The sequence below is a fragment of the Rickettsia endosymbiont of Cardiosporidium cionae genome, from assembly GCF_015476335.1.
Classification (GTDB): domain Bacteria; phylum Pseudomonadota; class Alphaproteobacteria; order Rickettsiales; family Rickettsiaceae; genus JADHZC01.
In genome coordinates this window covers 57,672-115,342 of sequence record NZ_JADAQY010000003.1, presented here as the reverse complement: position 1 = coordinate 115,342, position 57,671 = coordinate 57,672, and the positions used below count along the sequence as shown (strand labels likewise).

The window sequence follows — 57,671 nt, the reverse complement described above, 5'->3', positions numbered from 1 at the left end:
GATTTTTATTTTAGATAAAAGCTTTACTTATTTTTATTATTTATGCTTGACAAAATATCTTATTATATAGGATAATGGATTCTCATTGTAAACATTCAATAATGCTTGTATAAAGGTCAGAATTTAACAATTATATGTTATCTTTTATTATTGGCTTAGAAAATGTTATAATCATAGTTTATCAATAAATATTAAAGATTTAGTGGCAATACAAGTAAATATACATGGAGGGAATTTCGAAAAAGGTCTAAAAGATCTAAAGCGTAAGATGCAGCGTGAGTTAATTTTCAGATTGATGAAGATGTCACGTTTTTATGAGCCCCCTTCTGTTAAAAGGGTACGTAAAAAGCAAGAGACTCAAAAGCGTGTTAGGAAATCTATAAGCAGTAGAAGAGCGCAAGGTTATTGAGTATTGATAGTTTATTGCTATCGTGTTTTTACTTAGGAGTGTGTTGCTATTTGTTTCTTATGGGCGATTAGCTCAGATGGTAGAGCGTCTCGTTTACACCGAGAAAGTCAGCAGTTCGAGCCTGTTATTGCCCACCAATCATTGTGATTTTTTATATCAAATATGCTCTAAACACTGGTTTTTATTATAGGTTTTGTTGTTTTTTATGTATTTAGTTAATATGGATAATTGATATGAGCTTAATAATTAAATCTTTTATGAGATTATTTATAGAAAAATTAATAAAATATAGAAAAGTATTTTGGCCAATTGAGCCACACGAGTCTAAAAAATTCATCGCTATGACAATGTTGATGTTTTGTATTTTATTAAATTACTCAGTATTACGTTCTATTAAAGATGGGTTTATTATAAACTCTGTCGGAGCTGAAGCATTAGGTTTTTTAAAGTTATATCTAGTCTTACCAGCAGCAGTTGCAGCTATGTTGGTCTATAGCAAATTATGTAATATCACTAGTCAATCTAGAATATTTTATATTATCACTGTATTTTTTCTAATTTATATTATATGTTTTACCTTTATATTATATCCTAACCCTGCATTTTTTCACCCTTCCCCCTATAAAATAAATTACTTAGTAGAACAATTTCCTCGATTGCAGTGGTTTATAAAGATCTCTGGCTATTGGAGCTATGCTTCTTTTTATGTAATAGCAGAATTGTGGGGAAGCGTGATGTTGAGTCTATTATTTTGGCAATTTGCAAATAAAATCACTGATACTAAAGAAGCAAAGCGTTTTTATCCTATGTTTGGTTTATTAGGCAATTTTTCATTACCTACTGCTAGTATCGTTCTGATGTTATTGCGTGATGATGTTACTATAGTTAATTGTGATATTAAGTATATTCCTGTATTTATTATATTAATATTTAGCGTGATATGTATATTATTTTTATATAAGTTAATTAACTCATATATATTGGAAGAAACAAAAGTCAATAACTCTAATATATTATCTCCACAAGCAAAGAAGAAAAAAGTTAAATTATCTTTGAAGGATAGCTTGTCTACATTATTTAGGTCAAAATACTTGGGATTGCTAACAATCTTAGTAGTATCTTATGGGGTTTCTATCAATTTAGTCGAAGCTATGTGGAAATCAAAACTTAGTGAAATATATACCACCAAAGAGTCGTATACAATGTTTATGGGAAATTTTCAGGCTTATCAGGGTATTACGACTATTATTTTTATGATTATAGGTAGTAATATTTTAAGAAAGGTATCTTGGAAGATTTCTGCTATTTTGACTCCTATAGTGATATTAATTACAGGCGGGCTATTTTTTCTTCTAATAATTTTCGATGATAGTTTAGGATTATATGTTGCAGCATTTTTTACTACTTCTCCTTTAATGCTGGCTGCAATTATAGGTACTGTTCAGAATGTTTTTAGTAAATCTACAAAATATTCATTATTTGATTCAACAAAAGAGATGGCATATATTCCTTTATCTGAAGAGTTGCGTACTAAAGGTAAAGCTGCAGTAGATGTAGTAGGAGGCAGATTAGGTAAATCTGGTGGGGGCATGATTCAATCAACTTTCTTTATATTATTTCCTAATTTCACTTTTTTAGATGCTTCACCATATTTTGCATTAATTTTTACTTGTATTGTTATAGTTTGGATATTAGCAGTAAATACTATTAGTATTGAGTATAATAATAAATTATCTGAGATATTATAAGATATTACAAGGTTTGTTATAGAGGTTATTAGTATTTTACTTCTGTATAAAAATTTCATATCACAATAATATAGCAGTATTTTGTAAGCATATTTTACCATCTATTTATGAGTATTTTATGAATTGATATTCTATGATATCTTTATCATAATCATATATATTGGTTTTTAATTTATGGATTTTATGTTTGATCACTCTGCTCAATTTGTAGTGATTGATGGTTATGGATTCGTATTTCGTGCATATCATACTCATCCACATTTGACATCGCCTAATAAGCAGCCTGTTGGGGCAATTTATGGATTTACTAGTATGTTACTAAAGATACTTCAAGATTTTCGTCCTCAGCGAGCTGTTATAGTATTGGATCATAAAGATAAGAATTTTCGTCATGATATTTATCCAGAGTATAAATCTAATCGCCCTATATTAGATCAAGAATTAGTTGTCCAACTTGAATTGTTAACAGAAGTAGCAACTGCGTTGAATTTTTGTAGTCTAGAAAAAATTGGCTTTGAAGCTGATGATATTATAGCAACTATAGCTAATAAATATAGCTTAATGGATCAAAATGTTATTATTATATCTTCTGATAAAGATTTAGTTCAATTAATGAATGAACGCGTTAAGATATATGATCCTGTAAAGTCTAGATATATTGATGAATCTGATGTATTAGAAAAATTTGGTGTAGCCCCTGATAAAGTGAGGGATGTACAATCTTTGATGGGCGACAGATCTGATAATATACCAGGAGTTAAGGGCATAGGTTCGAAAACTGCTGCTAAATTGATAAATCATTTTGGTAGTTTGAATCATTTATTAAATTCTATAGATGATATTCCTAATTCAAAACATAAAGAATTAATTTTACAATATAAAGAATTGGCATTGACATCTTGGAAGTTAGCCGGTTTAGATAGTAATGTTGATATCGAATTACTAGATAAAAATTTTGTTTGGTCTCCCCCATCTATAGGTGTTATTTCTGACTTTTTATATAGATTCGGGTTCAAATCTTTATATAAAAGGGTAGAAGATCTTTTTAATATCGATATTTCTAAAGAAATTTGCCTTATTGAGAGTGCTTCGAAGGATATGGATAGGAAAGTTGATATAAACAATATTACTAGTATTGATATATTTAATAAAATGTTAGAACAAGTAAATATCTCTGGAGCAGTTGGTATAGATATATTGAAAACTGATCAGGTAATTGATATTACTTTTGTAGCAGCTGATGATACTGAATTAGTTTCATTGATATATATTATGAAGATTCATGTGATATCCAAAGAATCATTGGATATTAGTGAAGATAGCTACATAAAAAATTATATTTATATCACGCCTGAAGATGAAAGACTATTACAGAAGTTCTATCAATTTTTAAGTGATACCTCAATAAAAAAAATATTTTTTGATGTAAAAATTTTACTGAAACTCTTTAATCAACCAGTTAAGTCTTATGTAAGCCTAGAATTGATGGATTATCTTTTGAGTGCAGGTAATAAAACTAAAACTTTACCAGAACTAGTGGAATGTTATTTGGATCGATCAATCATTCAACATTTAGAAATGCCAGGAATTTATTCCATATATTTTGTTGAACTATACAGGATTTTAGAACAAAAATTATATAAAAATAAAGTTCTGAGTTTGTATTTTAATATAGATTTACCACTGGCTGAGGTTGTCAATCAAATGGAGAGTTCAGGAATTGCAATAAATATAGAATATTTATCTCAATTATCAGAGATATATGCTTTAGAAATTTCTGCTTTAGAACAGAAAATATTTCAATTAGCTGGAGAAAATTTTAATATATCTTCTCCTAAGCAATTATCAGAAATCTTATTCACTAAAATGCAATTGCCATATAAAACTAATGCTAAAAGTAAATCTAAGAATTATTCTACAGCTGTAGATATTTTAGAGAAATTGAAATTTGATGGATATCAAATAGCAGACTTATTATTGCAGTATAGGCATTTTTCTAAATTAAAGAATACATATACTGATGCTTTACCTAAGCAAGTCAACCCTAGCACTCAAAGAATTCATACTACATTTTTACAAAATACTACTTCTACAGGGAGGTTAACTTCACATAATCCGAATCTACAAAATATTCCAATAAAAACAGAAGAAGGATTTAATATCCGTGCAGCATTTGTTGCCAAGAATATGCATGTATTATTATCAGCAGACTACTCCCAGATAGAACTCAGAATATTGAGTCATGTAGCAAATGTATTGGATCTCAAGCGTTCTTTTATTAACAACAAAGATATACATACTATCACCGCTAGCCAGATCTTTTCCGTACCAGAGGAATCAGTCAATACAGAATTGAGATACAAGGCCAAAACTATAAATTTTAGCATTATTTATGGCATAAGTGCATTCGGTTTATCGCAGAGATTAAATATTAACGTTCAAGATGCTCAAAATTATATTGATAAGTATTTTATTCAATATCCGGAAATTAAGAATTATATGGATTATACAGTCAAATTTGCTGAAGATAATGGGTATGTAAAAAATATTCTAGGAAGGAAAATTTATATTCCCTCTATAAATGATAAGAACCATACAGTACGCGCTTTTGGAAAAAGAGCTGCAATCAATGCTCCTATACAGAGTTTAGCTTCTGATATTGTAAAAATTGCTATGATAAAAATTCATCAAAAAATTAATGCATTGTCATTAAGCACTAAAATGATTTTACAAATTCATGACGAATTAGTTTTTGAAGTACCATCATCTGAGTTAGAAATAATGGTGAATTTATTGAAACAAATTATGGAAAATATATTAATACTTGATATACCTATGAAAATAGGTATAAAATATGGTGAAAATTTGAAGGCAATGTCATTTTTACATTGAAGTTAGAATTTAATAATAACCAAATTGAGTATTCATCATTATAGTGGTATTTTATGTTGAAGTCATATGCATGTGATCCTAAAGATACAAAGGGTAGGTCATATGATGATACAAGTACTCATTATTACCATAATGAGTTTGAAAGAGATCGTAATAGGATTATTAGATCTAGTGCATTTAGAAGATTACAGTATAAAACACAGGTTTTTATAAATCACGAGGGAGATCATTATCGTAACAGATTAACCCATTCGATAGAAGTGGCCTCTATAGCAAGGAGCATTTGCAATTTGCTTGGGATTTCAAGTGATCTGGCAGAAGCTATATCCCTATCTCATGATTTGGGGCATACAGCTTTTGGCCATACTGGTGAATTAACTTTAAATAACTGTATGAAAAAATATGGGGGGTTTTCTCATAATTACCATGCATTTAAAATTGTAACAGAATTGGAAGAAAGATATGCAAGCTATAATGGTCTCAACTTAACCTGGGAAACTTTAGAAGGTTTGTTAAAGCATAATGGACCAATATTAGATGAAGCAATACTTCCTCAATACATATTAGAATATCATAATGCTCATGATATGGGGTTAAGTCTGTATTCTTCTGCAGAAGCTCAGGTTGCTTCATTATCTGATGATATAGCTTATGTTTTTCATGATATAGAAGATTCAATAAACGCTAATTTAATAACTATAGAGCAGCTATGTGAAATAAATTCTATAAGAGATTATATATATTTGATTAAGCAAACTATAAGTACAGAGATACCAAAAGGAAGATTGATATATGAAGTAGGTCGTAAATTCATGCGTGATATGATTTGTAGCCTAGTTTCTTACACTAAGTATAATATAGAATTTTATAAAGTAGAAACAGTTTATGATATAAGGCATCTGGGTAGATCATTGGTCGGTATGGAACAAGAATCCCTAAATAATATTAAGTTAATTAAAGATTTTTTATTTGATAATGTATATAATAATCCTAGATTGGTAAGAGTCACTGCAGAATGTAATAATATTATAGAATCTCTGTTTCAAATTTATTCAAGTGATTTGACTTTATTGCCAGTTAAATGGAAAATGAAAATGAAGGATATAGATGATTTATCTTGTATCATGTCTGTTATATCAGATTATATAGCAGGTATGACTGATCGTTTTGCAGTTAATGAATACAGAAAATTTTTTAAATTAGATATTAAAGATTTGAATTTGTAACTTAAAATAAATGGTTAAGTATTTCTTATGAAATATACTTGCTATCCGAATTTTTGGTAAATTATGAATATTTTTGAAGAATTACAAAAGGATTTGAAAGAATCTGCTTATTATTTATACCCAGAATCAAATATCTGGGATCAGTATTCAGTAGAAATCCCTAAAGATCATCTTAACGGTGATATATCAACCAATATAGCTATGCTAACTGCCTCTATAAAGCATCAAAACCCTAAAGAGGTGGCACTTAGATTTAAGGATACTTTTAAAAAAATTAACTATCTAGCGCATATAGAAGTTGCAGGTCCTGGGTTTATAAATTTTACTATAAAAGCTAGTAAATGGCATGATTATATACAACAAATATTATCAAATAATTCAAATTTTTGGAATGTAAATGTAGGAAATGGAGAATTAGTGAATATTGAATACGTATCCGCTAACCCTACAGGCCCTATACATATGGGACACGCAAGGGTAGCTGTATATGGTGATGTATTAGCCAATATTTTATCAAAATCTGGGTATAATGTAGTTAAAGAATATTATGTAAATGACTCAGGCTCACAAATTGACATTTTGATTGATAGTGTAATATTACGCTATAAAGAAGTTATAACAAATAAGCCAATAGTAATACCAGAAGGTTTGTATCCAGGTGGGTATTTGAAGGAGTTAGCCAGAGTAATATACGATAAATATGGTAGTAGTTTGCTTGATAAAGAAGAAATATATATGAAGGATATAATCAAAAAAATTACTATCACGGAAATGATGAATCTTATCAAACGGGATCTATCTTTACTTGGAGTGGAATATGATAAATTTTTTTTTGAATCTTCTTTACATTCAGAAAAAAAGATAGATCAGGTTGTAGAAATCATGCAAGAAAAAGGTCTGATATATCAAGGTGTTTTACCTGCTCCTAAAGGGAAGTTAAACCCTAATTGGAAAAAGGTAGAGCATATGTTATTTAGATCTAGCAGTTTTGGTGACGCTCAAGATAGGTCAATACAAAAGCAGGATGGTTCTTGGTCATATTTTGCTTCTGACTTGGCCTACGCTAAAAATAAAATAGATAGAGGTTTTCAAAATTTAATTTTTATACTTGGAGCAGATCATAGCGGTTATGTAAGTAGGATTAGCGCAATAGTATCAGCATTATCTGATAATAAAGTCAAGAGTGATATAAAAATTGTTCAGTTAGTAAATTTTGCTAATCAGTCTGTTCCAATCAAGATGTCAAAGCGTAATGGTAATTTTGTAAGTATAAGTAGTATAATGAAAAATTTGGATAAAGATATAATTCGTTTCATTATGCTAACTCGTAAAAGCGATATGGTTTTAGAGTTTGATCTCGATAAATTTAAAGAACAATCACAGGATAATCCTGTGTTTTATGTGCAATATGCTCATGTTAGAATTTGTTCTATTATATCCAGAGTTAAGATATCAGTAGCAGATGCATATGATAAATTTATTAATAATCAATTTGATCTTTCTCTTTTGTCTACTGAAGAAGAGATACAGTTGATAAAATTATTAGCAATATGGCCAAAAATATTGATAAATGCAGCAAAATATCATGAACCTCACAGAATAGCTTACTACTTGATAGAAATTGCTTCCAAATTTCATACTATCTGGAATTTAGGAAAATCAAAAAGTAATTATTTATTTGTCGTATCGGATAATGTTGAATTAACCGCTGCAAGATTAGCATTTGTACAATCTATTAAACTTGTTATGGTGAATGCCTTATCTATTATAGGTATTAAACCTATAGATAAAATGTAGTTTAATAATAAGATGTATCTTATTCTATACTAAATAGAATCGTTATGCGTACCAGTAATATACTAAAAATAATAATTTTACTATTATTATTTATTATTGTTGTTTATTTTATAAATCAAAGAGTGAATATATTGAATTTAGTTTTGCCACAGGATCCAGCAATAGTTACACCAGTTGATGAGGAATATAAAAGAAAACCTAAATTTCCTGGAGGCACCAAAATTTTAAATTCAGATAGTATGATTTATAATAGAGTGAATCCCAATCACAAAAAGGATGTTGTGTTGGTTCTATCTAAACCAGAGAAACCCGCTAGTTGGATTCATAATTTTGTTAATGAAAAGTCTTTTGGAAATTCTATAGATAGAATTTTAGACAAAATTCTTTACCACAGCTCATCACAGCATAACGAGGTAGAAAAAAATAAAGAAGGTTTATTTGAATTGAAAATAGATGATATAAAAATTATTAAATCTAATGATATTAGGCATCAATTTAATATGGTAGCATATGATAAAATACAACTTACTCGGTATATGATTGAACTTGCAGTTGTAAATTCTATTGAAGATGCTAATATCCAATGGCATAATATACAAAAATGCTATGGTGATCTCTTTAAGAAGGATGTTGGCCATAGCATTGAAAAAAAATATACACAAAATGGTAAGTATTTTTTTATTTTGAAATTGGGTCTATATCATTCTTTTCAAAAGGCTTCTTCCTTATGCAAGGTGCTATCTTCTAATAACCAGTATTGTGTTGTAGTAAGATTTCAATAAAGAGATATTTATATATTATTAATTATTGTATTTTTTAAAATTGAAATTTGATATTATGTAAATACTTAAAGTATAAAATATTAAATTAGATATAGGTAAATTATGGATATTAAACAAAAGCTAGTATATGCTTATCGTATTTTGTCAATGCTAGGTATGGATGATCATACCTATACTCACCTTTCAGCTAGAGATCCTGATAACCCAGAGTGTTACTATATACAACCCTTTGGAGTAAGATTTGCTGAGGTGAATGTTCAAAATTTAATTAAGATTGATTTTACTGGTAATATACTTGAAGGTAGTGAATACCAATATAATAAAACTGCATATGTAATACATGGATCTATATATAAACAGCGCCCGGATATAACATCTGTATTTCATCTACACACTATCTCTACAGTAGCAGTTTCAGCATTAAAAGATGGGTTATTACCAATTAGTCAGTGGGCATTGGTATTTTACGAAAAACTTGCCTATCACGAATATAATTCGTTGGCATTAGATGAATCTGAACAAGGAAAAGATTTAAGCGCAGATTTAGAAGATAAATATGTTATGATCTTACGGAATCATGGGTTTATAGCATGTGGAAAGACAGTGCAGGAGGCTATGTTTTATACATATCTTTTGGAGCAAGCAGCAAAAGCTCAGTGTTATACCTTGGGGCAAAATCAAAAATTGGTAGTGCCAAGTCATGAAATTCGTCAAAAAGCTTGTAGTGACATGTTGAATTTTGAAAAAGACTTAGGTAGAAGAGATTGGGAGGCATGGGTCAGAATGGTAGATAATAAATATTTACAAAATAGACTTTAGTAAAATATAGGATTATTCATGCATGGGTGGTTAAACATATATAAGCCTAGAGGTATTAGCTCTGCTAAACTGGTTGCTGTAATTAAAAACATGCTAGATGTTAATAAGATTGGGCATACTGGCACGTTGGATGTAGAAGCAGAAGGGGTTTTGCCTCTGGCTTGTGGTGAGGCTACAAAATTGGTAAATATAGTTATTAATTCTAGAAAACAATATATATATAAAATATCTCTTGGTATTAAAACATCCACGGCCGATGCTAGTGGAGAGGTATTAGCAAAACTTGACTTCGTTCCTTCGTTAAAAAATTGTAAAAGTATTTGTAGTAGTTATATTGGAGTTATAGAGCAGAGACCTCATAGTTATTCCGCAATTAAATTATCTGGTATCAGATCTTATAAATTAGCAAGGGCAAATAAAGTTGTAGAACATAATATAAGAAATGTGAATATCTACCAGATTAGGGTGATGAAATATGATGCTAATATGAAGACTGTGGTGTATTATGTAGAATGTTCTAAAGGTACATATGTTAGAAGTTTATGTGAAGATATGGCATCTTCAATGTTGAGTTTAGGATTCGTTAGTGAATTGCAACGTATAAAAGTTAGTATTTTTAGTTTGTATAATATTATAGATTATTCTAAACTAATGAAATTAGATACTGTGAGCGCTAAAAAATTTCTATGTGATAGTCTGATTAGTATTGAAAAGATATTATATAATATTCCTGTAATAGATATTAGTCAGGATTTTGTACAAAAAATTAGATTTGGTCAAAAATGTTATTTTGATATTAAGCAAAATTGTGATACTGTGTGGGCTAGGTATGGAGACCAAGTAATTGCAATTGGTAATATCCGTGATGGAGTGTTCAGTAGCTCTAGAGTCTTTAATAATTATTAATTAGTTAATGTTTATAAAAAATGCCAATAGCGAGTGAAAGAAAGTTAGAAATAATTAAAAAATTTTCTAACAAAGAAGGAGATACAGGTTCAATTCAGGTACAGTGTGCTTTGTGTTCAGAAAGAATCAATGTGTTAACAGAGCATTTAAAGTTGAATAAAAAGGATTTTTCATCTAAAAGAGGTTTGCTAATGATTGTAGCCGCAAGACGTAAGTTACTTAAGTATCTGCAACGTACAAGTATGAATCAATATCGTGATTTAATTACAAAGTTAGGCATTAGAAAATAATCTTCTTCAAATTGGTAGGGGGTTATTTTTTATTTACTGTTTGGTTTATTTCGTGTTTTTTCATTGTTATTTTAGATGTTTTTTTAATCGTTGATTTAATTTCAAGAGGTGGGTTATGGCTAGAGTAACTGTAGAAGATTGTATTAAGGTAGTACCTAATAGGTTTGAATTAGCTGCAATTACTGTACAGCGTGCAAAAGAGATATATGCTGGTGCAGAAATAACGTTAGAAAGAAACAATGATAAAAATATTATCATTGCATTAAGAGAAATTGCTAAGGGTAATGTAAAACCAGATGTTTTAAAAGAAAAATTGATTAATACTAATTGTCACAGTAATTTAATTGATAAAGCTCCTGATGATCATATTGGTTCAGAGACTTCAGGTAATTTGGTATCTGATGACATTTCTTCTGCTACTAATACATTCTTTGATTCTTTAGGAGGTGGTACTGAACCATTAGTCAGTGATGATGAAGATGTTAGTGAGGATGGGAGTTCTGAATAATATAAGATTACTTATATTAAGATTACCATCCTTTCTCTAATTTATTTTTTTTTATCTTGGTCGACTTTGTTAAACACTTCTTCCCAGCTTCCTGTAGTGGATGACTTAGAGTATTCTGTTACCCTGTTTTCAAAGAAATTTGTGTGTTCTACGGAGTTAAGTATTTCATCTAACCATGGCAATGGGTTATGATTCATTAGGTATATCTCTTTCAATCCTAACTGCATTAATCTACAATCTGCGATGTACCTGATATATTGTTTGACATCTCTAGCATTTAGTTTTTCTATTCCTCCAACTTCAAATGCTAAATCTATAAAAGCATCTTCGAAATGTACTATTGTAGTACATGCTTCGTATAATCTACCTCTGAGAGTTTCGGTCCATATTTCAGGATTTTCATGTATAAATGTTTTAAATAAAGTAATAATAGAATTAGTATGTAGAGTTTCATCTCTAACTGACCATGTTATAATTTGTCCCATACCTTTCATTTTATTAAGTCTAGGGAAATTTAGCAATATGGCAAAAGACGCAAATAATTGTAGCCCTTCAGTGAATGCTCCGAACACTGCTAAGGTTGTTGCTATATCTTCTTTTGTTGCTATACCAAATTTTTGCATATAGTCATATTTATCTTTCATTTCTTTATATTTAAGAAAAGCTTGGTATTCAATTTCATCCATTCCTACGGTATCAAGCAAGTGTGAATAGGCCGCAATATGTACTGTTTCTATATTAGAGAATGCAGATAACATCATTTGTACTTCTATTGGCTGAAATACTTGAGAATAATGTTTCATATAGCAATTATTGACTTCTATATCTGCTTGTGTAAAAAATCTAAAAATTTGTGTTAGTAAATGCCGTTCTCCTTCAGATATATTATATTTCCAGTCTTTCACGTCTTCTGCAAGAGGTACCTCCTCTGGCAACCAGTGTATTTTTTGTTGTGTATGCCAAGCTTCATACGCCCAAGGATATGAGAATGGCTTATATATAGGTTTTGCTTTCAGTAGAGACATATAGAACCTTAAAATTAAATTAAATAATAGAGTGATATAGAATTTTATTGATAATTTGGTTAAACATTATTGGCACGAAAGACATTCATCTAATGCATCATTTTGAGAATTATTAGGATTGTGCATTGTATGATTATCCTGTGTTGCTTGTTTAATTTGATTTGGTATTTTATCTGCTCTTTGTATTGAAGTAGATCTTAAGTAATAGAAACTTTTTATACCTTTTTTCCACCCGTTAAAATGTATATCATGAAGATATTGTTTTTCAACATTCCCAAGCAGAAATATGTTAAGAGATTGTGATTGTGATATATATGGTGTACGGTCAGCTGCTAGTTCTATTAACCAATTTTGTTCTATTTCATACGCTGTTTTATATACTAATTTTTCGTGTTCTGATAAAAATGTCAAATGTTGTACTGAGCCTTCATTCATAGCAATTGAGGACCATATTTGATCTGTATCATACCCTTTCTTTTTGAGAAGTATCTGTAAATTTTTATTCTTTATAGGGAATGAACCTGTCAGATTTTTTTGTACAAAGCTATTAGCTGCGTAGGGTTCAATACCTGGAGAGGTATTATTGCATATTGTTGATATAGAAGCCGTAGGTGCTATAGCCGTTTTATTGCTAAATCTATCTTGCGCTCCTGCTTCTTTTGCATCAGGGCATGCACCTCTTTCTTTACCTAGTAATATGGAGGCTTTATTTGTTTCACTATGAATAAATGAAAAAATTTTTTGATTCCATATTTTTGCCATAACAGATTCTATAGGTATGTTTTGTGATTGTAATAAAGAATGTAGACCCATTACTCCAAGCCCGATACTTCGTTCTCGCATAGCTGAATATTTTGCTTTATGCATAGTATCAGGTGCATTTTGTATAAAATCTTCAATTACATTATCTAAGAATCTCATAATGTCTATAATGAAATTTTTATTATTTTTCCATAGCTCGTAATGTTCAAGATTAAGAGATGATAAACAGCAAACAGCTGTTCTTTCGTTACCTAAGTGATCAGTACCAGTAGGTAATGTTATTTCACTACATAAATTTGAAGTTTTAACTTTGAGTCCTAATTTTTTGTGATGCTCTGGTATATTACGATTTACGCTATCTGTGAATAATATATATGGTTCACCTGTTTCTATCCTTGCTGTAAGTAGTCTTATCCATATATCCCTAGCCTTGACAGTTTCTACTATTTCTTCATTTAGCGGGCTAATTAAATTCCAATCTTCATTATTTTCTACTGCTAACATAAAATCATCTGTGATCACTACAGAGTGATGAATATTTAACGCTCTACGGTTTGTATCGCCACCGGTAGGTCTACGAATTTCGATAAATTCTGCAATTTCTGGATGATGTATTGGTAAATATATTGCAGCACTACCTCTCCTTAAAGATCCTTGTGAAATAGCTAAAGTCATGGAGTCTTGTACTTTAATAAATGGTATAATACCAGATGTTTTACCGTTTTTTCCTACTATTTCATTTATAGAACGTATATTACCCCAATAGCTACCTATACCTCCTCCTTTAGAAGCAAGCCAAACGTTTTCTGTCCATAAATTGAGTATTCCTTCTAGACTATCATTGGTTTCATTTATAAAACATGATATAGGCAACCCTCTTTTAGTACCTCCGTTGCTTAATATAGGAGTGGCAGGCATAACCCACAGATTACTAATATATTCGTATAGGCGTTGGGCATGTTCTTGGCTATCTGCGTAGTGAGTTGCGACTCTTGCGAACAGATCTTGGTAATCTTCCCCTAATAAAAGATATCTATCTTTTAGGATTGCTTTCCCCATATCGCTCAATAAGTCGTTACGATTAGGATCAATATTTACTTCATATTTATTATTTGACATTAGCATTTGATAATTTAAAAATTATTGTATTTTACTAATACACACCGGCGTCAGCCATTTGTTATTTAACACTGCTATGCAAACTAAATATGTGTATCACATATTTCAATTGTAATTGATATAATATTAATATCAACAACAAAAACTATAAATGTAGTATGTTTTTTTCGAACATATACTATATATTGATTTATAGATGTTAGTCATTACTTCGATTATTGATTTATTTTATTGGAAGAATTTAAATTAATAACTTACATTATATATCGACATTTCCCTTCTTTATCAAGCTAGAAAAAAGTTAACTATCTTATGAATTTTTATATCCGTAGTAAAATTTCTCTTTAGTATTATACTATATCTCATAAACTTGCTATGCAATATAGTTTCATTAAATTTATGTATTTAATAATTTTCTTTTAATAGTCTAATTTAAGTAGAATTTAAATTCTATATTTAGTGATATTAACTAGACTACTGCCTTCAGGGTAGTTAGATCTTATTATTGAACTAATTTTTAATTTATATTATTTTTTTAATATCTTTTTATATATAATTGACCATGAGGTAATATCAGTGTGTATAACAAGTTGTTAGTAGTATAAAGCAAGCTGTAATAATTTTATTATGCTATCTGGTGGTTAGGAGTGAAAAAAGTGATCTTATAGTTTATTGGTGAGATGTTATCTGATTTACAAAACGAATTTTATAAAAATCTTACCTCGTTGATAAGGGATGATTTTAGTGTGGTAAAGAATATAGGTCTAGCAGTTTCATCTGGCCCTGATTCAACTGCAATGATGATATTAATACATGATATAATTAATATATACAAAATTGATATTGATATCACTGTATTCATTGTAGATCATAATTTAAGAAGTGGTACTATAGAAGAAGTGGAGTATATTAAAGATTTATCTGATCAATTGAATTTTAGTTTTTATAGTATGCAGTGGAATTGTTATGGGAAATATTCTAACTTGCAGGCAAGGGCTAGGCTTGGAAGATATGATCTCATTACATCAGAATGTAATAAACTGAATATAAGAGAATTGTTAACAGGACATCATCAGGATGACATAATAGAAAATTTTTTAATCAGGAAATTACGTAAAAGCAGTGTATTGGGATTAAGTACGCATTATATAAATTTTTACAATAATGTTAGGATATTGCGTCCTATGTTTAGTTTTAATAAATCTGAATTAGTGCAGTATCTTTTAGAGAAACATGTACATTTCTTTACAGATGCTTCTAACTACTCTATGCGGTTTCAAAGAAACAGAATCAGGCATTCTATTGATAAACATACTACTAGTCATGCTATCAAAAGTAAAATTTTAGATGAAATTTCATGTGTAAATACTAAAGCAAATATTTTAAATAATCTTTTAATAGAAGCTGTAGCTGAAACTGTTAAAATAAATAATTTGGGATTTGCCATTGTTAATTTTGATAAATTAAGGCAATATCACCATGATATTATAACTCAAACTATGATTTATATAGTCTCTACCATTAGCCGCAAAAAGACCTCACCTAGGTATAGAAATATCAAAAATATTATCGAGCAAATTTTTAATACTAAAGTAAATATAGTGTATAAAACATTGCATGGTTGTATTATTAAAAAAGAATATCAAAAAATCTTGATATATAAAGAACAATCAGATATAAATTGTCCTGAGATGAAGCTTAATGATTTATTTGTGAATAATCAGATTATTTGGGATAGGAGTTTTTTATTGTCTTATAGTGCAAATGTTGAACATCAGATATTAGATCAGTTATGTGTTGGTATCCTTTTGCATGAGGAGTATTTAAGAGTTAAGGATAATGTTGATTTCAAAAAAATTGTATCTTTTAACTATAAGGATTTTAGATCTATTTTATTTACTATCCCTGTCATAAGAGATTCCAGCAAAAATATTATTATTCCACATATTAATTATTGTGATATTAGTTGGGAGAAAGGGTGTTTTGATATCACTTTTCAACCTAATTTTATTTTTCGGTTTACACATTTTTTAGGTATATAGCATAATGAATAATCAGGGTAAGCAAGTTCTAGTTTGGATAATGATCTTTGTGTTATTGGTCGTGGTATTTAATGCATTTAATTGGGATGGATTTGGTACTAGTAGTAAAAGATTAGCGTTTTCAGATTTTTTGAATAAGGTACACACAAAAGAAGTTAATTCTGTTCAAATTACAGGAAGGAACATAGAAGGTTTATTATCTAATGGTACGGCCTTTAGTACTTATGCAGGCGAATACACCAACTTAGTTGATGTATTAAATAAAAATGGAATATTTTTTGATATAGTACCTCCTGATACTAAAATACATTCCATATTTAATATATTTGTTTCATGGTTCCCTATGTTGCTTCTGATAGGGGTTTGGGTGTTTTTTATGAGACAGATCCAAGGAGGTAGTAAAGGTATGGGATTTGGCAAATCTAAAGCTAAGTTGATGTCAGATAAAGGGCCTAAGGTAACTTTTGTTGATGTTGCAGGTATTGATGAAGCCAAAGAAGAATTAGGAGAAATAGTAGATTTTTTACGTAATCCGAGTAAATTTCAGAAATTAGGAGGTAAAATTCCGAAAGGTTGTTTGTTGATTGGACCTCCAGGGACTGGTAAAACTTTATTAGCCAAAGCTATCGCGGGAGAGGCAAATGTTCCTTTTTTTAGTATCTCTGGTTCGGATTTTGTAGAGATGTTTGTTGGAGTAGGGGCTAGCAGAGTAAGGGATATGTTTGAACAAGGTAAAAAAAATGCTCCGTGTATAATATTTATAGATGAAATAGATGCAGTTGGTAGGCATAGAGGTATAGGCTTAGGAGGTGGTAATGATGAAAGAGAGCAAACTTTAAACCAATTATTAGTAGAAATGGATGGGTTTGAATCTAATGAAGGAGTAATAATTATCGCAGCAACTAATAGGCCTGACGTGCTTGACCCTGCACTTTTAAGGCCTGGAAGATTTGATAGGCAAATTACTATATCTAACCCTGATATCAATGGGCGTGAACAAATACTTAAAGTGCATTTGAAAAAAATTAAGTATTCTGATGAAGTGGATCCTAGAATAATAGCAAGAGGGACTCCTGGTTTTTCAGGTGCAGATTTACAAAATATTATAAATGAAGCTGCACTTTTGGCTGCAAGATATGGTAAAAAAATAGTAGAAATGAGTGAAATGGAAGAAGCAAAAGATAAGGTCTTAATGGGGGTGGAAAGGAAGTCTATGGCTATATCTGATAATGAAAAAAAATTAACTGCATATCATGAAGGGGGGCATGCACTTGTAGGGCTTTATTGTAAAGCTTCAGACCCTATTCATAAAGCTACTATTATACCTAGAGGGAGGGCTCTTGGTATGGTAATGCGCTTGCCTGAAAATGATAGATTTTCTGTATCTTTCGAAAAAATGCAAGCAGATATTACGGTTGCGATGGCTGGTAGAGTAGCAGAAGAGATAATTTTTGGTACAGCAAAAGTTACCTCTGGTGCGTCTTCAGATATAAAAATGGCTACAAAAATTGCATATTCTATGGTAGCTGAATGGGGGTTTAGTGATAAAATAGGCCCTGTATTTCATGGAAGAGATAATGAGGATATGTATTCAGGAGGAGGAACATCAAAGAATCAGACCTCTAATCATACTGCAGAAGTAATTGATCGTGAAGTTAAAAATATTCTGGATAGCTGTTATTGCGTCGCTAAAGATATATTAACTGAAAATATAGCACAATTGCATGAGTTATCAGATGCATTGATAACTCATGAAACATTGTCTGGTAAACAGATTAAGCATATATTACTTGGTAATGATTTAAATACTGATGCCAATCCTGAATTTCCTAAATCCTTTGTGAATTTTGATGTAAAGTATAATGCTAAAGACAGTTCAATTATTTTTAGTGATACTGTTATTATAAATGAGCAGAAAAATAATCAGGCTTCAAATAAAAAATCACTTGCTAATAATAAAAATACTAAAAATCAATCTACTATAGAGCCTAATAAGAAAAAACTGAAGAGTATAGTAAAGAAGAAAATCAAGAATCAGCCCGATAATTAGTATATGCTGGATATTTCATAACTTATTTTTTTGTGAATTTGTATTTTTTTATGATATATTTTTATTATCATTTTTAGTACAATGATTATTTAATAGCAGTATTTTTTTATCTCTAACATGGGCTAGCTTTTATCGTTATTAATTTTGTTGTATTTATAGGCAGTTAGATGTATCAGTCATATAGCGCGCGTAGTTATGCATTAAAGATTTTAGGCTTATCGGATAATATTGATATTAAGGATCAGTATTCTTTACAAATTACAGGATTCATAAAATTTTTAGACAATTATCCTATATTATTTAAACTGCTGAATTCTCCAGTTATATATTACTTACATAAGGTGAAAACTGTAGATCTTGTGTGTGAAGAAGTGGGTGTACATCATCAGCTACGAAATTACTTATTATTTCTAGTTAAAAATAGATCTCTAAATTTACTTTCTTCAATTATTGAAGAGTATAACTCTATTTTACTAGAAATGAAGAATATTAAATTGATAAATATTAGGTCTGTAGTTGAGTTAGATCAAGTAAGTATAGACATAATTAAGAATTTATTGGAGAATAAACTCAATAAACAATTGATATTTAATGTAACTATAGATTCTTCATTACTAGGAGGTATGGTAATACAGTACGATAATTTTGTAATAAATTATTCTATAATTTCTATGTTGGATAAAATAGCTATGTCATTCCTAGAAGTACAAAAAAATATGTTGTTTATTTGAGTGTGGTTTTAGTGTAGGCACATAAAATGTGATTACTCTAATTATATTATTATAAAAAATATAGAACAATGAATCTAAATTACCAAAAATTACCAGAAGAATTAGGTAAAATAGTTGCTGATGTTAGCAATTTTATAGATATAAGTGAAGTTGGTTATATCACTAAGGTAGGTGATGGAGTAGCGAAAGTACATGGGTTAGATAATGCCCAAATAGGAGAGAAAGTAATATTGGGAGATCAAGTATACGGTATGATTATCAATCTTGAATTAGATTCTGTAGGGATTATTATTGTTGGAGATGAAAGCAAAGTAAGACAAGGGGCTCAGGTAAAGCGCTGTAAAGTACCATTTCAGACTGCAGTTGGAAAGAAATTGCTTGGTAGGGTGGTAGATGCATTTGGAAATCCTGTAGATGATAAGTCTGAGATAAAAAAATCTGAATATAGGAATATAGAAGCTTTTGCTCCTTCTATTATATCAAGACAGTCGGTGTACCAGCCAATGCAGACAGGTATTAAAGTGATTGATGCCCTTATACCGATAGGTCTTGGACAAAGAGAGCTTATTATAGGTGATAGGCAAACAGGTAAAACATCCATCGCTATAGATAGTATTATTAATCAAAAAAGATATCATGATCACAATAGTGATGCTAAGTTGTTTTGTGTTTATGTTGCTATTGGTCAAAAAAGTTCTACTATTGCAGGTATTCACCAGAAATTATTGGATGCGGGAGCTATGGATTATACTACTATAGTTTCTGTAACAGCTTCTGACCCTGTAGCTATGCAATTTCTTGCTCCTTATGCTGGGTGTAGTATAGGAGAATATTTTAGAGATAATGGACAACATGCTCTTGTGATATATGATGACTTAAGCAAACATGCAGTGGCATATAGGCAGATTTCTCTTTTATTGAGAAGACCTCCTGGTAGGGAAGCGTATCCTGGTGATATATTTTATTTACATTCTAGGCTGTTAGAGAGGTCAGCCAAACTATCTGAGAATTTTGGAGGAGGATCTTTAACAGCATTACCAATTGTTGAAACCCAGGCCGGAGATGTCTCTTCTTATATACCTACTAATATAATCTCTATAACAGATGGTCAGATTTTTTTAGAAAGTGAATTATTTCATAGAGGTATTAGACCTGCGGTTAATGTTGGGTTATCTGTAAGTAGAGTTGGTTCTGCCGCTCAGGTGTATGCTATCAAACAGTTATCTGGATCTATGAAGTTAGATTTAGCTCAGTTTAGAGAATTAGAAAATTTCGTACAATTTAGTAGCAGTCTAGATCAATCAGCAAAAAATATTATAGAATATGGGTTGAAATTAACTGAATTATTGAAGCAAGAAAATTACCAGCCTATTTCATTATCTGAGCAGGTTATTATCTTGTATTTAGCAAAAAATGGTTATCTTAGAAATATAGAAATGTCTGATATACAGAAATTTATACAAAATTTAATGCATAATATTAGAACGGAAAATTTAGAAATATTGCAATCAATTGAAATAGAGCATAAGTTAAGTGAATTACTAGAAGAGAAAATCATGATAGTTATCAATCGGTTTATAGAGGAAGTATGGTCAACTTCTAAAGTGACTTAGTATATAAATAGGTTATGGCATCTTTAAAGGATATAAAAAATAAAATCAAATCTGTATCTGCTACTCAAAGAATTACTAAAGCAATGGAATTGGTAGCATCTGCTAAGCTAAAAAAAATAGAAAAACTTGCAAAGAAATTTAACAAATCTAATCAGATTTTGTCTGATTTAATATATGGTATTATTCATTCACATGACTATATACCAAATTTTAATGTCATATCTAATAAAATCGATTCTGTTTTTTTTGAGCGTAATTTAATTAATAAAACTCATTTATTAATAATTTTCACTTCAGATAGAGGTTTGTGTGGTAATTTTAATTCAGCTATCATTAATGCTGTACAATCAGATATTGAGCTATTAAAACATCGTAATAAAAAAGTAAAATTAATAATTTTTGGTACTAAGGGTTATGAAGCTCTATGTATGAATTATACTGAAATAATATTGGAGTACCATCCAATTCATGAAAAGAATTTTGAGTTGATAGCAAAATATTTAGCTAATAGAATTAAGTCACTAGTTTTGGAAGGGGTTTCTGGGCCATGTGATTTTTATTATTATCAGTTTATAAATGTATTAAAACAAAAAATTGTTAAAAAATCTATATTTCCTGTTAGAACAGATAATCAATTATCTAGTCAAAATGTTATGGACTATAGATATAACACGACAGAGTATGAAGGGGATGATTTGTTAGGGGCTCTTGTATATTTATATTTATTATCAGAGTCATATTACGGATTATTAGAAAATATTGCTAGTGAAGAAGCAATGAGAAGGGTAACTATGGAAAATGCTAGTACTAACGCTAGAGAGTTAATAAAAGATTTTACTTTAGAGCTAAACAGAAAAAGGCAATATTTGATTACAAAAGAATTAATAGAGGTAGTATCTGGATTTGAATCTTTATAGATTAATCCCTTAATTTATAGAAAATGATTAAATTTAAATAGGATAAAATGTTATGTATGATAGTGCTCAAAAAGCTGTAATAGGTAAAATAGTTCAAGTGATTTCTGCTGTAGTTGATGTGAAGTTTGAAGAAGGTGTTAGTCTACCTAATATCTTAAATGCCTTAGTGTGTGATAATGCTGGACATAAACTTGTTTTAGAAGTTTCACAACATATTGGAGAGAATATTGTGAAGTGTATTGCAATGGGTTCTACTAACGGCCTCTCTAGAGGACTAGAGGTAATAGATACTGGGTATCCTATACGAGTGCCTGTAGGGAATAAAACATTGGGCAGGATTATTAATGTTGTAGGAGAACCGATTGATAATAAAGGCACACTTGATACTGAAGAATATTCCTCTATTCACAAAGCAGCTCCTAAATTTATAGAACAATCTACAGAAAAAGTCATTTTATCTACTGGAATTAAAGTCATAGATTTGATAGCACCTTATTCTAAAGGTGGTAAAATTGGGCTATTTGGAGGTGCGGGTGTAGGTAAAACTGTATTAATAATGGAGTTAATCAATAATATAGCAAAGGCATATGGAGGTCTTACTACTTTTGCAGGAGTAGGAGAAAGAGTAAGAGAAGGTAATGATTTATATCATGAGATGATACAGTCTGGTGTAATTGATATTAATAATTTAGAAAACTCAAAAGTATCGTTAGTTTTTGGTCAGATGGATGAATCCCCAGGAGCAAGGGCCAGAGTAGCTCTTACTGCTTTAACTATTGCAGAATATTTTAGGGATATCGGTGATGGACAAGATATATTATTCTTTATTGATAATATCTTTAGATTTGTTCAGGCTGGATCAGAAATTTCAACATTGCTGGGTAGAATTCCTTCAGCTGTAGGTTATCAGCCAACATTGGCCTACGATATGGGCATATTACAGGAACGTATCACTTCTACTAAAAAGGGTTCTATCACTTCTATTCAAGCGATATATGTGCCTGCTGATGACTTGACAGACCCTGCACCCGCGACTTCTTTTTCTCATTTGGATTCTACAACAGTATTATCTCGTAAAATCTCTGAATCTGGTATATATCCGGCAGTAGATCCTTTAGAAAGTAGTTCGCAGATACTTGAATCTCATATAGTAGGGGAGTTACATTATAATGTCGCTAGGGATGTACAAAAAATATTACAGTCTTATAAATCTTTACAAGAAATTATAGCTATTTTAGGTATAGATGAGTTATCTAAGGAAGATCAGTTGATTGTTAGTAGAGCTCGTAAAATTCAGAAGTTCTTTTCTCAGCCACTGAGTGTTGCAGAGGTATTTACTGGGTATCATGGCAAATTTGTACAACTTGAAGATACCATAAAAGGGTTTCAGTCGATAGTTTCAGGAGGGTGTGATCATATACCCGAAGCCGCGTTTTATATGGTAGGTTCAATGGAGGATGTGATAGCAAAACATGAGAAATTAAAGATTGTAGATATTCATTAATGCTATCATTGTTTTATTGTTAGTTAGTGATGAATTGAGTCAATATTCTCTTCTCGTTTTATTTGATTGTATGTTACTGAAACTAATAACTATATTGTAATAATTTCCAGTAATTCACAAATCACTTATTGTGCTGGATAGTATTAAATGATCTTATAACTCAATTAATAATTTTACTGGAATACTATTTTTTTACTTTCATCCATTTCTATTGGCTAGAATTATTCAACCTTGACTAGTAGTTTTTTCTTTTTACCGCATGATACTTCTATTTTACCATCTTGCAAATTACAATTATTAATTATATAGGTTTCATCTGTAATAATTTTATTATTAATTTTAATTGCTTTACTTCGTATCAATTTTCTAGATTCATTACTAGAAATAGTATATCCTATAGCTTTAATTAATTTATGGATAACAATACCATCACATATAATTTTTTTTTCTAATTTTATAGTTGGTAAATCATCATCCATTAATTTCTTTTCAAATATATTTATAGATGTTTTGAGTGCTTTATCTGCTAAGTCTTTACCGTGGCATAATTTTGTAGCTTGGTATGCTATTTTTTGTTTTACTAGATTAATATTATTTATTGCAATATTTTTTATTTCTTCTATTTCTGAATCTGAAAATTCACAATAGAATTGTGCAAATTTCATTGCATCATTATCATCAATATTTCTCCAATATTGATAATAATCGTAGGGGGTGCACATATTTTTATTTAACCAGATAGCTCCATTAATAGATTTGCCCATTTTCTGGCCGGCAGCATTTGTAACTAATGGAGTAGTTAAAGCTTGTGCTGTATTTTTGTAAGTTTTTTTTATTAGCTCTATTCCAGCGATTATATTGCCCCATTGATCACTGCCTCCTATTTGTAGTTCACAGTTATATATTTTATTTAAATAATAAAAGTCATAAGCTTGTAATATCATGTAGTTAAATTCAAGAAAAGTTAAGGCTTGTGTGTTGTTGAGCCTAGATTGCACATAATCTGTGTTAAGCATTCTATTGATAGAAATCACTCTCCCGAATTCTCGTAGAAAATCAAGATATTTTATGCTATCCAACCAATATTTATTACTTACTATTATTGCTTTATTGTTTTTATCCTCAAAATCAATGAATTTTGATAATGAATGTTTGATACCTACAATATTTTGTTCAATTTCTTGATCATTTAACATTTTTCGTGTTTCAGTTTTACCTGTAGGATCTCCTATTTTGGTAGTAGCTTCGCCTATCAGTATAATAGGTGTATGTCCATATTTTTGTAGAGCTCTTACAAGCATTATTTGCATTAAATTGCCTATATGTAAGGATGGGGCAGTACAGTCGAATCCAACATAAAATGTGATTTTATTTTTATTGAGTCTTTCTCTCAGGATTTTTTGCTCTGTAGATTGATAAATATATCCTTTATTTTTGATGTATTCAAAACATTCCATAATAATTGGTATTTTTGTTAATCTAATTTGCTATTTGTTTTGTATTTCAGGTTTAATAATTTGATATAGTCATTAGCGCTACATATTTTATGCGTTACATGCTTTTGTTTATTCTTTGTTTCTTGTGTAATACCAGTTTTTTTAAGGAATGTATTTGTTGCATTTGGTAAGTATTTTACATGTACTTTTGATATCCCTTGTTTATGAAATCCTAATATCATAGCAGCCTTTTCTGATACATCTATTATTCTGTTTTTTGCATATGGTCCCCTATCATTTACCATAAGTATTATGGATCTATTATTTTCTAAATTTGTAACTTTTACTATTGAAGGCATAGGCAATGTAGTATGTGCTGCTGTCAAAAGTTTTTTATTAAATATGTCTCCGTTAGCAGTTTTATTGCCGTTTTCTTTATCTCCATACCAAGAGGCATAACCCGTTTGCTGCCAATTGCTGTATAATTTTGGTTTATATGTTTTATTTTTAATTCTGTATTGCTTTCCTATTTTATAATAACCTTTATATGTTATATGATATTGATCATCACCTAAAAATTTACTGTAAGCCTCTTTTTGTATAAATGAATCTTTATTGCTGCAAGAGATTAGTAATATTACTATTAGATAACTTATAAATTTCATTCTGTTTTGATTATATTGAGTTGATATTATGCATGTGATCTAAATAAAGGTTTTACATTATTATCGCATTATACTAATATTTTACTATAGTTAAAGTGTCAATTACTTTGATTTAAGTCTTGTGTATGATTTATCACTTTTTTTACAGAGTATATTTTTGAAGCGATGCTAAGTAATTCATTTAATTCTTCTTCAGATCTTTTAATACCCATGATGTATACTATACTGTTATTAGTAATTATTGAGTAATTTACTACTGAAATTTTTTTATTCAGTATAGCTCTCGATAAAATTTGTGATGTGACAAAACTATCTTTAGTATATTGCTCTAATTTTAGTTTATTACCAGACTTAGTAATTTGTAGTTCATTAATTACTTTTTTTACTCCTTTAATATTCCATATAATTTTCAGTGCTTTTACGATTTCTTCATTATTTGATACAGAACCTATACATACCACTACTCCACGGGATACCTGTACTTTGATTTTTGAATATAAATTTGTATAGCGATTTTGGATAAATGCCATTTTGATCTTGGATTCAATGTATATATCGCCGACTGATTCTTTGCAGCTAGTATCTTTTTTCATTACTACTCCTGTAGCTATTGCCCCCCCTATTATAAGTGGAGTGCAAGATATACATAAAAATGGTAAAATTAAAGTACATACTATAGCAATAATCTTCATAAATTTAATTTATATAGGATAGTTAAAATTTTTTAGATATTTCTATAACAATAACATTTACCTGTGACATTTCTATTCTATAATATCGTGATGCTCAACGTTGATTCATATTTTTGTGATTTGTTGTATCTAATTTTATATAAATACATCACGACGTCCCATCATTTGTTATAGTATGTGATAAGATATAGTTGTATGATTAACTAATTCAGATTTAATTACTAATTCATTATAGTATTAATATTAGAATAGTGTTATATTCATAGTTATTAAGATATTAGCACAATATTGTATTGGTAAAATCTTTATAGCAACAACGACTGCTATTATAGATATTTGATAGTGCTTTATCAAGTAATTTTGTATAAGACTGATTAGTTTAGAATTTAAGGTTTAGTTTAAGGTTGTAGATGTTAGAATTGAGTATGAGTCCAAAAATTTGGTTAATTATTGGAGTAATATTTATTATTTTAGAATTTTTTGTTATACAGTCTGTAGGGTTGTTGTTTTTAGGATTTGGATCACTTTCTATTGCAATTATATCTGAATATTTTTCTATATGTTATATTTACCAAATAGTTATTTTTTCTATTCTATCATTAGTTTGGTTAATTATTTTATTACCAATAATAGTAAAACAAACTCGTAAAACTAAGTATGATGATATGATTGGTAAGGAGGTACTAGTATATGGTAACCCAATTAAATGTGGAATATTAGGAGAAGTTCAGTGGTCAGGGGTTGTGATGAATGCTAAATTAATAGATCCAGATTGTATTGCAATTCCTGGTGATAAATTATTTATTCTCAGGGTAGAAGGTAATATATTGATATGTTCCAGATTTAATAAAATGAATATCAATACAGAATAACTCCAGTGCACGCGAGATATGTATCAAAGACACCGGTAATACAGTAAGAAAGATATTGAAATCAATCTATTAACTGAGGTTTTACTACAGTGGCTGTATACACCTAAGCTTCCATTAGTTAGTTGTTACTTGGTTTATTTTTTTGTTCAATGTCTAATTTTTTTGAAATAGCAGCGTCTTTATTTATTAGTTTATCCAGCTCAGATTGAGTACACAAACCTAATATTACTGGATCGCGAGCACGAATATTTTGTATATTCCAATGTTCATTCTTTCTAATAGACATAATCATATTTTTAGTTGTACCTATCAATTTTACTATCTCTACATCTGTAATTTCCAGAAGATTTTTTATTAGCCAGTAAATGGCATCTGGTTTATCTTGTCTTCTTGCTACAGGAGTATATCTATATTTTCTACCTTGTGCTTTAGATGTTTTGTCAAAATATTCATTTTCTTTATGCTGTAGCTCCCTACTAGGGTCTTTAGTGCATTTGTTTATTTCTTCTTCTGTTAATTGCCCTAATTCAATAGGGTTAATCCCCACGATACCGGAGTATAGCTCCCCATCTGCCATAGATCTAATTTCTAATTCATGCATTTTACAAAAATTTGCAATTTGTTTAAAACTAAGGCCGGTGTTTTCTAACATCCACATCGCTGTGGCCTTAGGCATTAACGGAAAACGTTCATTTATCATATTACACTAAAATATTTATTTTATTTCAATTCAATAATAATATATTACACCAAATTATTCAATAGTAGTGTGATACAAAATTATTAGCTAGTTGATTATTCAACAATATTTTGTCCCTAAATTTGGAATGGAGATACACCATAATGTTTTATCCATCTTATATCACCATTAAAGAATTCGCGTAAATCATCTATATTATATTTGATCATTGTTATGCGTTCTAATCCCATACCAAAGGCAAAACCTCTGTATTGCAAAGGGTTAACATTAACATTTTTTAATACAGTAGTATGTATCATACCGCAACCTAAAATTTCTAACCATTCTTCAGATTTGTTGATTTTAATATCAATTTCTGCAGATGGTTCTGTAAATGGAAAAAAACTAGGTCTCAATCTGATATCAATATCATTCTTATTAAAGAAGTATTTAATGAATTCTAACATCAGATTTTTTAGATGTCCCATATTAATGTTAGAGTCAACTACTACTCCTTCTATTTGATGAAACATAGGAGTATGGGTTTTATCTGAGTCTGCCCTATAAGTCTTGCCTATTGAGATAAATCTATATGGTGGATCAGATTGTTCCATGGTGCGTATTTGTACAGGTGAGGTATGTGTCCTTAAAAGTTTTGCCTTGTCACTATTAATATCAGATGTATTTAAATAAAAGCTATCATGAGTTTGGCGAGCAGGGTGAGTATCTGACATATTAAGCGCAGAAAAATTGTACCAGTTATTTTCTATATTTGGTCCATCTTTTAATACAAAACCATTTTGCTGAAAAAAAACTGATACTTCTTCCATGGTTTTAGTCAGGGGGTGTAGATTACCTATGTTATATTCTTTTTCTGGTATTGTTAAATCTAATTTTTGTTTCGATAATGTTTCAGACAATTTTTCTCGTTCAAGTATTTCTCTACGTTCTAGTATCAATTTCTCTATTTCGATTTTAATATCATTTAATTTTTTGCCCTGTGTTTTACGTACTAACTCATCCATAGAAGATAGCTTCTTCATTTCACCTGCTAATTGACCATTTTTACCTAATAAATCTGATTTTAACTTACCTAGGTCAGACTGATTTTTGATCTTTTTAATATTAACCTTAGCTTCAGTAAGTATCTTTTCAATTAATTTCATGATTTGCATGCATATATTGGTAAATTTAATGAATCTAGGTATCAGCTATTTAACAATAGCCATTGGGTCTTTCATTTAGGTAGATTTCTTATTCGTAATGTATTTTCTACAGCTAGGCAATATCAGAGCTAGTATTATAATTTTTATTATACCTGAAAAAATGAATTTAGTTAAACCTAATTCAACTGCACTTTTGAATCCTACAAAAAACGACAATTGTATTACACCACAAATATAGCACAAACTCAGTCCTATAATAGTATATTTTATAAATTGGCTACGGCTATTTATCTCGCTAATACTTCTTAGATATGTAATGCAATAAACACATGCTATAAAACCCCATATATATCCTCCTGTAGGTCCGAATAATGCCCCTATACCTCCATTAAAATTAGTAAATACAGGGAATCCAATAGCTCCTAGAAATGTATAAAGTAATACACTGTACCTTGCTTGAGTTGTATTATAAAGTGAAGAGATAATGATTAGTGCAACTGTTTGCAAAGTTATTGGTATTATCCAAAGCTTGATACTTAACTGGGCTGCAATTGCAAGCAATATTGTGCCTGAAAGGCTTTGTAGTATTTGAGTAGTATTTTTTATTAGATATTTTGTAGGTTTATTGATCATATACTATCTAATATTGACTTTTATTTTTAACGGATTGGGATTATTTTCAAAAAATAGTAACATATCAAATGTATCTTGTGGTTTTAAGTCCCGAGTAACATTTAGTAACATCACATGTAATCCTCCTGGAGTGAACTCTACATCAGAATTTGCAGGGATTATTATTTTATCCATATGGACCATCCTACTTATACCCTTTTCATCTACAAAACTTTTATGCAGTTCTACATCTTGTGATATACTTTCAGAAGTAGCATCCACTATTGTATAATCAAATTGAGTAGGGTTGTGTATTTTAAAATATACAGCAGAATTATTATTAGGTGGTATAGTAATTCTACCCCAGATATCAGTGATTTTCAATAATGAGATATCTAGCAATTGACTTTGTTGAGTTGTATTTTCGCTTTTCTTGTAACTTATATTATCATTTTTGTGTTGCTGATCTTCAAGCATGTTTTGATTAGCTGATGCTATACAACAGTAACTGTTACTGAAAATACTGATCAGAAAAATTACAACTAATTTATACATAATATCTTTACTAATTTTATTTTGTAACTGAACCATTCATTATGACAAGAATCTAGGGGATATTACTCTATATCATAGCAGAATTCAATATTATAATTATATTGTAATAGATGGTTTTTATATCTTAGGTATCTTGTTATCTATAACCCATTGCGTATCTTGTTATTAGTGATTTAATATTTGGTGAAGTGTTAATTATTTTGAATCCTAATTGTCTTAACTTATGTAATATCACAGAATTATTAGTAAATATCTTATTTAGACTGTCTGTTAAATAAAATAAATCAAGATTATCCTGCATGCGATATTTTTGATATAATTCCAGTGTTTCAGTATTTATATCTTGATTATTAATTATATCACCTAATAATTTTATATCTTTTATTCCCTGATTCAAACCCTGCCCTGCAAGTGGATGAATTGTATGAGCCGAATCCCCCACTAGTATTAAGCTTTTGTTGTAATAAGTCTTACTTAAGTATTTTTTTAGAGGAAACTCTTGTATATTGGTAGTAATTTTTATATTCCCTAAAAAAGATCCAAAATTTTTCTGTACAATATATTCTATTTCATGTTTTTCTAGTAACATTAAGCATTTTGCGTACTCTTCCTTTAAACTCCACACTACTGAAGATAGGTGATCTGATACTAATGGTAATATTGCAAACGGCCCTGAAGGCAAAAAATGTTCTATTGCATCGCCCTCATGAGCTATATCGTGTTCTACAACAAATGTTATAGCTGTTTGGTGATAACTTTCATCTAACATAGGAGAGAAATACTGTTTATTTATTTTAGATTCTTTGCTATCGCACAATATTGTAAGGTCAGACCTGATTAGATCATAATGACCACTCTCTGAACTGATGCTGATTACATTTCCTTTGATATCATTGCTGATGCATTTATATTGTGTATCGTATATGATTTGTATATCAATAATATTGTTCTGTATATGATTTAGTAGTGTATTCCTCAGATTTTTGGATTCTATTATATACCCTATAAATTCTTTATTATTATCATTGAAATTTATTATTTCATCAGCTTTATTATCAACTACATAGACATTTTTAATACCTCTAGCATTTATTGTTAGCTCGCCCCAGATACCAATTTCTTCAAACAGCTCTTTACTATAATTTGTTATAGCAAGAGATCTGATATCTTCTTGCAAATAATTTTTAATATATGGTTGTGACTCTAATATTATTACTTTAAATCCTTTTTCTGCTAAATATATAGCAGTTATCATACCGGATATACCACATCCTAATACTGTAATTTGTTTTTTGATGCTCATATCACAAAATATTTAACAGATTTTTAAGATTTATTTAATAAGAAATATTTACCATATGCTATGGCTGTTATCCCTGATAATAGTGTATAAATTAATGCTATATCCACGTAGCTTTGATTCGTTTTGAATGATCCTAAAAAGCAGATTGATAAAGATATTAGATTACTGCCTACATTCAAGAATACAATTTTGCTAAAAATATTTTTACTAAACAATGATTTAAAAAATAATATTACAGAGCATAACACAGATATTACTAAACATATTGTTATCATAAGTTTTACCTGATTCCGATAGATTTAATTTGGTATAGTAGGTACTGTATTAATTATTTTATTTATTCGTTGTTTCATATCTCCTTTCAATAGATCTACTGCTAGTGTTGAATCCAGAGCATGTACCGTGATCATATCATCTGTTGTATTTAAGGTTATAGTGCCAGGAGTTAACGTAATTGAATTTGCATAAATCACTGTACCTACTTCACAATCTTTTATTGCATCTATTTCAATGATTTGAGGGGTTATTTGAATATTTTTTCTCCATGCTAATCTCACTACATAAAGTGCAGATGAGTATATTTCCTTTAGTAACCATAATATATATAATATAGATCTGTAATTAAAGTAGTTGAATTTGGGCAATATTTTAAAATAATTGCTTATAGCATAAGTAATGGCAGACGCTATCAATATTATTGTCCATTGAAACATACCCTTTGAGTATCCCATTAATTCCGATAGAATTATTACAAAACTGATTGCTGATGCTATCTTGATTGCCATAACTGCTTAATTGCTGGTTTTAAATGATATCTATCCGTGATCTTATATCATATAATACAGCTATTCTTTATGCTAGTATTAATTATTAATATGAAATTTTTATCATTTATAGTTTTTTATATTGTAAATATGTATTTTTGTCAATTTTACTTAAATATAATTAGTTCAATATTCTGAGTTCAATATGGTTAAGATATCTAGTTCTATACTCTCAGCTGATTTAGCTAACTTAGAGAAGGAGATAAGATTATTAGAATTATCTGGTACTGATATGATTCATATAGATGTAATGGATGGGCATTTTGTACCGAATTTGACTTTTGGTCCACAGATAATAAAATCTATAAGAAGATACACCAAGCTCGAATTTGACGTACATCTTATGATTACTAATCCGGAAAATTATATAGAAGATTATGTGAGTGCCGGTGCGGATATCATTACAATACATCCGGAGGCGTTGTCAGTAGCACTAATAGATGTTATACAACAAGTGAAAATTCATAAAATTAAATTTGGAGTAGCTATCACTAGTGGTACAGATCTGGGTATAATTTATGATTTAATAGATAAAATTGATATTTGTTTATTCATGACTGTACAACCAGGATTTGCAGGGCAGAATTTTATAGTAGATAATTTGTTCAGAATGAAACAACTAATGCAAAAAATTAAAGGTAATATTCAAAATATTCCGAAAATACAGTTTTCGGTAGATGGAGGTATAAATAATTTCAATGCTCCAATTGCAGTTCAGCATGGTGCTAATATTTTAGTATCTGCTAGTTATATATTTGGAGGAAATTATAAAGAAAGGATTACTAGATTAAAGCAATCTGCTAACCCTGTTCACAATGACTGCTAATTATTGATATCAACTCTTGATATTGAACATTTTTTTGTTGATTATTGCTTAATATCCTTAACGAATAACTATTGGTGTTTTTTTCATTTTCTCCTACAAATATAGCATATTTACATTTCTTTTTATAAGCTTCACTAAGATTATCATTGATATGTGACTTTGTACCTATTAATGCTCTAATGTTTTTAGATCTTAACATTTCTAGCAAAAGTATCGTATGATCAAACGCTTCATTTTCAATACATATCAGGTATGCTATAGGGCAAGTATCTTTAGTAGTGGTATTTAAGCTATTTTCATTGAGTATCATAGCTATTCTTTCTACCCCTCCTGCGAACCCTATGGAGGGTATAGATTTATATCCCATAATTTCTATTAATTTGTCATATCTTCCACCTGCTATAATAGTATTTTGCGTTCCTAGTTTTGTTGTTATAAACTCAAAAATAACATGTGAATAATAGTCAAGCCCCCTTACAAGATATGGATTCACCTTATAGTTAACATCTAATAAATCTAAATATTTTTTGATTTGTTCAAAATAAACTATTTCTTCTTGGTCATAGCATTTTTCAATAGTTGGAGCATTTGCTATTATTTCTTCATCTTGTGGATTTTTAGAATCTAATATCCTGATAGGATTTTTTTTAATTTTATTTTGGCTATACGCAGATAAATCAAAGTAATATTTCATAAAATATTCTTCTAGAATTATCTTATATTTGTCTCTGGCTCCGTTGAATCCTAAAGAATTAATTTCCAGGCTAGTATCACACAATATATTAAGTTTATTCAATATATTTGAAGCTAATTTTATGAGCTCTGCATCGAAATATAAATTATTATATCCTATATGTTCAAAATTTATTTGATGAAATTGCCTGTTCCTACCTGCTTGTGGTCTATCATATCTGAATATTGGCCCTGTGGTAAAATATCTAATAGGAATTTTTTGTAATAATTTATTACTAATAATCGATCTCACAATACCTGCAGTGAATTCAGGTCTGAGGCATATATTTTTACTATTCTTATCTTTAAAATTATATATTTCTTTGCTCACCACGTCTGAAGTAATACCTAAGGTTCTATCAAATACTGCTGTATATTCTAGTATGGGTGTACTGATCTGCTGGTAATTGTACACATTTGCAATAGACAGTGATTCTTTTATTATATAATCGTGAATTGTATACTCTTCAGGTAGTAAATCATACATACCTCTTAAGGGCTGTTTGCTAGAATAGAATTCTGTCATATTACGATAATAACAAATAATTTCTACGATAACTGGTTAAGAGTTACTAATTGTAATGGTATAACTATTGAAATATATCAGCCAATCACTATACAACATATTACTATATTCCAGTTATACTTAAAATTTATCTTTGACTACTCAATTAGTGATATACGTGTTTGCAGCTTCAGGTGAGGTTATACAGCGAATTTTTATTTAAGTCAAATTAAAAGCTTCTAGGTACTGAGTGGTGCTAAAAGTTATCAGCTAGCTATGTGAGCAGTATTGATCCACTTAAGCTGATGAGAATTACAGTTTCGACTATCTATTTCAGATTTTGTTTATATAGCGTTATATTAGCTTTTTATGTAATAAAATACAACTCCAGATCTTATTTAATTAGTACAATGAATTTTTTGTATAAATAAATGCCATTAGATAATAAAAGTACAATTATGATACTTTTAGTGTATAATCAAATATTAAAGGTTATTAATATAATATTGATAATTACTAGAAGTGAAGTTACTGTATCGGATGCTTTTTAGAAATAGTTTTAATGGTATAGCTAGCAGGTTTTATGTATTTATTGCATTAATCATTGTAATACTAACATTTAATATCTCATATGGTTCTAATGAATTTGAATTATTTATTAAAAAGTTCCAGACAATATTTAGTAAATCTACATTTGAGTTGATAAATTCTAGATGTGGCTTATATAAGTCAGCATTGTCACAATCTGCTTCTAGAATAAATCATCGTAGTCCATCTTCTGAGGGTATTTCTATTATTATTAATAATATGCAGAAATACTCAGAAGATTTGCTTTTGCTAGAAAATAACTTATCAGAAATGAGTTCAGGTAAAAGTACCAATAGTCATAAAACAGAGCTGCTTGAGTATGATAAAGCTATAGATAATATTGTTGGGTTTCTTAATGAACACTCCTCTAATATTCAAAAATTGGATATTAATAATTCATTACCAATATCCAAATTAGTGTTAGATTTAAAGCGCTTTAAGAAGAAACGCTCTACTATACAGGACACAGTCATAAATAATAAGAATGAGAATCATAAGAATAGTGGTAACAATGAATTGCATAATGTTGTAACTAATTCTAATGGATTTAAATTATTTGCTGAAACATTTAATACAGTATTTAGTGAGTCTACTATGGAGTTAATAAATTCTGGAAGTATACAAAATACTTCCTCTTCAGAATCTATAGAATCTGTATATCCTATGTCTCAACTATATGTCAATACTCCTAAAAGTCTATTATCTGAAAGCAGTGTAATAAAAGGTATGAAAGAATATTTAATAAAAATTATAAAATTAGAATATAATTTACAAAAGGTAACTTTAGACAAAGATAATATTGATAATAATAGTGATTTTATAGCATTGAATAGCAGATTCACTATAGCAGATGGCGAGTATACTGAAGCTATAAATAATTTAATAAAGGTCCTTAATAAAGATTATTCATCTATTAAATATTTTATTGTTAATAACTCTGGAGAATGTAATGCAATTATATCAGAGTTGATAAACTTGAAAAATAAGATTAAAGCAGAATATGATCAGAATTTTTTGAACTATCGTTTTTATAAAGGTAATAATATTGAAGATAAAAGTCTTATAGATAGCAGTTTTGTAAGTAATAAGAGAGTAAAAAATGCTAATGATAGAAAGAATAGTAGCGAAATGTCACATAGAACATTTGATAGTGCTAAAAGATCTACCTCAAGATGTAGTACTAATACTAATGATGTTAAGAAAATTGTTAAAATTCATAATCAGCTGATTAATAAAAGTCACAATAAAAAATCTACTAATAAAAAACATGTAGCTCATCATGATAACAAAAAGCTCCTGAACTTTAAAAGAAAAATCATTCATAATGCAAAAACTTTCAGTACAGAGCCAGGTGTAAAGTCTGTAGGAGTGAATGATGGATTAGAACAACCTCTCAAAAATACTGCTAACACTACTGGTAGTAAGAAATTTGTTAAAATTCATAATCAGCTGATTAATAAAAATCACAATAAAAAATCTACTAATAAAAAACATGTAGCTCATCATGATAACAAAAAGCTCCTGAATTTTAAAAGAAAAATCATTCATAATGCAAAAACTTTCAGTACAGAGCCGGGTGTAAAGTCTGTAGGAGTGAATGATGGATTAGAACAACCTCTCAAAAATACTGCTAATACTAATGATGTTAAGAAAATTGTTAAAATTCTTACTAATAGAAAATATATAGCTCGTCATAGTAAAAAAAAGCTCCTGAACTTTAAAAGAAAAATCATTCATAATTCTATTAATAGAAAATTGCTTTCTGCTTCTAAATTACATATTTTATATACTGATAGCCATAGAGATAGTGATTATTCAATAAAAGTTACCAGGATTTTTTTTCCTGTATCATTTAATTTTCATGATATTATTGCGTCTCCTGCTCTTAAAGTATATAATATATATACTGATAGTGATAGAGATAGTGATAGAGATAGTGATGTTACTGGGAATGAAGGTGCATTATCTGGTATTGAATTAAGTGATAGTGAAAAGAGCGCAGGTGGCTTGATTAAGGATGATCTAAGTGATAGTGAAAGAAGTGAAAATGAATTGATTGAGGATGGCTTAGGTGATATTGAAAGAAATGACTCAAAGAAAAAATTGAATGAAGATGCTAATCCTACATTACCAAATAATCAAAAAAAATTGTTTTATGCTGTAGAAGAGGTAGAAATCTTAAAAGATGTTAATGAACATAGTGATTTCTTGTCTCAATATCTTAACCACAGATATTCTAACTTATACAATAATATAGAATCTGCTAATGTTAATTTCGTCGATACTAAATTGTTTTCTCGAGGTGTATATTTAAAACAATTACATGATAATATAAAACAAAAACCTTTTAATAAAAATACCTTATATGATGTTGATATTCATAATGTAAAGATTGTCATTGATCATATAATGCATCATAGTTATTGTTTATGTACATCTATTAACCGTTCTATAAAAAAAATAAGATATCAGAGTGCCATAGAAGATAATAAAATTACTATTAATGATACATTATTTTCAATATTTGGTAGATATTACACTAAAAATAGAAATTTTATAGAAATTACTAATTCTTTTGGGCTATTTAGCGTGGATAAATTAGAAGTACAAAATTTAATAGATGAAGTGAATTATTGTTATAACAATCGTAAAATTTACTCACTGTCTGCCTTACTCGGATATGAATATCTTTCTGAATATTGTATACTGAGCCCGATATGCGGCATCCAATACACTAATTTAAATCCTACTAGTTATAAAAGATCGGATAAAGATTTATTGACTGATCAGGATGGTTTAAGTAGTTGTTCTTTGGTATTGGGATCTATTATTAACTCTCGTGCAATTGAAGTGGCAGATAACTTATTTTATAGTTTTTATTTAAAGGGTTTAGTTATGTACCAAATCCATAATAGTCAGGACAGTATAACGCAGCCAAAAGATATTTCTCAATTATCTATCATACAGAATAAAGCCTTGAACAATACATTAAATTATAACTTAGATGCAGCTTTGAATATTAATTACTATAATTTTATTGGATCTATTGGGTATGGAATTGATATGAATCATACCAGATATACAATACATAAACCCTATTTGAAAATTACACTCAATATTTAATACAAAAGTTTTTTATATCAAAAATTATACTGATTAATTTATAAAAATTAAACTTTGTTTTAGAATTCTAGTTTCGTTTTGCTTTATGCTACATAAAATCAATTCTAAAGTGGTGCTGATTTTTGTATTTTTTAATAGCGAATTTTTTAGTGTTTGTATATTTTAACAATTAGCTAGTGTTTATACTATTTAAATATTTTTGAAATAGATTCAATATTCATAACCAAGTCATTTTGTACGCTATTTCAAGTTTTTTCTTATCATGGAATCCATTAAATAAAAATTGACAGTATTTTTTATAGTCAGTTATCAAGTGGTTTATACTTTTATAGTATTATCAGTTGTACTGCTATTACAACATTAGATTTTTTATTTGAAGATGCTGCACTATTAAAGTAGTATTGAGCTAAAAGAGAGAGGAAAAATTATATATATGGAAAAAATTATTATTAATCTGCGGTATATGATAGCTTACTATAAAAAGTTGGAGTTTATCATTTTTCCTGTTGTTCGTGGAGAAAAAATTAAATTTTTTTCTATAGCATCATTGATGTTTTTTATACTGTTTAATCAGAATTTAATACGTAATTTAAAAGATAGCTTTGTAGTGACCCTCATAGGCACAGAGATTATAAGTTTTATAAAATTATGGGGGGAGTTTCCTGTAGGTATACTATTTGTAGTGGTCTATACCAAGTTATGTAATGTTATGAGCACTGAGAAGATATTTAGAGTTGTTGTAGTTTTTTTTATATCTTTTTTTACTATATTTGCTTTTTTAATTTATCCATATTATTCATATCTACATCTTAAAGAAGATACAATACTATATTATGTCTCTTTGTTTCCATACCTAAAATGGTTTATAGTTATGGTAGGCCATTGGGGGTGTGTTACTTTTTACATTATGGGAGAATTATGGCCAATGGTTGTTTTTTCATTAATGTTTTGGCAATTAATCAATAAGATTACATCGGTTAATGAATCAAAAAGATTTTATTTTTTGTTTAGTATTTTTGGACAATCTAATTTGTTATTATCAGGTCAAGTAATATCTTGGATTATCAAACATAAAAAATTTTTATCTCAGATCTTTTTTCCTATGTCTGTAGATACTGACAATATAGTTTTGTTAAAGATTATAACAATATTAGTTATTGTATCCGCTACTATATGTCTTATATTGCATAAGGTAATAGATGTGATTTATGTTAAGCAGTTGAATCAGATGCATAATGTTAAGATAGATGTGCTGGCTTTAAATTTTAAGGAAAGTACAAAAATGATATTTAATTCTAAATATCTTCTAATGATTTTTATATTGGTAGCAACATATTCTGTTTCAGTAAATTTAATAGAAGGTGTATGGATGTCTAGGACTAAAGCATTATATCCTAATACTGCAGATTTTATGAATTATCAGGCTAAGGTACTGTTTTGGACTGGAATCATGACTTTAGTATTTTCTATATTTGGTGGTGTTGTAGTGAGGAAAATAGGCTGGTTTTTTGCAGCTTTAGCTACACCTTTAATGATTACAACTGTAGGAGCATTTTTTTTGATTGGAGTTATATTGGAAACTCATATAACCTCGATATTTGTAACGGTTTTTGCTATACAACCAATAATACTTATAGTGATTGCAGGAGCTATACAGAATATCTTAGGAAAAAGTACAAAATATTCATTTTTTGATGCAAGTAAAGAGATGTTATATATACCGCTAGATAAAGAATTAAAAGCTAAGGGCAAAGCTGCAGTGGATATTATGGGAGGCAAAGTTGGTAAATTTTGTGGAGCTGGGGTGCAATTTATCACTTTTACTCTGTTCCCTACTGCTACTCACGAAGGTATATCACCAATTTTATTGTCAGTATTTTTATTGAATGCTATTTTATGGGTCTATGCGGTGTGTAGTATAAGTAAACAATATCAACTTAGATTATCAGATGCCCTTAAAAAGAATCCTGCCTAGTTAATAATGAGTGTTATATTATAGCTATGCTCGTTCATATTTAAATAATGTCTGTAATTTTCATACGATTATTAAGAAGTCGATAATTATCTTCGTTATTTTTAGTTGTATCGATTATACAGATTTGCGATTTTGATTGTAAGCTGTTGTGAATTGTTTTAAAACTGTTAGTATAATATTTTAATATAAAAATATTTATAGTTTGTTAATTACATCTATATTAAATAGGCTATAAACAATAAATTGTATAAGGGATATGTCAGGTAAAAATATACAAAATGCTGAAGAGCAAAAAATTCGGGATATATGTTATCGTGTAACCTCATCAAAAGCTGTGTTTGTAGCAATTGATATAGGGTTATTTGATTATTTACAGGATGGTTATAAAAATATTAAAAATATTTCTGCTAAATTTAGTTTAGATTATCAAAAGGCACAGAGCTTGACGTTATTATGTTATGCAGAAGGGTTGTTGTTATGCGATGATCAATTTAATTATAGAAATACGGAGGCATCAAATAAATTTTTATGTAGCTCTAGTAAATATTACTATGGTGATTTTGTTAGATATCTTTATATGGATTGTGATGAATCAAGGAGTTATAATAAAATCAAAGAAGCAATATTACACAATAAGACAGTCCCTTTAGGTGGTTTGCTATTTTCAAAACAGTATTATGAAGATGAAGCAATTGTGAAAAAATTCACTTATGCAATGCATGCCAAAAGCCTATTTACATCCGATTATTGGCCGGAATTTGTTGATTTAGAGAATAAAAAGTTATTTGTAGATTTAGGAGGGGGGCTTGGTACCCATTCTGTTGCTGTGTGTAAACGATACAGAAAATTGAATGCAATAATTTTGGATATGCCTTCGGTAACAAAGATTGCTCAGCAATATATAGAAAATGAAAAATTAGGAGATAGAATTCGCACTGAGTCTGTAAATTTTCTTGTAGATGATTTATTCTCTGCTGATGTATATTTTCTTGCAGATATTTTGCATGATTGGCCTATAGATATCTGTCGACAAGTTTTATCAAAAGTTTTTCAGTCTTTGCATCAGGATGGATTAATTATTATTCATGAAATTTTTTTGAATGATCTAGGAACCGGTCCGTTAAATGCTGTCAGATGCAATATGAGTATGAATATTTTTTCATCTGGCAGACAGTATTCAAAATCAGAGATAACTCAAATATTATATACAATAGGTTTTACTCAAGTAAATTATAGTGGATCAATAAATGATTGGGGGATTATCGTAGCTAAAAAATCATGAACATAGGTGTATTATATCATTATTCAAGTTGTAATTTATGTATTTATGTACCATTTATTTAGTCTCGAATTACCTTAATATTGAGTTCTTCTAGTCTTTTTTCTTCAATTTCACTAGGGGCATTCATTAGCATATCTTCTGCCTGTTGATTCATACTAAATGCAGTGACTTCACGGATATTAGGTGCATCACTGAGAAGCATTACAATGCGTTCTATGCCTGGTGCTATACCTCCATGTGGAGGAGCTCCATATTTTAAAGCCTTAGTCATACCAGAAAAGATACTATTAACATGTTGTTGATCATATCCAATGATATTAAAGATTTTATACATAAATTCTAGATTGTGATTACGTATTGCTCCACTTGATAATTCTATTCCGTTGCATACTATATCATATTGGTAAGATTTAATTTTTAGTATTTCTTCAGTATTATCAATAGAATCAAATTCTTTTATTGTACATTGTGGCATAGAAAATGGATTATGTGAAAATTCTAATTTTTTGGTATCCTTATTAATTTGGTATAGTGGAAAATCTGTTATCCAACAGAAGATAAATTCTTGATTATTAATTAGATCTAATTTATTTCCTAACTCTGTTCTTATGCTTGCAGCTATTTTCAATGTTTGATCTTTAAAATCGCATATAAAAAATACTGAATCTCCATTAGAAATGGATAATATTTTCTTAAATTCTGTTATTTGATGTGTTTTAATAAATTTTGCTAATGGTCCTTTTATTTCTCCTGTAGCAGAAAGTCTTAAATAACTAAAAGCTTTTGCTCCCTGAGATACAGAAAATTCTAAGATATCATCAAAGAATTTTCGTGATTTTTTATTACTACTTTCAGGAGCTGGAATTGCTAGGACTACTGCACCATCTTTAATCATATTATTAAATAATGTATACTCTGTATCTTTGAATAGATGTGTGCTATCTGTAATGATAATTGGATTTCTTAAATCTGGTTTATCAGTACCATATTTGTTGATTGCATCTTCGTATTTAATTCTTTTAAAAGGCCTACTCGATATCTTTTTATCAGAAAACTTTGAAAATAGATTAAATAGAATTGGTTCAATATTATTAAAAATATCTTCTTGTGTTACGAAGGACATTTCTATATCTAGTTGATAAAATTCTCCGGGGGATCTATCAGCTCTAGCTGCTTCATCACGGAAGCACGGGGCTATTTGAAAATATTTATCAAATCCTGAAATCATTAATAATTGTTTAAATTGTTGAGGAGCCTGTGGTAGTGCATAAAATTTACCTTTATTTGTACTGCTTGGTACTAAAAAATCTTTTGCTCCTTCTGGAGAGCTAGATGTAAGGATAGGGGTTTGTATTTCAATAAAACCTTGTTGTTCCATTAATTCTCTTATAGTAGAGATAATTTTGGCTCTCATCACTATGTTTTTATGCATTACATCCCTTCTGAGATCTAAAAATCTATACTGTAGTCTTAAATCTTCTGGTATTTTCTGATCGGAGTTGATAGTAAAAGGCAATGATTCTGATTCTGATTCTAAATTATAATCTTCAGCAAATATTTCAATTTCTCCTGTATTTACTGATGTGTTTGTATTTTTTTGACTTCGTTTTATTACTATCCCTGTTATAGTGATGACTGATTCATATTTTATATATTTAGCTTTTTCTTTTAATATTTCATCTTTGAATACAATTTGTGTAATACCGTAATGGTCCTTTAAATCAATAAATAATAGATTGCTATGATCTCGTTTTCTATATACCCACCCAGATAATCTTACTTTTTTATTAATATCAGCAACTCTTAGCTCATCACAGTGATGTGTTCTATATTTATGCATTTTATTTAATTTTTAATTATTTGATTAATTAGCTAACTGGATAAAATTAAAGATTTGTTTAAAAATAATGAATTAACATTTTTAATACCTAACAGAAACATTGCGAGTACAAATTCTTGCTTTATTTTCTCTATTTCTTTTACCACTGCATCCACTGAAATCATAGCTTTTTTTAAAAAAACATTAGCTATTCCACATAGTGACGCTCCTAATATTATTGATTTTGCTATATCTATACCATTTCTAATACCTCCACTAGATATGAATACTGCTTTATCGTGGTATATACTGCAATTTTTTAGTGCAATATAAGTGGGTATACCCCAATTTTCAAATGTTATTCCGATATCAGATATATTATTTTTTACTTTTTCTTTTATAGAGATTCTTTCATGTTCAACACGGCTCCAAGATGTGCCCCCAGAGCCTGCAATATCAAAATATTTTATTCCATGATTTAATCCTATTTCTATATCAGTATTAGACATGCCTGAACCTACTTCTTTTAGTATCACAGGTACAGCTAATGAACTTACTACCTCACCAATTTTAGATGCTAAATTACTAAAATTTGTGTTTCCTTCTTCTTGTATTGCTTCTTGCAATGGGTTTAAATGTAGGTAAATAGCATCCGCTTTCAACAAATCTATTGCCTTAGATATATGCTTTTTTTCTAGCTCGTAATTTAACTGTACTGCTCCTATATTCGAAATTAATGGAATATTAGGAGCTAATTTTCTAAGATCAAAACTCTCTGTTGCTAGGGTATCATGAAACATAATTCTTTGTGACCCTACAGACATTGCTATTTGTGTTATGCTTGCTGCTTTAGCCAAATTGTAATTAATTTTTTTTAAACTGCTACTACTACCACCTGTGATAGGAGAAATAATTAAAGGAAAACTTAACTTATAACCCAAAAAAGATACTGATGGATCTATTTCTTTTAACGATAACTCTGGTAATGCTCTATGTATGAGCCTGATATGATCAAAATAGTTACAACATTTATCAATATTATTGTTATTATTTACAATGCTTACGTGCTCAAGTTTTTTTTTATCAAATATACTGGGCATTATATTAATGTCTTATTTAATGATATGATTTTCTTTAGTAATAGCAAGATAATCTGAGAAATAAAAAATGTCCTTTATTTTATTTTAAAAATATTATATAATCAACCGGAATTCTTTGCATTGTTATATTAAGAGTTTGTGGAGTAGATTCATCGTAGTGGTATGGGTGTTTTTAGTCAAATTGATATAGTACGATATTATCTCATTGTACTGAAATTGTACAGGGAAATGACGTGTTGTTTATCATTGTTTATGTATTAATTGCAGTATGTTATGTAATGACAAAGTTAAAATTTATTTTGAGTTATGGTTTTATATCTAGTGTTTTAGGTGTCAATTTGCTAGTGTGCTGTGTACTTTATTATACCTCTCTTAAAATCTCACTATATGGTGCTGTTTTATGTATTACGCTTGCGCTATTGGTAGTTCTTAATATTAGGCTTTATTCTAAGGTTCGTTCATATATATCGAAATATACAATTTTAAAGAAAAAATTTGATTCATTAACTAAAATTAGTGATGTACTTAAGGGGGCACTTGATAGTATGAGTTGTGCAGTCTGCATAAGAGATTCGTCTTTGCAGATACTATATTGCAATCCAGAATTTACTAGGTTAGTTGTAGCAAGTAGTGATACTGCTGCATCCGTAGATAGCATGTATTTTGAAATTGATGATAGATCTAGACATATAGCAAAAGAAATGTTTTTAGAAAATATTAAGAGTTATGATTCTAACAGAGTGATTTTTGTTAAGGGTACAGACTACATATATAGTATTAGTGACAGATTGCTTAAAGGTAATCAGCAAATATCTTCTGTAGCATTCGATATAACAAAATATGTCACAAACTATGATGCTTTAGAAATTATTACAGTATTGTCAAGATTTTTAGCAGATACTGGGCATGCCGTGATGTTATTTAGTCTTAGTAAGAGACTCATTTTTTATAGCTATCCTGTTTTAGATATTTTTGGCATTAGTCAGGAGTATCTAGATAGTAACCCATATTATGAGTCTCTAATACGTTATGTATATCTGGAACAAAAATTATGTCGAGTACAGGATTTTGAATCATTTAAAGATAAAAGATTAAGTGTTATTAATGATAATTCGTGTGTGCAGCACCAAGATGTAGTGTTGCTTAATACTGGCCAGCGTTTACAATTAGATATTATACCTCAAAATTCTGGGGGGTTTTTGTTATTTTTTCAGTACAAATTTTAGAATTATTTTGTTAAGCTGTTTTAGCTTTGGATTAAGTATTTGATATGCTAATTTTTTTTGTTTATATGTATTAGAATGTGTTTTATAGTTTATACATACTTTGTCATACTTATATCTGATACAGATTTATATCTTGCTTAATCCGGATTTAAGTTTTTTGATTTATTAATATTGTCTTTTGTATTATAGAATAAATATATGAAAATAGTTAGTTCGCTGAAGTCTTTGAAGAAAAGAGATAAGAATTGTCGTTTAATTAGAAGAAAAGGGAGGTTGTTAGTCATTAATAAGGTAAATAAAAGATTTAAAGCTAAGCAGTCATAGTGTTTTGTAGAGATGGTCGTTTCTATTAATAAGTATTTCATTTATATATTTGCTCTTCTATAGACTTACTAGATGTTTTGAGATTGTTATTAATTAGTTTGTGGTTTTTCTGTTTTAGCATTATAATGGGTCTGTGGTGTTTTAGTGGTTGTTTTCTGCTTTATATCGTTGTTGATTTACTAAATTTTCAAAGATTTTTCTAGCTATGTTTATGTGTTAACCATTATGATATGTTCCATTTTTGCCTTCTTTAGATTAGTGTTTAAATTATTTTTTCATCGCATATTTATTAATTTATTATTAATAATTACTGGTGTGTTTTTATTTGCTAAAAATTTAGATACAAATGTACGCTCTATTGTTAGCCCTCAAAAAGTTGTAGATAATAATAACACTACAAGCAAGCTAAAAATAGTGAATACTAAGCCAGGAGATAGTCTATATAAAATCTTGCACAAAGAATATATTAACCAAAGTGATATTACAGAAATTACAAAATTGGTTAATCGAAAAATTAATCCTAAATTTAGTCTTAATATAGGACAAGATGTTTCAATTGAATATACTTCTAAAACTAAAAGTAATAGGGCTGACCTTAATAAAAACAGTTTAATTAGATTAGTAGTATCACAAGGCGCTAATGACTCTTTTGTATTTTATAAGCTAAAGAATGGAAATTTTGATATACAGCATAATGTAGTCGAATTAACAAAAAAATTAATAAAATACAACGTTATTATATCTACAAATATTATAAATTCATTAAAGAAATCTGGGGTACCTAATCGTATCATATCAGATTTAATTTCTGAATTTAGAAACGAAATAGATTTTAAAAAGTCTATTCATCCAGGTAATAAAGTTACAGTAATTGCTGAAAAATTTATTACAAAAGATAATAAGGTGTCGCACTATGGTAATATATTATACGCTAGCATAAGTACTAAAAATAATCATCACAAAATATATAGATATTTTACTAGTAGTAAAAAACACTATCAATTTTTTGATAGTAATGGTAGAGCTATAAAAAGCAGATCTTTCGCTATGCCTCTTAAGTTTTATAGAATTACATCACGCTTCGGTTATAGGAAGGATCCTATATTTAGAAGTGTTAGAATGCATAAAGGAGTAGATTTAGCCGCTCCTAAGGGTACCCCTATATATGCTTCAGCAAATGCTGTAGTAGAAGCCATGGGTTACCATGCTAAGTATGGAAATTTTGTCATGCTAGCTCATAGTAATAATTTAACTACCGTTTACGGACATGCATCAAAATTTGCTAAAAACCTTACTAAAGGTAGCCGTATCAAACAGGGAGATTTGATAGCTTATGTTGGAAGTACAGGTAAATCTACAGGACCCCATCTGCATTATGAAGTGAGAATTAATGGTAGAGCAGTTAATCCTTTAAATATAAAACATATACCTACAATCTATCTTTCAGGTAAATCTCTTGAGAAGTTTAATAAATTTAAAAAAGATATTGCACAATTAAGTAAGCATTTGGATTATCAAGCAGAAATAGCAGAGGTTGATACCAGAATTGGTACAATGCTTAACTAGTGCCCAATTACTGTACCAGTATATATTATGGATTTTAAACGATATAGAGGATATTTAATATTAGTACTATGTTTAGTATTATTAGATCAGTTAGTAAAATATTTCTTTATTAGTTTTTTTCAAAATTCTCAAATATTTACTAATCAATTAAGAGTTACGGCAATTTTTGATATAGTTTATGTATGGAATCATGGTATTAGTTTTGGACTTTTTCAAGGCGTTCAGAACATTAATATTGTATTTTTTCTTGTCAACTTTATTATAATAGTATATTTTGTTCTTATGCTTTTTAAAGCATATACTGGTTCAGTATTAGTTTTATCATTAAGTTTTATTGTTGGTGGAGGTATTAGTAATCTTATAGATAGGGTTTTCTATGGAGCTGTTTTTGATTTTATATCTTTGCATTATAAGGGTTTTTATTTTCCTGCATTTAATATAGCTGATGCTTGTATTACTGTAGGGGGTTTGATCTGGTTTTATACTTACGTAAAGCATAGTGAAAAATAAAATTACATGTTGTGGTATATACGGGGTTATAGTTCAGTAGGTAGAACGTTTGAATGGCATTCAAAAGGTCAGCGGTTCGATCCCGCTTAGCTCCACATTCTAGTAAAAATGCCTGATTATGGTTTATGGTTATATTTGCTATGATGATTTTAGATAATTATTGGTAAGTATACACTTGCTATCACTTTTATATGTTGTTTTATAGTTTTTTGTTTGATAAAAACAATGTTTAAGCTGTATCATTTCTGCGTATATTTTTTAAATCTGGATTAAAATAAATAAATATAAATATGTATAAGGAGAGTGTACTGAGTTTTATAATGATACTATTTTTATCATTATTGAATGGCTGTCATTTATTTTCTGTGCAGTCTCAAATATCTTCAGATAATATTATTAATGACACATCTAAAGATGCTGTTTATAATAAAAAATCTCAAATACCTAAAATAGCACTTTTAATTGACAAGTCGGAGTCCTCTGAATCTATGCCTTTAGAATATAGTAGTATGCTAAAGCTTGGAATACAGGATGTTAGTACTGAGTCTATAGATTTTGTTTCGTATGATTGTAGTACTGACCAGTTCTTAATAGATGCAATTAACAAAATAATAGTAAATAAGGTCAATATTGTAGTGATAGGAACTGAAAATAGTTATATCAATCAACAGGTAATAGAACAGCTACAACATTATCAATCTGTTATTATGACGGTATCTAATGATAGTAATTTAGCATCCAGGGGAGTTTTTGTACTTGGTATTAACCCCTTGGAGTCACTTGCATCAGTAGTGCAATACTATTTAAATAAGGATTATGATAATTATTTAATGCTGATGGTAAAATCTCCTAATTCTTTTAGGCTAAAAGATGGCTTATCAGAAATTATTAGAGCTAAAGGGGCTAAGGTTGTCAAATGCGAGTTTTATTCCATTGAAGATCTGAATAAACATGTTAAAGCTATATCACTCACTGTAGACGATATTAATGAAATGGATGATAATTTAAATAAACCGATATTAATAGTTTATGACAATATTAATGATGCGTATAAGATATTTAATACATCAAAGTTTTTTAGTTTAGATAAAAAATCCATTATGGCAACATACCATGATGCTAATATTAATTCTATTAAAAATTTTTCTATAACATATCCAGGAGCAATTTCTGATAATTTGGACCAAAAAGCTTCAGATATTGGTGTCAAAAGAATTCTATTCAAACATAAATTATTCTATGATATAGGGAAGATTTTGTCTGAAAATGTTACTGAGTTGCAAAATCCTGATAGTTTTGTTAGTAGTATACATAATAAAGAGTTTAATGGTTCTTCCGGTAAGATATCTTTTGAAGATTTTATTGCTAAAAGGGAATTCTTAATAATTAGAACTGCTAATCAGGGGCAACATGTACTAGATTAGGGCAATTATCTTGCAGTATAACTAAGTAAATATTGGTGTTAATTATATGGATATTGAGTTTGATTTAATTGTTATAGGTTCAGGCCCCGCAGGCTATACCGCTGCTATAAGGGCAGCCCAACTTGGGATGAAGGTAGGGTGTATAGAAAAAAATCAAAGGTTAGGAGGTACTTGCTTAAATGTAGGGTGTATTCCATCGAAAGCTTTATTGAACTTCACTAAAAAATATTATGAGGCGCGTAACTTATTTTCTGATATTGGTATTAATGCTGAAGTCAAATTGGATATAGCTAAAATGATGAGTGCTAAGGATTCTGTAGTCAGTAATCTTTCTACTGGGATCAGTAGTTTGTTTATAAAAAATAAAGTACAAAGATTTACTGGTGTTGCTACTATAAAAGATAGTAATACTGTCTTAGTAAGTTCTGACAATGGGGAGAGTATTCAAAAAATTACTACCAATAACATATTAATAGCTACTGGGTCTGTTGTTAAAGAATTTAATAAAGTGGAATTCGATAATGAGATTATTATCACTTCTAGTGAGGCTTTATCTTTGCCTAAAATTCCTCAATCTATTTCTGTAGTGGGTGCAGGTTATATAGGTTTAGAGTTAGGTTCAGTATGGAATAGGTTGGGTTCTCAAGTCACTATAATAGAATATTCTGCTAATATACTTCCGGCTTTAGATAAAGATTTGACTAATATTCTGCATAAATCACTAACTAAGCAAGGAATAAAAATTATGTGTAATAGTGAAATAAAATCTGTTACAAAAGATAATAATAATCAAGTAAGCTTAGTTCTTGAAGATCTTAAGGATAAAAATACTGTTGAATTAGTAAGTGATATAGCATTGATTTCAGTAGGAAGAAAAAGTTATATGAAGGATCTAGGTATTGAAAAATTAAATATTAAAATTGATAATACTGGCAATATAGTAGTGAATGAAAAATATCAGACTAGTATGCATAATATTTATGCAGTAGGAGACGTTATTTCTGGCCCAATGTTAGCACATAAAGCAGAAAAAGAGGCGGTCGCAGCTGTAGAATTTATGAATAATCAATTTTCAGAAGTTAATTATGCACTTATACCTAGTGTAGTATATACTTCTCCAGAGATCGCTACCGTTGGGGACAGTGAAAAATCTTTAAAAGAAAAAGCTATTTCATATAAAGTAGGGAAATTTCCATTTTTAGCTAATAGTAGAGCAAACACTATGCTACATCCTGAAGGATTAGTTAAGATATTCTCAGAGATGAAGACAGGTAAAATCTTAGGAGCGCAGATTATAGGTCCGGAAGCTGGTACATTAATAGCTGAGGTAGTGGCTTATATGGAGTTTGGAGGGTCTGTACAAGATATAGCGATGACTTGTCATGCACATCCTACGCTTAATGAGGCAATCAAAGAGGCAGCTCTTGCATCAGATAATATAGCCATCAATTTTTAGTTATTATATAACTGATAATCTCATACAATTACTTATATTCTGCAAAGGGATTATTTTAAGATACCTAGTTGATGATTATTTTGATTCCCAAGTAGATATTAAAGGCGCATGATCTGATGCTTGCAGCAATTTTCTTGTATTATGTTCTATTACTATGTCTCTGAAATATTCTACTAGGTTAGCTGATGACAATATAAAGTCTATCCTATAGCCTAAATTTTTTTTGAAATGAGATTTTCTGTAATCCCACCATGAGAATTCTTGTGCTTTAGGGTAATTCAGGCGAAAATTGTCTATAAAACCCATATTTAAGATGCTTCTCATTTGCTGTTTTTCTGTTAAAGTAAAGCATGTAGTATTTTTTAGTGCATTTGCGTCATATACATCTATATTAAAGGGTGCTATATTTAGATCTCCACAGAGAAGTGTTTTTTCCTCTAGCATATCAAAATTGTTTAGGTATTTTATTAAAGATTCAAAAAATTGAATCTTTAACTGAAATTTATTACTGTTTATTTCTCCTCCGTTTGGAGCATATAATGAAATGATATTTATAAATCCTATGGGAGTATTCACTATTATTTTGATGAATCTTGCTTCTTTGACACAAGGATTATCACAAAAATCTATTTTAATGTCTTCAGCGGTAAATTTAGATAAAATAGCTACTCCATTATAGCTTTTTTGTCCATTTATATAGATATTATATGCTAGATCTTGGAACTCATTATAAGGGAATGATTCTTCTGTACATTTTAGTTCTTGTAGACATATGATATCTGGATTATATATTGCAATTAAATTCAGTAATTGATCAGATCTTACTCTGATGGAATTTATATTCCAGTTTAATATTTTAAAAATCATTAGCTAGCACTTAGAGTAAAAAATTATCAACGAACTATTTGATGCAATATCAAGCAATATTCAAAATATCCCAAATGAAGCATATATTATTTGTATTTAAAATCATCTTTGTGTTGATTTTTTAATCCAATAAGACTTCTGTATCTTGATTATGCCGTTTATATGTAGTATTTTTCAGCTGATGTAAATTTTTATAATCATTTTGTGATGTTTTTTCTAAGTGGTCGCTTAATTCTTGATTAAAAATGTCTATCTTGTTTCTAAAGAAATGATCAGCCCCTGGTATTACTCTATATTCTATATCAATATTATTCTGTTTGATCAATTTATTGGATAGGTTATATACAGAGTTCTCACTCACTACACTATCTAGATCTCCTTGTATTATTAACCCTGATACAGGGCATGGATTTAAAAAAGTAAAATCATATTTATCAACAGGAGGAGCGATTGCAATGAAATGCTGAATTTCTGGTCTACGCATTATTAATTGCATTGCTACCCATGCTCCAAAAGAGAATCCTGCAATTAATACAAAATTAGCACTTGGATTACGCAATTGCAACCAGTCTAAAGCTGTAGCAGCATCTAACAATTCTCCTTTACCTTTATCAAAGACTCCTTCAGAGCGCCCTGATCCACGGAAATTTATTCTTAGCACATTAAATTCGTGTTTAACTAAGGTTTTATAACTGTTGTAAACAACCTTATTATGCATAGTCCCCCCGTATAATGTGTGGGGAGGTAGTACTAATGCTATTTTGGCAGCATTATTGTTACAGGATTCGGTATAACTACCTTCTATCCTTCCGCTGCTACCATTAAAAAACACTTCAGACATATTACTAAAAAATCCGTTACTAATGATATTATAGAAATTATGATATTACATAGGAGAATTTATTCAAGGATAAATTTTAATTACTAAAAATTTTATTCATTTTTTTTAGATTTTAGATTTTTATTATCGATGATATTAATTGCATTCTCTAGAGTAATGGTAGAGAAATTAATGGATTTGGGTATATAAAAAAACTTTGACATATATTTAATATAAGGCCCATATCTGCCAACATTAATTATAATATCTTCTGATGTGTTTTTATACTTTCCTATAGTGTTAGGCAGGCATAAAATTTTTATTGCCTCATCTAATGAAATATCATTAGGATTGATAGTTTTGGGTATAGCAATTTTTTTCGGTTTTGTTAAGTCTAAGGCGTTTTCTAACTCAAGATACCATCCGTAAGGTCCTTTTTTTAGATATATATTATTATCATTTATATCTTTTCCTAAGAGTTTTTTATTATCGGTTATATCTGAGGAATCATTATTGATTGCAGAGTTCTCTATCTGTTGCGTGAATTTGCACTCAGGATAGTTACTGCAAGATAAAAATGGCCCAAATTTACTGAGCTTTAAAATTATTGTTCCATTACTGCATGAAGGGCATTGCCTGCTGTTAATATGTGATTGGTTTTTATTTACAGAATCAGCATCTCCTATAGATTTTTTATTATTATGAAATAGATACTTATCTAGCTTCTCTTCTATACAAGGTATAATATCCTGTATCCTTAATTGATTTACTTGATTTATATTATAATAAAAACCCTCCCAAAAAGTTTTTAATAGTTCTTTCCATAATATTGTACCAGTTGAGATTTTATCTAAATTTTCTTCAAGATCTGCAGTAAAGCTATATTCAACATATTGTATAAAGAAACCAGTTAAAAATGTATTTAGTAACCTACCAATTGATGTTGGAAAAAATTTCTTCCTGTCTTTGACTACGTACTTTCTTATTTCTAATACCGAAATAATATTAGTATAAGTTGAAGGTCTACCTATACCTAAATCTTCAAGTTTTTTAATTAAGCTTGCTTCATTATACCTAGGTGCTGGTTCAGTAAAATGTTGTATAGGTTTAATTGTATCTACAGACAATTTCTCATTTTCTGTAAGAGTTGGTAATGCATTTGTATTCTCAGTGTTTTCGTCAGTATTTTTTTCTCTATATAATTTACAAAAACCATCAAACTCTACAGTAGATCCATTAGCTTTAAAATCAAATTTATTATCAAGGCTGGAGATATTTACTATTACTGAATTTATAATTGCTTTTTCCATTTGTGATGCTAGAGCTCTACACCAAATTATATTGTATAAATTCCATGAGTCTTTATCAAGATAGTCTTTTATACTATCAGGGGTAATATTTATATCTGTTGGTCTGATTGCTTCATGTGCTTCCTGAGTATTTTTAGTTTTAGACTTATGTACTATAGGAGATTTTGGCAAATATTCTTTACCATATTTATTGAGAATTAAGCTACGTATATCTTGTATAGCGTCAGAAGACAATATAGTACAATCTGTACGCATATATGTGATTAACCCTATAATATCTGTTGATAGTTTGATGCCTTCATATAATTTTTGAGCTAATTGCATAGTCTTTTTTGCAGAAAATCCTAGTTGCTTTACTGCTTCTTGCTGTAGAGATGCAGTAATAAATGGAGGATATGGGTTGCGTTTATGTTGTTTTTTTTGTAATGATTTTACATAAAAACTATTATTTTTAATTTTTTTTACAATAGTTCTTGCTTCTTCTTCTTTAGATAGAAAAAATTTATGCAATTTATTGTCATCTATTGATATTAACTTGCTTGTAAATGCCTCTCCTTTAGTATTTTTAAAATGTCCCCATATATCCCAATATTCTTGTGAAACAAAATTTTCTATTTCTTGCTCTCTATCAGAGATGATTCTTAAAGCAACAGATTGTACCCTACCTGCTGATCTACAACCTGGTAATTTTTTCCATAACACTGGAGATAAAGTGAATCCTACAAGATAATCGAGTGCTTGTCTTGCTTGTTGGGCACGAACAAGTTCAAGATTTATATCTTTTGGATTATCAATTGCCTGTAATACTGCCTTTTTTGTTACTTCATAAAATACAATACGCTTGATGATGTTGGTATTAATTTCTTTTTGCTCTTTTAATATTTCGTATATATGCCATGATATTGCTTCTCCTTCACGATCTGGATCTGTAGCTAAATAAATTGATTTTGCTTCTTTTGCAAGCTGGATGATTTCCTTCATATGTTTTGTAGATTTATCTATCATCTCATATTTCATTGAAAAATCTTGTTCTGGTAGTACAGAACCTACTTTTGAAGGTAAGGCACGGACATGTCCGTAAGATGCAGCTATTTTAAAATTTTTATCCAAATATTTAGATATAGTCTTTATTTTAGAAGGAGACTCAACTATTAAAAGTTTCATTTAAAATTACTATGCAGTTGTTTATTTGCTGTATTGTATCACGACACATAATTAGTTTATGACGGCATCCTATTATTACCAGTTTATTAATTGTTGTCAATAACCAGAAAGTAAGATCCTTATAGATATATATTTATTATGTAGATACGATATATTTTGTAGCAAATAGATTTATAAAAAATATAGATTTTGTCTAGGTGTTATTTTAAATAATACTAAAACAAAAAATTAATCAATTAAGCAAAATTAAAATTATTTAGTTTCAATATTTACTTATTACCAGTTATCAATTAAATTGTATCAATTATTTATGTAAGGGTTTTTTAACTGATTTATTAGAAAAATTGTGCAGGGGGTTGGTTGCGCTACTATCAGCTTTGGTATGAACAACTGTATTTTTAAATATTTTAGATATTTTGTTAAAGAATTGTTTATTTTGTTCTGTTTCAGTAACTTTGTTAGAAAATTTTGGTAATTCCACTTTTTTACTATTTTGTTCTGTTGAAACAATTTTGTTAGGAAATGTGGATTCTATCTTAGGGATTTTAGGTAACTCTGCATTAATATTTGTATCCTTGGTATTCGTATCATTATCAATATGAAATTTTGGTAACTCCACTTCACTATGTGCTTTTTTTAGATTTACATTAGAATCAATATTAAATGTAGGTAATGCTACTTTTTTACTGTTCAGATTGTTGTGTGGATTATAGCTATGAGAAGATGTATGAACTTTATTCTGATTTTTCATACTATCTGTTTTCATATCAGCATAGCTAGCGTTGGTATTTTGCTTGATGTTAGATGATTCATTATTTTTTTGATAAAAATGTTGACCTTCATATTTCACGTTGTGGGGATTTGCTTTAGGATCCAATAATATTTTGTTCGTTGTATAAAATTGTTGAGATCGTTGATAATGTATATTTACTGATTGTTCCTTTTGGTTCCACTGATTAATTAAATTCAATGCTGTCTGCTGATTATTTTCTGAGGCTATTTGTTCTAAGGTTTTTCTATTATTATCCTTAACTTTTGTATTTGCTCCAGCAGCTGTTATTAACTTTTCTATTGTTATGGTATTTCCTGACTTTGCTGCATATGCTAGGGGGGTCTGGCCATCAATGTCTTTTTTTTCTATATCTCTATTTTTTGCTATTGTAAGGACTTGAGAAATTGTATCTTTATTACCAATTCTAGCTGCATAATGTAGTGCTGTCGCACCAAGTTTATCATGCCATAAACTTAGTGTAATGTTATGTTTTGTACTCATGTCCATTATATATTTTATAGCTTTATTCTTTGTAGAATTACTGCTTTTAATATCATCACTAAATATATCTAGCAATGCTTTGTTTAGAACATACGGTAGCACTTTTTCTCTCATACCTTGGAAATATTGTGATGATAAATATTCCAATGTTTTATCACTGTAGAGACATTTATTCTTCATGCTATTTATTAATATCGGAGCAAACACTGAAGCAGAAGATACCATCATATCTTGCTCAGTATGTATGGGTAGGAATAAGGCTTTTCCAAAATTTTCTATATTCATTCCTATTAATTTTCTAACTATCTTGTAGTTTGAAATTGAAATAGCGTAATCTAGGACTGACTTTCCCTGTTTATCTTTAGCGTGAATATTCGCCCCACCTTCTATTAGTACTTCTACAACCTGTGATTTATTTTGTATATTACTTTTAATAGCATGCATTAATGGAGTTAATCCCAGACCGTCTTGAACATTTACGTCGTAGCCCTCATTTATTCTCTGTAGTAATTCTTCTATGTTACTATTTCCTATAATACCAGATAATTCTGTCATATACATCATTATATAAAAATATCAATAATATCTTAATTTTACAGCATAATACTAAATTAATGAAATATATTTATTAAATTAACTAATTAATTTTTTATATATAATTAAATATACATTTAATTATATATATATTGGTCGATATTTTATAAACATATATTAATTGACATTTGATAAAATCTAGTGTTAGATTGGGCTGAGTATTTTTGTTATGAATTGACAGAGAGATGGATATGTTTCGTAGTGTTCTGACAAAGAATGGGTGTTTCCTGTATTTTTTGTTTTTTTGTATTTTGGGTGTGATTTTAGCGGTAATACCTGAGATTCGAAGTGGTTACGTGTTAGCATTAGAGACAAATCCTTTGCAAGTTGTAGGTGTTGAAGAAGATGAGTTTGGTGTTTTAGATTGTGTAGATGCTGAAAGTGATTCTACTGAAATATCGTTATTAAACAATATAAATGGTATCTTTGATACTGATCATATCAATTTTGCTTCTAATAGATTTAAGCAATCAATAGAAAATGTTAGGAAGGCCATTGTTTCAATAAAGGTACATACAGATATTGAGCCCTATGTGGTTTCTGAAGATAATAAATCTATAGGATTCATTTTAGATAGAGATTCTGGAATAGTGGTTTCTTATTTGGATAGAGCTTTAGGAGAGTCAATTGCAACTTACGAGCTGAGTTTTTATAATGGTAAAAAGATAGTAGCACAAAAATTATACTATAACCCTATTAGTTGCCTAGCCTTATTAAAGGTTGATCTGAGTGATGATATGAAATCTCAGCTAGATAGCATAGTAGTATCAGATAGAGATTTAAAGTACGGTGATAAAGTATTGATAGCTGATTTCTGGGACTATGGTTTTGGATATCACGAAGGTTATATTTCTGATGAATATTCTAGAGATAATGTTTTTTCTGGTTCTTATATAATCAATACTGAATCTGTAACTTTGTATCCTGGAATAGTTTTTGATGACAATTTTCAGTGTGTGGGGCTTACTTCATATCATTCTAATACATATGTTAAAGCTATAAAATCACACTATATATTAGATATTAGTGAAAAATTTAAAACTAATAATCTAAATTTAATTAACCATTTGCCTATTACTTATACAAACTACTCCTTAGATGATGCTGTAAAACACAGGAACTTTTCTAAATTAACTATGGATTCTTTTAACCATGATTTTCCTCATTATAGGAATACTGTATTAATAGTATCAAGCGTTTTTAGAAATATATTTGATAAAAATATCATATTGCCTGGAGATAT

Annotated in this window: 46 protein-coding genes, 2 tRNA genes and 1 pseudogene (1 of these 49 only partly in view); 30 read left to right on the top strand and 19 right to left on the bottom strand. The window is 29.2% G+C overall.

Translation table 11 applies throughout. The features are described 5' to 3' along the window. Positions 1-208: 208 nt before the first annotated feature. The 11 genes from rpsU to rpoZ all read left to right on the top strand — a co-directional run bounded on the left by rpsU (position 209) and on the right by rpoZ (position 11,377). Positions 209-409: a 30S ribosomal protein S21 gene (rpsU, locus tag IHI24_RS02850; protein ID WP_194966588.1), complete on the top strand. Its 201-nt coding sequence runs from the start codon at positions 209-211 to the stop codon at positions 407-409. A 61-nt stretch (positions 410-470) separates the two neighbouring features. Continuing rightward, a tRNA-Val gene (locus tag IHI24_RS02845) sits at positions 471-546 on the top strand. Between the two features lie 120 nt (positions 547-666). Beyond that, positions 667-2,157 carry an Npt1/Npt2 family nucleotide transporter gene (locus IHI24_RS02840; RefSeq protein ID WP_194966556.1) on the top strand — a complete coding sequence of 497 codons (1,491 nt, stop codon included), beginning with the start codon at positions 667-669 and terminating at the stop codon, positions 2,155-2,157. 183 nt (positions 2,158-2,340) lie between these two features. Continuing rightward, positions 2,341-5,049 (top strand): DNA polymerase I, encoded by a 2,709-nt coding sequence (gene polA, locus IHI24_RS02835; protein WP_194966587.1) that lies wholly within the window; start codon positions 2,341-2,343, stop codon positions 5,047-5,049. Positions 5,050-5,102: 53 nt separating this feature from the next. Next, entirely contained in the window at positions 5,103-6,275 is a 1,173-nt protein-coding gene (gene dgt / locus IHI24_RS02830) for a dGTP triphosphohydrolase (RefSeq protein WP_194966555.1), read from the top strand. Positions 6,276-6,338: 63 nt separating this feature from the next. Continuing rightward, positions 6,339-8,072, top strand: coding sequence for an arginine--tRNA ligase (gene argS / locus IHI24_RS02825; RefSeq protein ID WP_194966554.1), 1,734 nt, complete (start codon positions 6,339-6,341; stop codon positions 8,070-8,072). Positions 8,073-8,194: 122 nt separating this feature from the next. Beyond that, positions 8,195-8,854: an SPOR domain-containing protein gene (locus IHI24_RS02820; RefSeq protein ID WP_194966553.1), complete on the top strand. Its 660-nt coding sequence runs from the start codon at positions 8,195-8,197 to the stop codon at positions 8,852-8,854. Between the two features lie 102 nt (positions 8,855-8,956). Continuing rightward, complete coding sequence (locus tag IHI24_RS02815) at positions 8,957-9,673, top strand: class II aldolase/adducin family protein (protein WP_194966552.1); 717 nt, start codon at positions 8,957-8,959, stop codon at positions 9,671-9,673. Between the two features lie 18 nt (positions 9,674-9,691). Beyond that, a complete protein-coding gene (truB, locus tag IHI24_RS02810; protein WP_194966551.1) occupies positions 9,692-10,579 on the top strand; it encodes a tRNA pseudouridine(55) synthase TruB in 888 nt (295 codons plus the stop codon). A gap of 20 nt (positions 10,580-10,599) precedes the next feature. Then, positions 10,600-10,869, top strand: a complete 270-nt coding sequence (rpsO, locus tag IHI24_RS02805; RefSeq protein WP_194966550.1) for a 30S ribosomal protein S15 — start codon at positions 10,600-10,602, stop codon at positions 10,867-10,869. A gap of 115 nt (positions 10,870-10,984) precedes the next feature. After that, positions 10,985-11,377 carry a DNA-directed RNA polymerase subunit omega gene (rpoZ, locus tag IHI24_RS02800; RefSeq protein WP_194966549.1) on the top strand — a complete coding sequence of 131 codons (393 nt, stop codon included), beginning with the start codon at positions 10,985-10,987 and terminating at the stop codon, positions 11,375-11,377. A gap of 41 nt (positions 11,378-11,418) precedes the next feature. Here rpoZ and IHI24_RS02795 read toward each other — a convergent pair whose 3' ends face one another. Both IHI24_RS02795 and IHI24_RS02790 read right to left on the bottom strand, forming a co-directional pair. Further along, positions 11,419-12,402, bottom strand: coding sequence for a ribonucleotide-diphosphate reductase subunit beta (locus tag IHI24_RS02795; protein ID WP_194966548.1), 984 nt, complete (start codon positions 12,400-12,402; stop codon positions 11,419-11,421). Between the two features lie 66 nt (positions 12,403-12,468). Then, on the bottom strand, positions 12,469-14,283 hold the full coding sequence (locus IHI24_RS02790; RefSeq protein ID WP_194966547.1) for a ribonucleoside-diphosphate reductase subunit alpha: 1,815 nt from the start codon (positions 14,281-14,283) through the stop codon (positions 12,469-12,471). A gap of 680 nt (positions 14,284-14,963) precedes the next feature. Here IHI24_RS02790 and tilS point away from each other — a divergent pair. The 6 genes and pseudogenes from tilS (at position 14,964) to atpD (ending at position 23,140) form a co-directional block, all read left to right on the top strand. Continuing rightward, complete coding sequence (gene tilS / locus IHI24_RS02785) at positions 14,964-16,325, top strand: tRNA lysidine(34) synthetase TilS (protein ID WP_194966546.1); 1,362 nt, start codon at positions 14,964-14,966, stop codon at positions 16,323-16,325. Positions 16,326-16,329: 4 nt separating this feature from the next. Then, a pseudogene (gene ftsH, locus IHI24_RS02780) lies at positions 16,330-18,156 on the top strand (ATP-dependent zinc metalloprotease FtsH); the annotation flags it as partial. Between the two features lie 386 nt (positions 18,157-18,542). Continuing rightward, positions 18,543-19,106 carry an ATP synthase F1 subunit delta gene (gene atpH / locus IHI24_RS02775; protein ID WP_194966544.1) on the top strand — a complete coding sequence of 188 codons (564 nt, stop codon included), beginning with the start codon at positions 18,543-18,545 and terminating at the stop codon, positions 19,104-19,106. 68 nt (positions 19,107-19,174) lie between these two features. Next, a complete protein-coding gene (gene atpA, locus IHI24_RS02770) occupies positions 19,175-20,719 on the top strand; it encodes a F0F1 ATP synthase subunit alpha (protein ID WP_194966543.1) in 1,545 nt (514 codons plus the stop codon). Positions 20,720-20,733: 14 nt separating this feature from the next. Continuing rightward, a complete protein-coding gene (gene atpG / locus IHI24_RS02765) occupies positions 20,734-21,636 on the top strand; it encodes an ATP synthase F1 subunit gamma (protein WP_194966542.1) in 903 nt (300 codons plus the stop codon). A gap of 52 nt (positions 21,637-21,688) precedes the next feature. Then, positions 21,689-23,140: a F0F1 ATP synthase subunit beta gene (gene atpD, locus IHI24_RS02760; protein ID WP_194966541.1), complete on the top strand. Its 1,452-nt coding sequence runs from the start codon at positions 21,689-21,691 to the stop codon at positions 23,138-23,140. Between the two features lie 221 nt (positions 23,141-23,361). Here the strand turns inward: atpD and tyrS are convergent, their stop codons facing one another. The 3 genes from tyrS to IHI24_RS02745 all read right to left on the bottom strand — a co-directional run bounded on the left by tyrS (position 23,362) and on the right by IHI24_RS02745 (position 25,933). Beyond that, the gene (gene tyrS, locus IHI24_RS02755; protein ID WP_194966540.1) at positions 23,362-24,597 is read right to left on the bottom strand and encodes a tyrosine--tRNA ligase; all 1,236 of its coding nucleotides are present in this window, start codon (positions 24,595-24,597) and stop codon (positions 23,362-23,364) included. A gap of 17 nt (positions 24,598-24,614) precedes the next feature. Then, entirely contained in the window at positions 24,615-25,241 is a 627-nt protein-coding gene (locus tag IHI24_RS02750; protein WP_194966539.1) for a septal ring lytic transglycosylase RlpA family protein, read from the bottom strand. A 98-nt stretch (positions 25,242-25,339) separates the two neighbouring features. Beyond that, positions 25,340-25,933, bottom strand: a complete 594-nt coding sequence (locus tag IHI24_RS02745; RefSeq protein ID WP_194966538.1) for a BON domain-containing protein — start codon at positions 25,931-25,933, stop codon at positions 25,340-25,342. A 410-nt stretch (positions 25,934-26,343) separates the two neighbouring features. On the opposite strand from IHI24_RS02745, the gene IHI24_RS02740 reads away from it, so the two are divergent. Continuing rightward, positions 26,344-26,805, top strand: coding sequence for an NfeD family protein (locus IHI24_RS02740; RefSeq protein ID WP_194966537.1), 462 nt, complete (start codon positions 26,344-26,346; stop codon positions 26,803-26,805). A gap of 118 nt (positions 26,806-26,923) precedes the next feature. On the opposite strand, the gene IHI24_RS02735 is transcribed toward IHI24_RS02740, so the two are convergent. The 7 genes from IHI24_RS02735 to IHI24_RS02705 form a co-directional block, all read right to left on the bottom strand. Continuing rightward, positions 26,924-27,505, bottom strand: a complete 582-nt coding sequence (locus tag IHI24_RS02735; RefSeq protein WP_194966536.1) for a cell cycle transcriptional regulator TrcR — start codon at positions 27,503-27,505, stop codon at positions 26,924-26,926. Positions 27,506-27,621: 116 nt separating this feature from the next. Then, positions 27,622-28,650, bottom strand: coding sequence for a phenylalanine--tRNA ligase subunit alpha (pheS, locus tag IHI24_RS02730; protein WP_194966586.1), 1,029 nt, complete (start codon positions 28,648-28,650; stop codon positions 27,622-27,624). A gap of 75 nt (positions 28,651-28,725) precedes the next feature. Next, on the bottom strand, positions 28,726-29,283 hold the full coding sequence (locus IHI24_RS02725; RefSeq protein WP_194966535.1) for a biotin transporter BioY: 558 nt from the start codon (positions 29,281-29,283) through the stop codon (positions 28,726-28,728). A 3-nt stretch (positions 29,284-29,286) separates the two neighbouring features. After that, positions 29,287-29,817, bottom strand: coding sequence for a copper chaperone PCu(A)C (locus tag IHI24_RS02720; RefSeq protein WP_194966534.1), 531 nt, complete (start codon positions 29,815-29,817; stop codon positions 29,287-29,289). Between the two features lie 136 nt (positions 29,818-29,953). Continuing rightward, positions 29,954-31,120: an FAD-dependent monooxygenase gene (locus IHI24_RS02715; protein ID WP_194966533.1), complete on the bottom strand. Its 1,167-nt coding sequence runs from the start codon at positions 31,118-31,120 to the stop codon at positions 29,954-29,956. Positions 31,121-31,143: 23 nt separating this feature from the next. Further along, positions 31,144-31,395, bottom strand: coding sequence for a monovalent cation/H+ antiporter complex subunit F (locus tag IHI24_RS02710; RefSeq protein WP_194966532.1), 252 nt, complete (start codon positions 31,393-31,395; stop codon positions 31,144-31,146). 24 nt (positions 31,396-31,419) lie between these two features. Then, complete coding sequence (locus IHI24_RS02705; RefSeq protein ID WP_194966531.1) at positions 31,420-31,905, bottom strand: Na+/H+ antiporter subunit E; 486 nt, start codon at positions 31,903-31,905, stop codon at positions 31,420-31,422. Positions 31,906-32,089: 184 nt separating this feature from the next. On the opposite strand from IHI24_RS02705, the gene rpe reads away from it, so the two are divergent. Continuing rightward, positions 32,090-32,770: a ribulose-phosphate 3-epimerase gene (rpe, locus tag IHI24_RS02700; protein ID WP_194966530.1), complete on the top strand. Its 681-nt coding sequence runs from the start codon at positions 32,090-32,092 to the stop codon at positions 32,768-32,770. On the opposite strand, the gene hisS is transcribed toward rpe, so the two are convergent. Continuing rightward, positions 32,745-34,028: a histidine--tRNA ligase gene (gene hisS / locus IHI24_RS02695; protein WP_194966529.1), complete on the bottom strand. Its 1,284-nt coding sequence runs from the start codon at positions 34,026-34,028 to the stop codon at positions 32,745-32,747. The two genes, rpe and hisS, sit on opposite strands and share 26 nt — an antisense overlap. A 519-nt stretch (positions 34,029-34,547) precedes the next feature. Between hisS and IHI24_RS02690 the strand changes: the two genes are divergently transcribed. The 3 genes from IHI24_RS02690 (at position 34,548) to IHI24_RS02680 (ending at position 40,975) form a co-directional block, all read left to right on the top strand. After that, positions 34,548-37,718, top strand: coding sequence for a hypothetical protein (locus IHI24_RS02690; RefSeq protein WP_194966528.1), 3,171 nt, complete (start codon positions 34,548-34,550; stop codon positions 37,716-37,718). A 433-nt stretch (positions 37,719-38,151) separates the two neighbouring features. Beyond that, positions 38,152-39,693: an Npt1/Npt2 family nucleotide transporter gene (locus IHI24_RS02685; RefSeq protein WP_194966527.1), complete on the top strand. Its 1,542-nt coding sequence runs from the start codon at positions 38,152-38,154 to the stop codon at positions 39,691-39,693. A gap of 256 nt (positions 39,694-39,949) precedes the next feature. Beyond that, the gene (locus IHI24_RS02680) at positions 39,950-40,975 is read left to right on the top strand and encodes a methyltransferase (RefSeq protein WP_194966526.1); all 1,026 of its coding nucleotides are present in this window, start codon (positions 39,950-39,952) and stop codon (positions 40,973-40,975) included. Between the two features lie 58 nt (positions 40,976-41,033). Here IHI24_RS02680 and aspS read toward each other — a convergent pair whose 3' ends face one another. Together aspS and fni are read right to left on the bottom strand one after the other, a co-directional pair. Beyond that, positions 41,034-42,815 carry an aspartate--tRNA ligase gene (gene aspS / locus IHI24_RS02675; RefSeq protein ID WP_194966525.1) on the bottom strand — a complete coding sequence of 594 codons (1,782 nt, stop codon included), beginning with the start codon at positions 42,813-42,815 and terminating at the stop codon, positions 41,034-41,036. A gap of 32 nt (positions 42,816-42,847) precedes the next feature. Further along, positions 42,848-43,894, bottom strand: a complete 1,047-nt coding sequence (gene fni / locus IHI24_RS02670) for a type 2 isopentenyl-diphosphate Delta-isomerase (protein ID WP_194966524.1) — start codon at positions 43,892-43,894, stop codon at positions 42,848-42,850. Positions 43,895-44,172: 278 nt separating this feature from the next. Between fni and IHI24_RS02665 the strand changes: the two genes are divergently transcribed. The 7 genes from IHI24_RS02665 to lpdA all read left to right on the top strand — a co-directional run bounded on the left by IHI24_RS02665 (position 44,173) and on the right by lpdA (position 50,400). Beyond that, complete coding sequence (locus IHI24_RS02665) at positions 44,173-45,120, top strand: hypothetical protein (protein ID WP_194966523.1); 948 nt, start codon at positions 44,173-44,175, stop codon at positions 45,118-45,120. A gap of 198 nt (positions 45,121-45,318) precedes the next feature. Further along, the gene (gene rpmJ, locus IHI24_RS02660; protein WP_194966522.1) at positions 45,319-45,444 is read left to right on the top strand and encodes a 50S ribosomal protein L36; all 126 of its coding nucleotides are present in this window, start codon (positions 45,319-45,321) and stop codon (positions 45,442-45,444) included. A 315-nt stretch (positions 45,445-45,759) separates the two neighbouring features. After that, positions 45,760-47,010, top strand: a complete 1,251-nt coding sequence (locus IHI24_RS02655; RefSeq protein WP_194966521.1) for a M23 family metallopeptidase — start codon at positions 45,760-45,762, stop codon at positions 47,008-47,010. 27 nt (positions 47,011-47,037) lie between these two features. Continuing rightward, positions 47,038-47,520 (top strand): signal peptidase II, encoded by a 483-nt coding sequence (gene lspA / locus IHI24_RS02650; protein ID WP_194966520.1) that lies wholly within the window; start codon positions 47,038-47,040, stop codon positions 47,518-47,520. 22 nt (positions 47,521-47,542) lie between these two features. Next, positions 47,543-47,615, top strand: a tRNA-Ala gene (locus IHI24_RS02645). A 195-nt stretch (positions 47,616-47,810) separates the two neighbouring features. After that, a complete protein-coding gene (locus IHI24_RS02640; protein WP_194966519.1) occupies positions 47,811-48,944 on the top strand; it encodes a type 1 periplasmic-binding domain-containing protein in 1,134 nt (377 codons plus the stop codon). A gap of 46 nt (positions 48,945-48,990) precedes the next feature. After that, positions 48,991-50,400, top strand: a complete 1,410-nt coding sequence (gene lpdA, locus IHI24_RS02635) for a dihydrolipoyl dehydrogenase (protein ID WP_194966518.1) — start codon at positions 48,991-48,993, stop codon at positions 50,398-50,400. Between the two features lie 75 nt (positions 50,401-50,475). Here lpdA and xth read toward each other — a convergent pair whose 3' ends face one another. The 4 genes from xth to IHI24_RS02615 form a co-directional block, all read right to left on the bottom strand. Then, positions 50,476-51,267, bottom strand: coding sequence for an exodeoxyribonuclease III (xth, locus tag IHI24_RS02630; RefSeq protein WP_194966517.1), 792 nt, complete (start codon positions 51,265-51,267; stop codon positions 50,476-50,478). Positions 51,268-51,388: 121 nt separating this feature from the next. Beyond that, positions 51,389-52,108, bottom strand: a complete 720-nt coding sequence (locus IHI24_RS02625) for an alpha/beta hydrolase (RefSeq protein WP_194966516.1) — start codon at positions 52,106-52,108, stop codon at positions 51,389-51,391. 92 nt (positions 52,109-52,200) lie between these two features. Then, positions 52,201-54,561, bottom strand: a complete 2,361-nt coding sequence (gene topA / locus IHI24_RS02620) for a type I DNA topoisomerase (RefSeq protein ID WP_194966515.1) — start codon at positions 54,559-54,561, stop codon at positions 52,201-52,203. A 304-nt stretch (positions 54,562-54,865) separates the two neighbouring features. Next, on the bottom strand, positions 54,866-56,389 hold the full coding sequence (locus tag IHI24_RS02615; protein WP_194966514.1) for an ankyrin repeat domain-containing protein: 1,524 nt from the start codon (positions 56,387-56,389) through the stop codon (positions 54,866-54,868). Between the two features lie 230 nt (positions 56,390-56,619). Between IHI24_RS02615 and IHI24_RS02610 the strand changes: the two genes are divergently transcribed. Beyond that, positions 56,620-57,671, top strand: partial view of a serine protease family protein gene (locus tag IHI24_RS02610; RefSeq protein ID WP_194966513.1) — the 5' portion only. The gene runs 631 nt beyond the window's last position; only the first 1,052 of its 1,683 coding nucleotides appear in the window; its start codon is at positions 56,620-56,622; its stop codon lies beyond the right edge, outside the window.

Coding starts and splice junctions, on each gene's coding strand:
- IHI24_RS02840 (WP_194966556.1), top strand. CDS start 667: ATGAGATTATTTATAGAAAAATTAATAAAATATAGAAAAGTATTTTGG.
- polA (WP_194966587.1), top strand. CDS start 2,341: ATGTTTGATCACTCTGCTCAATTTGTAGTGATTGATGGTTATGGATTC.
- dgt (WP_194966555.1), top strand. CDS start 5,103: ATGTTGAAGTCATATGCATGTGATCCTAAAGATACAAAGGGTAGGTCA.
- argS (WP_194966554.1), top strand. CDS start 6,339: ATGAATATTTTTGAAGAATTACAAAAGGATTTGAAAGAATCTGCTTAT.
- IHI24_RS02815 (WP_194966552.1), top strand. CDS start 8,957: ATGGATATTAAACAAAAGCTAGTATATGCTTATCGTATTTTGTCAATG.
- truB (WP_194966551.1), top strand. CDS start 9,692: ATGCATGGGTGGTTAAACATATATAAGCCTAGAGGTATTAGCTCTGCT.
- rpsO (WP_194966550.1), top strand. CDS start 10,600: ATGCCAATAGCGAGTGAAAGAAAGTTAGAAATAATTAAAAAATTTTCT.
- rpoZ (WP_194966549.1), top strand. CDS start 10,985: ATGGCTAGAGTAACTGTAGAAGATTGTATTAAGGTAGTACCTAATAGG.
- IHI24_RS02795 (WP_194966548.1), bottom strand. CDS start 12,402: ATGTCTCTACTGAAAGCAAAACCTATATATAAGCCATTCTCATATCCT.
- IHI24_RS02790 (WP_194966547.1), bottom strand. CDS start 14,283: ATGTCAAATAATAAATATGAAGTAAATATTGATCCTAATCGTAACGAC.
- tilS (WP_194966546.1), top strand. CDS start 14,964: ATGTTATCTGATTTACAAAACGAATTTTATAAAAATCTTACCTCGTTG.
- atpH (WP_194966544.1), top strand. CDS start 18,543: ATGTATCAGTCATATAGCGCGCGTAGTTATGCATTAAAGATTTTAGGC.
- atpA (WP_194966543.1), top strand. CDS start 19,175: ATGAATCTAAATTACCAAAAATTACCAGAAGAATTAGGTAAAATAGTT.
- atpG (WP_194966542.1), top strand. CDS start 20,734: ATGGCATCTTTAAAGGATATAAAAAATAAAATCAAATCTGTATCTGCT.
- atpD (WP_194966541.1), top strand. CDS start 21,689: ATGTATGATAGTGCTCAAAAAGCTGTAATAGGTAAAATAGTTCAAGTG.
- tyrS (WP_194966540.1), bottom strand. CDS start 24,597: ATGGAATGTTTTGAATACATCAAAAATAAAGGATATATTTATCAATCT.
- IHI24_RS02750 (WP_194966539.1), bottom strand. CDS start 25,241: ATGAAATTTATAAGTTATCTAATAGTAATATTACTAATCTCTTGCAGC.
- IHI24_RS02745 (WP_194966538.1), bottom strand. CDS start 25,933: ATGAAGATTATTGCTATAGTATGTACTTTAATTTTACCATTTTTATGT.
- IHI24_RS02740 (WP_194966537.1), top strand. CDS start 26,344: ATGTTAGAATTGAGTATGAGTCCAAAAATTTGGTTAATTATTGGAGTA.
- IHI24_RS02735 (WP_194966536.1), bottom strand. CDS start 27,505: ATGATAAATGAACGTTTTCCGTTAATGCCTAAGGCCACAGCGATGTGG.
- pheS (WP_194966586.1), bottom strand. CDS start 28,650: ATGAAATTAATTGAAAAGATACTTACTGAAGCTAAGGTTAATATTAAA.
- IHI24_RS02725 (WP_194966535.1), bottom strand. CDS start 29,283: ATGATCAATAAACCTACAAAATATCTAATAAAAAATACTACTCAAATA.
- IHI24_RS02720 (WP_194966534.1), bottom strand. CDS start 29,817: ATGTATAAATTAGTTGTAATTTTTCTGATCAGTATTTTCAGTAACAGT.
- IHI24_RS02715 (WP_194966533.1), bottom strand. CDS start 31,120: ATGAGCATCAAAAAACAAATTACAGTATTAGGATGTGGTATATCCGGT.
- IHI24_RS02710 (WP_194966532.1), bottom strand. CDS start 31,395: ATGATAACAATATGTTTAGTAATATCTGTGTTATGCTCTGTAATATTA.
- IHI24_RS02705 (WP_194966531.1), bottom strand. CDS start 31,905: ATGGCAATCAAGATAGCATCAGCAATCAGTTTTGTAATAATTCTATCG.
- rpe (WP_194966530.1), top strand. CDS start 32,090: ATGGTTAAGATATCTAGTTCTATACTCTCAGCTGATTTAGCTAACTTA.
- hisS (WP_194966529.1), bottom strand. CDS start 34,028: ATGACAGAATTCTATTCTAGCAAACAGCCCTTAAGAGGTATGTATGAT.
- IHI24_RS02690 (WP_194966528.1), top strand. CDS start 34,548: ATGCTTTTTAGAAATAGTTTTAATGGTATAGCTAGCAGGTTTTATGTA.
- IHI24_RS02685 (WP_194966527.1), top strand. CDS start 38,152: ATGGAAAAAATTATTATTAATCTGCGGTATATGATAGCTTACTATAAA.
- IHI24_RS02680 (WP_194966526.1), top strand. CDS start 39,950: ATGTCAGGTAAAAATATACAAAATGCTGAAGAGCAAAAAATTCGGGAT.
- aspS (WP_194966525.1), bottom strand. CDS start 42,815: ATGCATAAATATAGAACACATCACTGTGATGAGCTAAGAGTTGCTGAT.
- fni (WP_194966524.1), bottom strand. CDS start 43,894: ATGCCCAGTATATTTGATAAAAAAAAACTTGAGCACGTAAGCATTGTA.
- IHI24_RS02665 (WP_194966523.1), top strand. CDS start 44,173: ATGACAAAGTTAAAATTTATTTTGAGTTATGGTTTTATATCTAGTGTT.
- rpmJ (WP_194966522.1), top strand. CDS start 45,319: ATGAAAATAGTTAGTTCGCTGAAGTCTTTGAAGAAAAGAGATAAGAAT.
- lspA (WP_194966520.1), top strand. CDS start 47,038: ATGGATTTTAAACGATATAGAGGATATTTAATATTAGTACTATGTTTA.
- IHI24_RS02640 (WP_194966519.1), top strand. CDS start 47,811: ATGTATAAGGAGAGTGTACTGAGTTTTATAATGATACTATTTTTATCA.
- lpdA (WP_194966518.1), top strand. CDS start 48,991: ATGGATATTGAGTTTGATTTAATTGTTATAGGTTCAGGCCCCGCAGGC.
- xth (WP_194966517.1), bottom strand. CDS start 51,267: ATGATTTTTAAAATATTAAACTGGAATATAAATTCCATCAGAGTAAGA.
- IHI24_RS02625 (WP_194966516.1), bottom strand. CDS start 52,108: ATGTCTGAAGTGTTTTTTAATGGTAGCAGCGGAAGGATAGAAGGTAGT.
- topA (WP_194966515.1), bottom strand. CDS start 54,561: ATGAAACTTTTAATAGTTGAGTCTCCTTCTAAAATAAAGACTATATCT.
- IHI24_RS02615 (WP_194966514.1), bottom strand. CDS start 56,389: ATGACAGAATTATCTGGTATTATAGGAAATAGTAACATAGAAGAATTA.